This window comes from Alistipes timonensis JC136 (assembly GCF_900107675.1).
GTDB classification, from domain to species: Bacteria; Bacteroidota; Bacteroidia; order Bacteroidales; family Rikenellaceae; genus Alistipes; species Alistipes timonensis.
The window spans coordinates 230,686-274,449 of the sequence record NZ_FNRI01000006.1 but is presented as its reverse complement, the minus strand read 5'-3'; the positions used below and the strand labels follow the sequence as shown (position 1 = coordinate 274,449).

Sequence of the window (43,764 nt, the reverse complement as noted above, 5' to 3'; positions counted from 1 at the left end):
TCGGCGTCAATGCGCAGCCATACTACGTCCTGCAGGGACGCGACGGAAAAGTGTTAGTCCCCCCGCGCGGGTACGACCTAAGCGTACCCGGATTCATCGAGTTCCTCCGCAGCGGCATCGAGGCCTACAACAAGCAGCAATAACACCGCATCCCGGGAGCGTTTTTACAGCCCGGCACAAACGAAAATGCCCGCACGATTTACGTGCGGGCATTTTCAATTCCGGAGGACCGGTCATTTCGGCTCCTTCGCGGTCTCGGCAAACGCCGATTTTACCTCCTGCTCCCGCTGTTGGCGCTCTTTTGCCGTGGGAGCTTCACCCTCTTTGACCATCGCGTCGATGTTACGCTCGAATTTCTCCTCGCAAGGGGTGCATGTCGTCTCTTTGTTCTCTTTCATGGCTTCGAAGAATTTTATGCATTACGGTCCTTTCCCTGCAAATTGCGCGCCGCGGTCGTTTCCGCCCGATCCTGCACAGACCTCTGCATCCGGCTTTTCACAAAACAAACCCGCCGCATAGCCTAAAGATACGAAATAAACGGCTTCCTGATAACCCGGATGCCGATTTTCCGCCGATTTTTCGTACCTTTATCCAAAACCAGGCACCCCGCGGGCTGCCACTATCCACACGCCATGAAAATACGCAAATCGCCGCTTCCGCCCCATTCGATCCTCTCGCAGTACACGGCCGACTACACCGACTGCTTCCGGGGAGAATTTCCCGGCACGGGACGTATCCCGCCGGAGAAACTCATGGCCGCATTCTGGACGACGATGCCCGGCTGGCTGGCATTTCTTTTCAAACTCCGCAACCTGCTGGTCAGGCCTTTCGGGTTGAAGACCGAGACCGACAGCAACCGGGAAGCGCTGAAAGAGGCGCTGGAAAATGGCGAGGGATACGGCATGATGACCGTCGTTGCCAAAACGGCGGACGAGATGGTCGTCAGCCTCGACGACAAACACCTGAAAGCCTGGTTCTCGGTCTGCATCGAAAACCCGAGCATTTACCTCAGTACGCTGGTGCAATACCACAACAAACTGGGAGTCGCCTATTTCACGCTGATCCGCCCGTTCCACAAAATCGTCGTGAAAAGCATGTTCCGGGCAGTGATGCGGACACCGGAACTTCTGATAAAGAAAGAGGCTGAATCTTTCGATTCGGCCTCAAGGTAGCGGGAGAAGGACTCGAACCTTCGACCTTCGGGTTATGAGCCCGACGAGCTGCCAACTGCTCCATCCCGCGATATATTTTTCAGATAAGATCTATCGCTTTTGCGTGTGCAAAGATAAGACGAATTTTTCATTCCGCCAAATTAATTTCAGCAAAATCCGCTCGGCAAGCGACCTGTCGCCTATCTGTCAACCGATTACGGCCTCAAATTATTTTATGGCCGAAACCACAATCTCTGCCAGATCGCGGATTTCGCCTTTCGTGCCGCGCCCGAGGGCCTTCTTGCAGAGCGGACACGCCGTCACGATCACTTCGGCACCCGTGGCGTCGAGCTCTGCGGCGACCGACTGCGCGATGCGGACCTGCTGGCCGTCGGAGATGGCCGTATTGGCCACCGAAGAGCCGCAGCAAAGGGCATTCTCGCGCGTCGAGGCAGGTTCGAGCAGTTCGCCCACGGCCCCGATCACGGCGCGCGGCTCGTCGTAAATGCCGCTGCCGCGCCCCAGTTCGCAGGGGTCGTGGTAAGTGAAGCGCGTAGCCCCGTGTTCCAGCGTAAGGCGGCCGGCACGGATCAGACGCAGGATGTATTCCGAGTGGTGCAGCACCTCGATGCCCGGCAGGCTGTAATCCTCGCGGAAGACTTTGAGACAGATCGGACACGATGTCACGAGCGTCGTGATGCCGTGTTTGCGGAACAGTTCCTCGTTGTAACGCATCATCTTGTGCGCCGAGTCGGTCTCGCCGGCCAGTTTGAGCGGGCGCCCGCAGCAGACGCCGCCTTCGCGGTCGGCCCACCAGACCTCCTCGCCCGCGGCGTCGAAGATCGTCGACATGGCCGACATCGTGCGCGGCGTCAGCAGAGTCATACAGCCCGCAAAATAGCCAACCTTGCCCTCGCCCGCGGAGCGGTCCAGCCCTTTGAAATAGCCGTATCGGCGTTCGTCGGGAACGTTGCGCATCTTGTCGCGCGAATTGATGCGCAGCGTATTGAGGTCGATGTCCACGGGACATTTCTCGACGCAGCGGCCGCACATCAGGCAGTTGTCGGCCGTCTGCAGGCGCAGCATGTTGTAGCGGCGGTCGCGCAGGAAATAGACCGACTGCACGTCGTCGATACCCAGCACGCTCTGCAGCTGGCAGGGGTCGATGCAGATGCCGCAGCGCGAGCAGGCCTCGACCTGGAAATTATCGTAGGAGGACTCCTTTTCGCCCGAGCGCAGTTTATAGTGACGTAAGAAGATCAGCGGAATTTCCGTAAAGATGTGCATGTAGCGCGAGAACGGCAGCGCCACGAAGAAGACCCCGAGACACGACGAATAGAACCACCAAGCCGCGGTTTCGAGATTCATCAGCGGCATCATGCCGATATGTGCGGCCATCCATGCCCCGAGGCCACCGGTGAGGAATCCCCCGCCGCCGTACAGCGCGCACGTGGCGCTCTCGGCCACCAGACGCGCCGGGAAGATGAACCACAGCGCCGACAAGGCCACGCGGTCGCCCAGAACGTGCTTCGTGGTGCGCCGCAGCCCCATCGCCCGGGAGTAGAAGCGCTTGCCCCAGGCCAGCGCCACGCCCGAGAGGACGAACAGCAGCAGCAGGTCCATCACGAAATCGAAGGCGGGCTTGTGTTCGAGTCCCGTGCCGAAATATTTGAAAAAGACATGTCCCTGCAACGGCACATAGCGGAAACCGAGGTAGGCAATGGTCTCGATCCACCCCACGGCGATCAGCAGGAACCACCCGAAGGCCAGCGACATGTGCATGTAGCCCAGCAGGGGATTGACCCGGAAGATGCGGCGGTGGAGCAGCGACTCGCTCACCACCTCCCACGCCGCGGCCAGGGTGCGGCGCGTGGGCAGTCCGAACAGAATCCGTTTCTTGTCGGCGCGGGGCAGCAGCCAGAGCCACTTGCCCCACTTCCACGCCAGGGTGAGGAACATCACCGAGGCGCCGAGGATAAACGGTATGCAGAATGGTGCGTAGAAAGTCATCGTCAGAAATCCCCCAGTTTACGTTTGATAAGCATCACCACGCCGCGCGTGTTGATGCCCCGCGGGCACACCAGCCGGCATTTGCCGCACAGCATGCATTTGTTCATCTCCTCGTAGGCGCCCTGATACTCGCCGCGGCGCACCAGCGTATGAACCTTGCGGAAGTTGAACTCCGTGAGGTTGCCCGCCGTGCAGACCGCCGTGCAGGCCCCGCATCCGATGCAGGTCTGCAGTTCGGGCATCTCGTGCAGAATCTCGTCGCTCTTGCGCAGGTTGTTGCGGTCGATGTCGATGGCCCGGGGCTTGGAGATCGTATATCCGAAATTGATCGCCGCCATGATTATATCCCCACGTATTTGGCCGCGGCATCGGCCGCAGCGATTCCTTCGTTCAGCGATTCGCCGATGTTCTTGGGCGCCGAAATCGTCCCGGCGTAGAAAATGCCCTCGACGTTGCTCTTCACATTGCCCAGAAACATGTCGCGCGGGGCCATGAAGCCGCTCGGGGCGCGGTTCAGCCCGGCGCTCCCGGCAAAGGCCGCATTGTCGTCGTTGGCCCGCATGCCCACGATCAGGATCAGCATGTCGACGCTCATGCGCAGCGGACGGCCCGTCAGCGTGTCCTCGGCTTTGATCTGCACCCGTCCGTCGATCATCGGGCTAGCCTCGGAGATACGTCCGCGCAGGAAATGGATGTTGTATTTCTGCTGCGCCTCGCGGTACATCTCCTCATAGCCGGGTCCGAACATGCGGATATCCATGTAGAAATTGAAGACGTCGGCCTCGGGAAAGAGCTGCTTCATCTCCATCGCCTGCTTCACGCCCGTGATGCAGCACACCTTCGAGCAGTGCTGCTGGCACACCTTCTCGTCGCGCGAGCCCACACAGTGCAGAAACGCAATGCGTTTGGGGCGCGATCCGTCGGACTTCGCCACGCGGCCCTCGTTCAGCATCCGCTCGACATCGACCGTCGTGAAGACGTTGTCGTAGATGCCGTAGCCGTACTCCTCTTTGATCGAGGCGTCGAAAAGCGTGAAGCCCGACGCCACCACCACCGAATCGCACGTCAGCGTGCGTCCGTCGGAGAGCGTCACCGAGTTCTTCGTAAAGCCGGTGACCTCAGCGGAGGTCAGCACCTCGATGCCGCACTCGTTGACCCTCCGGCGCAACTCGGTCAGCACCTCCTGCGCCGGGGTGAACGACGGGAACAGCACGTGCCATCCCCGGAGCTTGCCGCCCAGTTCGGCCTCTTTCTCGATAATCGTGGGCTCGACGCCCTGCTCCGCCAGACGCAGGGCCGTCTGCATGCCCGCGACGCCGCCGCCTATGACTATTACCTTCTTCTTCATTACTCTCTGATGTCGTAAATGGTATCCGTCGGGCAGCAGTTGACCACCGCCGACGCGGGTTTTCCGATATATTTTCCGTTGCGGCCCAGGTATTTGGCCGCGGGGTCGTATTCGACGCCCATCTTGTCGAGCAGGGGTTCCACGTCGACCTGGTGCATCTGCATCCCCAGCTCCCAGGGATCGTAGCCCAGCACCAGCCCGGCCATCTCCTCGTAGGTCAGCACCGGGATTCCGTGGCCGTTCTGGCCGTAGGTCGTGCCCTCCATCTCGGCGATGGTGTACTGCCACTTGTCGAGGAACATCGCGCAGCCGGGACAGTTGGCAACGATGAAATCGGGTTTGTAGGGAGCCATGCTCTCCAGCTTCTTGTGCGAATTGGCGATCGAATAGCCGCGGTTGGCCTGCACGAGGTAGTTGCGGAAGCCGAAGCCGCAGCAGTGGCGGCGTTCGGGATAATCCACGCATTCGCCGCCCCACGACTCGACCATGCCGGCCAGCACATAGGGAAATTCCGATCCCCCGATGCCCGATTTCGGGAATATCTTGGCGTAATGGCAGCCGATGTGCTCCACGACCTTCAGCGGTTCGCCCGTGACGGCGTTCACCAGCCGTTTTTTGGCCCGCGCGGCGATCTCCTCGCGGAAATGGAACACGACATCCGACGTATGGGCCAGACTCGCGGGCTTCCGGAACTCGCGTTTGGTGGCCTTATAGAGGTTCTCGCGGGCCTTCTCCTCGGTCTCGGGGAACTCGTGCCACGTGGCCAGAATCTCCGAATAGACGCCGAACGAGGTGATGCACGACGACACGAGGTTCTCGTACCCCGCCTCGGTCATCAGCGCGAACTGCCGCGCCACGACGGTCATGATGGTCTCCAGCGGCACGATGTCCGAGTGGTAGCCGATGCCCGTGCACGAAGAGTGCAGCGGGTCGTCCGTGAGGTCTTTCCCCAAATCGTTGCGCAGCATGTCGATGAAAAATTTCTCGCTCCCGGGAAAGAAATTCTGCCGGATGCAGCTGCGGGCATAATAATAGTGGTCGTCGGCGATCTCCTTCTGGTAGTCCTGCCAACTCTTTCGCTTCATCGTCATCGTTAGTAATGCTCGTTACTGTTATTCAGGAAAACATCCATCATGTACTGCTGGTCGGCGCCCTCCTCGTAACCCAGTTCACGGGCCTTGCGGTCGGAGTGCCGCTCGATGGAGTCGAACATCTCGCTGCCACCGCTGACTTTGAAGATTTCGTTGATCTCGGCGAGCGACTCCTCGTCCAGCCGGCGCAGGGCCCCGGCACCGTGACGCATGTAGACGGGCGTGAACTGGCCGTAAACCTCCTTGTCGTTGTCGTAAATCCATTTCCAGACGGTGCCCTGCTCGGGGTGCAGTTCGGGTTTGACCAGCCGCGGAACGATGCAGTAACCCGTGCGGAGAATGTTCTCGCCGATGATGCGCTTCAGGGCCAACTGCTGACGGCCCTTCTCGCTCTCGACGAAGAAGCCCAACTTCTGCGACAGCGTGCGAAGCGCCTGGATCACATAACCCGGCGTATTGCCCCGCGGACAGCGCGGACGGCACGACATGCATTCGCCGCAGTACCAGATCGTATCGCTTTTGAGCAACTCCTCGATGGCGTCGTCGTCGCGTGTCTGGACGATGCAGACGATCTGCCGCGGATCGTAGTTGTAGAACTCCGCCGCGGGGCAGACGCCCGTACAAACGCCGCAGTTCATGCACGCATGAAGGCCCTCCTTCATCCGCACGTCTTCCATGAGCATGTCGAAATATTTTCCCATACCTATATACAAAAAAACCTTTGCACTGCAAAGGTAGGGAATCCGCCCGAGCCGGGCGGTGGTATAAATGCGTAATTTACCGCCGTTCGTAGAGTTCGAAGGCGAAGGCGAAGGGATAGTCCTTCCCGCAGGGGAACGATTCGGACGACACCGGCCGCCAGTCGGCTTCGTCCCATGCGGGAAACACCGTATCGCCCTCGTAAGCGCGGAAAACGCGCGTCAGGTAGAATCTCCGGGCCAGCGGCAGGGCCTCGGCATAGATTTGGGCACCCCCGATCACGAACACCTCTTCGTCCTCCGGAAACAGCCGCACGGCCTCCTCCAGCGAATGCACGACCCGGCAGCCGGGAATTTCGAGCTGCCGGCGGGTGATGACGACATTGGTGCGGTTGGGCAGCGGCCGCCCGAGCGACTCGAACGTCTTGCGGCCCATGATGACCGGATGGCCCGTCGTCACGGATTTGAAATGCTTCAGGTCTTCGGAAATGTGCCACAGCAGGGCATTTTTGTCTCCGATAACGCCGTTTTCGGCAACGGCAACGATGATTGAGATCATAGGGTTCAGAATGACATCGGGGCTTTGATCGCCGGCCACGGGTCGTAGCCTTCGAGCGTGAAATCTTCGTAACGGAAGTCGAAAACCGACTTCACGGCGGGGTTCAGCCGCAGGCGCGGCAGCGGACGCGGTTCGCGCGCAAGCTGTTCGTCGACCTGCTCCAGGTGGTTCAGGTAGAGGTGCGTGTCACCCAGCGTATGAACGAACTCGCCGGGTTTCAGACCGCACACCTGCGCCATCATCTCGGTCAGCAGGGCGTAGGAGGCGATGTTGAACGGCACGCCCAGAAACGTGTCGGCGCTGCGCTGGTACAACTGGCACGAAAGCCGCCCTTCGGCCACATAGAACTGAAACAGCACGTGACACGGCGGCAGGGCCATCGCGTCGACCTCCGCGACGTTCCACGCCGAAACGACGATGCGCCGCGACTCGGGGTTGGTGCGGATCATTTCGACGGCCTGCGCGATCTGGTCGACAGCGCCCCCGTCGGGGCGGGGCCACGAACGCCACTGGTAGCCGTAGACGTGGTTCAGGTCGCCGAAGCGGTAGCCCTCGATCGGCGACTCGACGCCCGCAGCCGCGAGGAAAGTCTCCCGGTCGACGGGCAGCACTCCGTGGCGCACGCACAGTTCGTTGTAATAGCGGTAAGCGTCGTTGTCCCAGATATGAACCCCGTTTTCGACGAGGTATTTGATATTGGTGTCCCCCTGCAGGAACCACAGCAGTTCGTGGACCACCCCTTTCAGAAAGACTTTCTTGGTCGTCAGCAGGGGGAATCCCTCCGCCAAGTCGAAGCGCATCTGATGACCGAAAACGCCTTTGGTGCCGGTTCCCGTGCGGTCGCCCCGCACGACGCCTTCGGCTTTGATCCGGCGCAGCAAATCGAGGTATTGTTTCATGATTCCAATTTTAGAAGCCGCATTTCGCCCGCCGCATCCAGCACGGCATACGAGGGACTCTTCTCCCAGCAGCCGAGGTTCACCACGTGCAGCCTCTCCTCGCGGCATTCGCACGGGAAGTGCATGTGTCCGAAGACGAAATGATCGACATCGTGCGTCGCGGCGTACTGCCGCGCGTAGTCGACCAGCGGCTCGGTGAGCGAGGCATTGAAACCGCCCCCGCGGCCGGTCCGCACAGCCTCCTCGTCGGCGGCGTTGTGCCGCTTGCGCGACTTGCCGCTCCACCAGTGGCCGAACTTCAGCGCCAGGTCGGGATGCACGCCCCACGAAAAGAGCCATTTCAGCGTCCGCGACCGGAATATCCGGTTCAGAAGTTTCAGCATCGGCTGTCCGTCGATGTTCATGTTGTCGCCGTGGGCGATAAATACTTTTCGGCCCGCAAGCGTCATCACCTGCGGGGAGGTGTGAATCTTCACCCCGCACTCGCGCGTGAGGTAGTCGCCGACCCACATGTCGTGATTGCCCGTGAAGAAGACCACCCGCACGCCCCGGTCCGTCAGCTCGGCCAGCTTGCCCAGCGTCCGCACGAAGCCCTTGGGCGCCACGCGGCGGTATTCGAACCAGAAATCGAAGATGTCCCCGACCAGGAATATCGCCTCCGCATCGCGGGACACCGCGTCGAGCCACGCCACGAAGCGCCGTTCGACCGCCCGTGCGGATTGCTCGTCACCCGCCCCCAAATGTATGTCGGATGCGAAATAATACATAACAGATTCTATTCGGTTTATTCCACTGCAGAACGCTCTCCCGGGTTGTTCCCACGGCGTACCGCCGTGTTTACAGATCTGACCCACCCCCGCACCCCCGCCTCGGCGGGGGCTGGAGTGCCGCAAGCGGCAAGTCGCGTTTCCGAAAGCGGATATTATTTTGTCAGTTCGTCCAGTTTCTCTTCGAGGCTCTTGCCGTAGATGTCCCGCGCAACGATCGTACCCTCCTTGTCGATCAGGAAGTTGGCCGGGAGTTTCCGCACGTTGTAGAGCCCCAGCGCCGAGGAACCGCGCCCGCGCAGGTCGCTCACCGAAACCCACGGCAACTGCTGTTCCTGAACGGCATTGATCCACAGCGGTTTCGACGTATCGATCGCCACCTGGTAGACCTCGAACCCGACGGGAGCGTCTTCGTATTTCTTATAGATCTCTTTCAGGTCGGCGTTCAGCGCATTGCTCGAACCCAGCTCCGCGGACCAGAAGTCCAGCAGCACGACCTTGCCCGTAAGCGACGAAAGGCGGATTTTCTTGCCGTAGATGTCCGTCAGTTCGAGGTCGGGATACCCTGCCTCGGAAATTTGCGACGTCAGGCTGTTGCGCGCGTCCATGCGCGCGATCTCGGCCAGCAGCGACGGAAGGTAGGGCGAATCGGGATAGCTCTTTTCGAGGGCCTCGGCCACCGTGCGGAAGTAGACCACATCGCTGTCGCCGTTGAACAGGTAACGGTCGCCCGGAAGACGCTGGTAGAGGGCGTAGACCGCCGCCAGCGACGCTTTGTTCTCGATGATGAACCGCAGCTGCTCGCGGCGGATGCGGTAGTATTCGGCCGTATACTCCTCGACCAGCGTCTTGCGTTCCTCCTCCGTGAGGTCCGGCTTAGCGAATTGTGCGGCGATGTTGTCCAACCGCTGAGCCCCCGTGACGAAAGCCTGGTAGAACTGGCGCAGCAACTCCGACTCGGCGGAACCCTCGACCGTATAGTTGCGCACGACGCTGCCCACCGAGCCGACCGTCACACGGTCGCCCCCGGCGATAAGCAGCGGAATCCGCTCGCCGTTGTAGATGACATTGTACAGGGAAGGCGTCGCGGACACCCCTTTCAGCTCGAAACGGTAGCTGCCGTCATTGCCGAGCACGGCCGAGTCGATGAGCGCCTGCTTCAGCGGAGAGGCGTTTTCCAGATAGACATTCTTCGCATCGCTGCCGATGAAACGGCCCGAAATCTTCACTTTCGACGACTGGCAGCCGCACATCAGAGCAGCGGCCGTGAGCGTCACGAAAAGCGTTTGCTTATTCATTTACGATCGTTTTCGCAGTTATTAATACACAAAGATAGCAAAAAACACAATGGTTCCAAACCCGAATAACACACGGTTCTGCCAAACCATCCGACCCCTAAAAGTGTCGTTACGACACCAAAGATACGAAAAAACCGGATGGTTCCAAATCCGAATCGCGTGCGGCTCCGTAAAACGTCCCGACCCCTAAAAGGGTCGTTACGACCCCGACACCCTACTTCGAGGAGTTGCGGTGCGGGCCGTTGTTTTTCGTAAAATTCCGGTGCTGCTGGCCGCGGTTTTTCTGCTGCCGCTGCTGATGGGGCGGACGGTGCTGCTGCGCCCCCTTTTGGGGACGCGACGAAAAGGGCTGTTTATAGTCGCTTCGGAGATTGTTTAAGGCAACTTCATCAATTTGGATCGTACCTCCGGACATCCGTTTGATGTCTTTTACGATCACTTCGTTGTTCGGGTGCTCCTGGTTGTATTCGTAGCTCTTCGTACGCATGTAACGTGCCAGATTGTCCACCGTCCGCGACACCGTCCGCGGGTCGCGTTCGTCGGCCAGACTGCGGATTGCACGCTCGACATATTTGCCGTAATGTTTGAAAGTGATCCGCCCCTGCGAATAGGCCATGCGGCGGGGCGTGACGATCAACTCCTGACGCGACGGCTGCGGATAGGGTGAGTCCACATCCAACTGAAAATCAGACATGATGAAGAGGTGATCCCACAGCTTGTGGGTGAAGTCGGCCGTGTCGCGCAGCAGGGGGTTCAGATTGCCCATCACGGCGATCACGGCCCGGGCCTGGCGGTTGCGCTCGCGGCGGTCCTCGATCGCCAGCAGCGAGTCGATCATCTCCTGGATATGACGCCCGTATTCGGGCAGGTACAGCTTGCGCCGCGTGTAATTATAGTTCTTTCTCATAAATCGTATTTGCGGTCGTTTGCGTTGCTCCGATTCGTCCGCCGGACCTTCCGGCAGGGCTTTCGCAATAGACCTGTTCAGGATGTTTTTCAGGACCTTCCCCTGCGGCGGGCGAAACCCCTCGGGATTGGTTTTACGCCGCAGAAAACCCTAACTTTGGGACACAAGCAGTGCAAACCGGACATCCGGGCGCCGCCTGCCCGAGCCGAAGATCGACTTGGCAAAAGTAGGTAAAATTTCAGGAAAAACAAGCTATGGCAAAGGTTTTAATTTTGGATCACTCAAAAAGCGTGCGAAACATCCTGCGCGAACGATTGGAGTATGAAGGATTCTCGGCGGAAGCCGTTGAAGACGAGGCGACAGCTTCGGATATGTGTGAGAAGGTGCCGTTCGACCTGATCATTTCGGACACCGGATGCAAGGTCCCCGATGCCGGCATTCCGTTCATAGCCCTCTCGGCCGACGCGTCGGTCGACTCGGCGGTGGAGGCCGTGCGCAACGGCGCACAGGATTTCCTCACCAAACCCATCGACATGAACCGCCTGATGCAATCCATCCACCGCACCATTGAGAACCCCGCGCCCGCACCCGCAGCGCCCGCACCCGTCGTGCGCCGCAGCCGCCGCGCGCGTCCCGCCGAGGCCGAACACATCATCGGCATCTCGCCCGAGATCGAACACGTCCGGCAGCTGATCGACAAGGTGGCCCCGTGCGAGGCCCGCGTGCTCATCACCGGTGAGAACGGCACGGGCAAAGAGCTGGTGGCACGCTGGCTCCACGCCAAGAGTTCGCGTGCGGCGGCGCCGTTCGTCGAGGTCAACTGCGCGGCCATCCCCTCGGAACTGATCGAAAGCGAGCTTTTCGGCCACGAACGGGGTGCCTTCACCTCGGCCATCAAACAGCGCAAGGGCAAGTTCGAGCAAGCCGACGGCGGCACGCTCTTCATGGACGAGATCGGCGACATGTCGCTGGCGGCGCAGGCCAAGGTGCTGCGGGCGTTGCAGGAGAGCCGCATCAGCCGCGTGGGCGGCGACAAGGAGATCGAGGTCGACGTGCGGGTGATCGCCGCCACGAACAAGAACCTGCGCGAAGAGATCAAAAAGGGCAATTTCCGCGAGGACCTCTACCACCGCATCGGGGTGATCGTCGTGCGGGTCCCGGCGCTGCGCGAACACGCCGCCGACATCCCCACGCTGGTCGACCATTTCGTGCGCACCATCTCGGCCGAATACGGCGCACGGCCCAAGCCCGTCGACCCGGCGGCCCTCGAGGCGCTGCGGCAGATGCCGTGGACGGGCAACATCCGCGAGTTGCGCAACGTCGTCGAACGCCTCATCGTCCTCTCCGGGGAGCGCATCACCGCCCGCGACGTGAAAGAATACTATTAAGGCCGATGCAGCAGGCACTTTTACCGTCATAGCGAAGCCCGCCGGCGTAAGGTACCGGCGGGCTTCGTTATTCCGAGCGAACGGAGTGAGCGCGGGAATCTGATGGAGACGTTGCAAGGTCCCGGGCTCCAATCAGATTGCCGCGTCGGGCTTGCGCCCTCCTCGCAATGACGTAAACGGCGGGAGCGCAGAACCGGATGGAGAGCGTTCCAGCAGGCCATCGCCCCTAAAACCGCCTCTTAGGTGGGCCGGCTCTTAGCCGGGCGGACCTACAACAGCTCCAACAACTGCGCCGGGCGGTCGACGATGTGCACAGCCCCGGCCCCGACGAGCTCCTGCCGGTCGCGGAAACCCCACGTCACGCCCGCCGAGCGCACGCCCGCAGCAGCCGCGGTCTCGATGTCCACGCCCGAATCGCCGACGTAGAGCACCTCCTCACGGGCCGTGCCCGTCAGCGTCAGAATCTCCTCCACGACCGCCGGCGAGGGTTTCAGGGGCACACCGGGCCGCTGTCCGAAGACCGCTGCGAACGCCACCCCGGGAAAGAACAGCCGCACGAGTTTCTCGGTCCCGGCCTGGAACTTGTTCGACGCCACGGCCAGCGATACGCCCCGACGCACGAGTTCGGCGACCAGCTCCGGAATCCCCGCGTAGGGCTTGGTATGGGCGTCGATATGCTCGGTGTAGTATTTCACGAAATCGGCGCGCACCGCGGCCACCGTCTCCGGCGTGCGCATCGGCTCGGGCAGGGCGCGTTCGACGAGCCGCATGATGCCGTTGCCGACGAAATGACAGTACTCCGCATAGGAGTGTTCGGGAAGACCCCGCAGAGCCAGCACGGCGTTGCAGGCCACGGCCAGATCGCCGATGGTGTCGAGCAGCGTGCCGTCGAGGTCGAAGATGACGAGTCGGGTTTTCATTTTTTCCGTTTTATTTTCCAGCCGACCGCCGCCACGAGCAGCGACATCAGCGGCGAGACGATATTGAAGATGCAGTAAGGCATGTAGACGAACGTCGAGACGCCGAGCACCGTGGCCTGCGTCATGCCGCACGAGTTCCACGGGATCAGCACCGAGCATACCGTGGCGGAATCCTCCACCGAGCGGCTCAGCAGCCGCTCCTCCAGCCCCCGGTCGGCATAGAGGTCGCGGAAAAGCCGCCCCGAAAGGATGATCGAAATATACTGGTCGGCGGTGCAGAGGTTGAAGAAGATGCCTGCGCCGACGGTCGAGGCCACGGCCGAAAAGGTCCGGCGCACCCACCGCAGGAAGATCGCCGTCAGCGACCGCAGCATGCCGCTGCCGGTCATCACCCCGCCGAAGCACATGGCGCAGATGATGAGCCACACGGTGTTGAGCATGCCGGCCATGCCCCGCGTGGCGACGAGTTCGTCGAGCTGAGGCGTTCCCGTAGGGATGGCCGTGGGGCCGAAGCAGGTCATCAGCACCCCTTTGAACCCCGACATGAAATCCAGCTCCGCGACGCCCGCCACCCGGGCCACCGTTTCGGGCTGGGCCAGGAGCATCGCCGCGCAGGCGAAGACCGCGGCGCAGAAGAGCGTCACGATGGCCGGAAGTCTCCGGGCGATGAGTATTCCGGTGGCCAGCGGCACCACGAGGAGCCAGGGCGAGATTCGGAACGTCGCCGCCAGCGTCTCGGCATACATTTCAGCGTGGGTCGAGGCGCCGTGTTCGAGCGAGAGCCCCGCGACGGTGAATACCCCGAGTGCGACGAGCATCGACGGCACGGTGGTATAGAGCATGTAGCGTATGTGGGTGAATACCGGGACACCGACGGTCGAGGAGGCCAGCACCGTGGTGTCGGACAACAGCGAGAGCTTGTCGCCGAAATAGGCCCCCGAAATGATGGCTCCTGCGATCCAGCCTTCGGGAAATCCCATCGCCTGCCCGACGCCCATCAGGGCTACGCCGATGGTGGCGATGGTTGTCCACGAGCTGCCGGTCATCAGCGACACCACGGCGCAGATGACGCACGATGCGACGAGGAAAAACGACGGATGGAGTATCTGCAACCCGTACCAGATCATCGTCGGGACCACGCCCGAGACCATCCACGTACCGGCGATTGCGCCGATGAGCAGCAGGATGACGATGGCCGAAGCCGATGCGCGGATGTTGTCGATAATGGCCTCTTCGAGCACGGCCCAGCGGCAGCGATAGATGCCGATGGAGAGCATCACGCAGACCGATGTTGCCGACAGCAGGGCGATCTGGCTTCCGCCGTTGATGGCGTCGCCGCCGAATGCGCGGATCACCACATACAGCAGCCCGGTCAGCACCGCCAGCGGAATGGCCGACACCCAGGGCGACGGCAGTTTTTCGGAATTTTGCTTCATCGTATTTCCGGATTGAACTTTTATGCGGGGCAAAAGTACAAAAATTCGCCGAATTTCCCAGGTTGAAAAGCCGTTAACCGCGGGCTTTGCCCGCGAGGATTTACAGTCCTGTCGGAGTGCGGACGAAAGTCATTCCGATCGAACGAAAGTGAGCGTGGGAATCCGATGGAAGCGTCGTAAGGCCCCGGCTTCCAATCGGATTGCCGCGTCGCCTGCGGCTCCTCGCAATGACGTAACAGCGCAAAACCGGATGGAGTGCATCCCGAAGCAACCGTCGCGTCCTGAAACCCGTCTCTCAGGCGGGGAGGAGTGAACGGTTCCGGCCTTATCGTATGCCAAATGTGTTTTTCGGGACACAACCTTTCGTTTTTTCCGTTTTTCTGCTTAACTTTGGTAGAACATCAAACGCGCAAACAGATGAACGTATTCCGCAAAGTGATCCGGTTCTATGTCGAAGGGTTCCGCGAAATGACCGTGGGACGCACCCTTTGGGCCATCATCCTCGTGAAACTTTTCATCATGTTCGCCGTGCTGAAGGTCTTCTTCTTCCCCGACCTGCTCGCAGGCAAAAGTCCCGAAGAAAAAGCCGATTACGTCCTGGAAAACCTCGCTCCCCCGGCTTCGGGAACGGAGCCCTCAATCCAATAACACCCCGCTATGCTTTCCGACTACCTATCAACCATCGACTGGTCGCGTGCGCAATTCGCCATGACGGCCATCTACCACTGGCTGTTCGTCCCGCTGACGCTCGGGCTGGGCTTCCTGATCGCCATCATGGAGACCCTCTACGTGCGCACGAAGGACCCGTTCTGGCTCCGGACCACGAAATTCTGGATGCGCCTGTTCGGCATCAACTTCGCCATCGGCGTGGCCACGGGGCTGATCCTCGAATTCGAGTTCGGCACCAACTGGTCCAACTATTCGCACTTCGTGGGCGACATCTTCGGCGCCCCGCTGGCCATCGAGGGCATCTTCGCCTTCTTCCTCGAATCGACCTTCATCGCCGTGATGTTCTTCGGCTGGCGCAAGGTTTCGAGCGGCTTCCACCTCACGGCCACATGGCTCACGGCCATCGGGGCCAACCTCTCGGCGTGGTGGATTCTGGTGGCCAACTCGTGGATGCAGTACCCCGTGGGCTGCGATTTCAACCTCGAGACCGTGCGCAACGAGATGAGCTCGTTCTCGGCCGTAGCGCTGTCGCCCGTGGCCGTCAACAAGTTCTTCCACACCGTCACCTCGTCGTTCGTGCTCGCGGCGCTGTTCGTCGTGGGCGTCTCGGCCTGGTACCTGCTGCGCCGGCGCGAGCAGCAGATGGCCCGCAAGAGCATCGCCATCGCCTCGGCCTTCGGATTCGTTTTCGCCCTGGTCACGGCCTTCACGGGCGACCGTTCGGGGGCCATCGTGGCCCGCGTGCAGCCCATGAAGCTGGCCGCGCTGGAAGCCCTCTACGAAGGGCGGGAGGGCGCGCCGCTCACCGCCGTGGGCGTTCTGCGCCCCGAGGCGGAACGAACCAATGACGACAACGCTTTCTATTTCAAAATCGACATCCCGAAAATGCTCTCGCTGATGAGCTTCCGCGACGCCGACGCCTTCGTGCCGGGCATCAACGACCTGGTCTACGGCAACGAGGAGCGCGGCATCCTGTCCGCCGCCGAGAAGATGGAACGCGGACGCGTGGCCGTGGACGAGCTGGGGCGTTACCGCGCCGCGCGCGAGGCGGGCGACACGGCTGCCATCGCGGAGACAGCGTCCAAATTCGACCGCTCGACGCCCGAGGGCGAAGCGTTCCTGCGCGACCATTTCGCCTACTTCGGCTACGGATACCTCGACCGCCCCGAACAGATCGTTCCCAACGTGCCGCTGCTGTTCTACTCGTTCCGGGTGATGGTCGGCGCCGGGTGCTTCTTCATCCTGCTGCTGGGCCTCGTATGGTGGCTCAACCGCCGCGACCGCCTCGCCGACAAGCGCTGGCTGCTGTGGGTGGCCGTGTGGACGGTCCCGCTGGCCTACCTCGCCTCGCAGGCCGGATGGATCGTGGCCGAGGTCGGACGCCAGCCGTGGGCCATCCAAGACCTGATGCCCGTAGGCGTCGCGGCCTCGAAAATCCCCAGCGGCTCGGTCGCCGTGACGTTCTTCCTCTTCCTGGCGCTCTTCACCGCGCTGCTCATCGCCGAACTGAGCATCCTGTTCCGACAAATTAAGATAGGCCCTAAAAACGACTAAACCATGGATACTATTACACTACTCCAACACTACTGGTGGTTCATCATTTCGCTTTTGGGAGCCCTGCTGGTCTTCCTGATGTTCGTGCAGGGCGGACAGGCGTTGTTGTACAACGTCGGCCGCACGGAGGAGGAGCGCAACATGCTCGTCAACTCGCTGGGCCGCAAGTGGGAATTCACCTTCACGACGCTGGTGACGTTCGGCGGGGCGTTCTTCGCCTCGTTTCCGTTGTTCTACTCCACGTCGTTCGGCGGGGCGTTCTACGTCTGGATGGCCATTCTCTTCTGCTTCGTGCTGCAGGCCGTGGCCTACGAATACCGCCGCAAACCCGCCAACGTCTTCGGCGAGCGGACTTTCAACGCCTTCCTGCTGATCAACGGCATCCTGGGGCCGCTGCTGATCGGCACCGCCGTCGGGACTTTCTTCACGGGGGCGGAATTCACCGTCGACCGTCTCAACCTGGCCAACCAGGGCGGTGCGGCGGTCATCTCGCAGTGGGCGACGCCGTGGCACGGCCTGGAAGCCGTCGCCGGGTGGCGCAACGTGCTGCTGGGCGTGGCGGTGGTCCTGCTGGCCATGACGCTCGCATGCCAGTACTTTCTGAACAACATCGACGACGAGGTGATCCGCCGCCGCTCGCAAAGCCGCATGCGGCTGTTCGGTGTGCTGTTCGTGGTCTGCTTCGTGGCATGGCTCCTGACGCTGGTCCTCGCCGACGGATGGGCTGCGGACGCCGCGGGCAAGATCTCGGTAGAGCCTTACAAATACCTCCGCAACCTGCTCGAAATGCCTTACGTCACGGTCGTACTGCTCCTCGGCGTTGTTTCGGTGCTGTGGAGCATCCGGCTCGGCTGGCACGGCAGCCGCCGTGCGGTATGGTTCGGAGGCGCCGGCACGGTCCTCACGGTGCTGTCGCTGCTCCTGCTGGCCGGGTGGAACGGCACGGCCTACTACCCTTCGCTGACGGACATGCAGTCGTCGCTGACGATTTCGAACTCCTCGTCGAGCCTCTTCACGCTTAAGACGATGGCGTGGGTGTCGCTGTTCGTGCCGTTCGTGGCGGCCTACATCTGGTACGCCTGGCGGGCCATGAACCGCCGCCCGATCACCCGCGAGGAGATCCGCGGCGACGACCACCAGTATTAACCACGAGTTTGCGCTTAAACGAAGCGGGACGCCAACCGGCTTTTGATCAGTGCGGTGCAGATGTCGTGCATCGTAAAGAACGGGGCGGATGGATAGTACTCACGTACATTCCATTCGCCCCGTTCAAGGGATGTGCGGCAGGTGCGCCGCAATCATCGAAAACTATTCCCCGAAGGGGAATTGGTTCTGGTGCACATCCTCGAACCGCATGCCCTTCTCGTAGGTCTTCATCGCGCGGCGCGACATACCCATCGACGAGAATCCGCCGTCGTGGTAGAGATTCTGCATCGTCACCTTGCGCGTGAGGTCCGAGAAGAGCGTCAGCACATAGTCCGCACAGTCCTCGGCCGAAGCGTTGCCCAGCGGGGACATGTTGTCGGCGAACGACATCAGGTCGCCCAGCCCCAGCACGCCGCTTCCCGCGGTGGTCGGCGTCGGCGACTGCGACACGGTGTTGATACGCACATGCTTCTCACGGCCGTAGATGTAGCCGAAACTGCGGGCGATCGACTCCAGCAGCGCCTTGGCGTCGGCCATGTCGTTGTAGCCATAGAGCGTGCGCTGGGCCGCGATGTACGAAAGCGCCACGATCGACCCCCAGTCGTTGATGGCGTCCTTCTTGCGGGCCACCTGAATGGCCTTGTGGAACGAAATGGCCGAAATATCGAGCGTCTTGGAGAGGAAATCGTAATCCAGGTCGTCATAGGTGCGGCCTTTGCGGACGTTGGGCGACATGCCGATCGAGTGAAGCATGAAGTCGAACTTGCCGCCGAAATGCTTCATCGTCTTGTCGATGAGGTTTTCAAGGTCCTCGACGCTCGTGGCGTCGGCCGGGACGACGATCGTGTTGCACTTCTCGGCCAGCTGCGAGATGGTTCCCATGCGGATAGATACGGCAGTATTGGTGAGGACGATCTCGGCGCCCTCCTCCACGGCGCGCTCCGCTACCTTCCAGGCAATGGATTGCTCGTTCAGAGCTCCGAAAATAAGTCCCTTCTTTCCTTTCAATAAATTGTATGCCATCGTAATTTGGTTTAAAAATTCGGGCAAATATAACAATTTTTTTTCATTCGCCCATCCGAAGTCCCGGTCATTTCCCGGAGGCTTCGGATTTAATCAGCGTTCCGGAAGGGGTCATATAAATCGTGTAGCGAACATCCTTGCCGACCATCGTGACCGTATAGACATCCGTGTCATGCTGCCGGCGGCGTATGATTTTCGATTCGTCCACAGGGATCATCCCGACCACCCGGGCTATCGTTTGCCGAACTTTTTCCGGGAGTTTCACATACGTCAGCGCCTCGCTCTGCTCGGCAGTCAGCTCCACGCCCCCGGCATCGAACGTGCGCGAGGTCACCAGCATGTGCCCGGGCCCCAGGTAACGGGTCGTCCGGACGAGGAATCCACCCTTCCGTCGCAGTTCGGCCCGGTCGATCAGTTCACCGCCGAGCGCACGCACGATCTTCGCCTGCACCTCCGGCGACAACTGCCGACCGACAAAATTTTCCAACACCGACCGACAGCCTTCGAACGGCTCACCGTGTCCGCCGAAGCCCTGCATCCCGGTCTGCGGACCGGCCTTGCGGGCCACCATCAGCCGGCGTTCGACCCCCTCGACGCAACGGCCTTCCGGCATAGCGAGGCGGGGTTTCAGCCAATAGACGCCCTCCCTGCGGGGCATGACGAAAGTCATCACGACCGCTTCGGCACCGCCCGCGGCAACCTCGACCGCGGTCTCTCGCACCGAAAGTTCCCGCCCCGAGGCGTCGGCCACCGCGACTTCGAGCCGCACCCGCTGCGGAGAGTCGGTGTCGTTCCAGACCCAAACCGTCTTCGCATAACTTCCGCCGGGCCGGTAGAGCATCTTCTCCTTGTACCACTCCCGGGCCTGATTCATCTCGACAGAGCTCCCGACCGGCTCGTTGAGCCGCGCAAGAACCCGCAGGTTGGGCTGGGGAGTCAGCGAGTCGGCCAGATTCCCCAAATAATAACTGTGTCCGTTCACCGCCCCGCTCAGCAGCGCGAAAGGCGCCCACGCCTGCACGCGGCGCGAACGGTAGAAGGTCCCCAGGTCAGCATGGATGTCGGCCTGCAACTGCTCGATCTCGGGCAGCGTATAGAAATAGAGCCCCCAACCGCTGGCCGTGCGACTGGTTTTGAAGTTCTCCCGCGGTTCCAGATCGCCCCGCTCGTTGAGCCACAGGCGGCAGGACTCCAGCACGGTCGAAGGCCTGGCGTCGCTGACCGGATGCACCGGCGTATCGACGATCGTTTCGGAATATTCGTAAATATGGCGGGCATCGAAATCGTCCTCGCCCCACAGCCGCGTCGGATCATACCGCCGCAATTCGGCCTTCAGCACTTCGAGCTTCACATTGCCTTCGTTCTCCTGATCCCAGACAACGATCGACGGATGGTTGACATTCTGCTCCACCCAGCGGCGAAATTCCGTTTCGGTCTGCACGAGGTCTTCGCCCACGGGCTCGTCGTCGTGCATGAAGCGCCATTCGTCCTGAATCATCAACCCCACTTCATCGGCGATGTCATACCACTTATTATAGGCGTGGCCCAGGTGAATGCGCAGGTAGTTGAACCCGTAATCCTCAACCGCCGCACGCAGGAAGCGGCGTATCCACGCTTCGTCGAACATCACACCCGCCCAGCGGTTCAGGGCCCGCTGAAAGGCGATGTTCTCGGCCCGGAACAGCGTTTTGCGACCGTTGACCAGCACATCCCGCCCCTCGACACGAATATCGCGGAACCCGAAGGTCTCGGTCCGGCAATCCGCAGAACGGTCGTCTGCAAGAATGAAGTTGAACTGATAGAGCTGCGGATCGCCCTCGCGGCCCGGCGTCCAGGGCTCGAGCATCGGAGTCGGAATCCGGAAGGTAAATTCGGCCACGCTGTCCGCCGGGATCGACAACGAACCCAGCCGGGCCTCGCAGACGACGGGAATTTCGTCGAAACCGTTCTCCAAATCATACCGGCAGTCGTTGATCGTCACCCGGGCCTTCATTTTCCGGGGCCCGTCGCCGAAGTTGGCCACGCGCGCCGTGCAGACCACCACGCTGTCGGCTACGTCGGGCAGCAGTTTCAGGTGCCGGACCGTCACGTCGTGGGTCAGGCAGAGGGTCACATCGTCGCAGATGCCCGGAGCCCGCGAGTTGCGCCACCACTCCGACGAATTGTCCTTCGAGGGAAACGAAGCCGTATTCCAGCTTCCCACGCGCACCACCAGCCTGTTGGGACCGTTGAAATCGAGCGCCCGCGTCACGTCGAACTCGGCGTGCGAATAGGTGCAATGGGCGTCGTAACCGATCTCCACGCCGTTCAGGATCACCAGCGCGTTGTATTTGGCCCGGATGCGCAGCAGGGCGTGCGTATAATTGGCGTTGTCGTAGCCGTCGTGCGGATTCGAAAGGTCGAACTCCGTAGCGTACCACACATAGTCATAACCCACGTCGTCTTTCAGCCGCGTGGCGTCGAAATCAATGCCCGGTGCGGGCTCGGCCTGCGACATCACGCCCGGCACGGGAACGGTCGAGGGATAGGTGTCGGGCTGCGTTTCCGAGACGGCTGCCTGCCAACGTCCGTTGAGCGAAAGGGTCCGGCTCGTCTGCGCCTGCACGGCGCCGAGCGCAAAAACAAGGAGGAGGGTGAATAAATTCCGTTTCATTTATCGGGTAATGCTTTTCTTAGTTTTACAAGGGACAGCCCGGACAACGGTTTCGGCGGATGCAAGTCCGTCTGCCGAGACCCGGACGCGGATTTCGCCCGGCTCGCCGGTCGGCCGGACCACGTTCGAGACGGGCATGTCGATATAGAGCGATCCGATGCGGGCGGCTTCGTCGCCGAACTGCGAGACGTATTCCGCGGGCCCCACCAGCGTTGCGGGACCTTCGACCTCCCAGCGCACGGTATTGCGGGCTCCGTAAATATGATTCCCGGCCTTGTCCGCGATGTCGGCCGTCACGATGAACACTCCGCCGGGCGCGGCATCCACCGTCGCATGCGACGAGATCAGCGTCAGCCGCTCCGCGGGACCCGCCATCGGCACGACGCACTCCGCCACCTGCACGCCGCCGTTGCGGCCCACCACGCGCAGCGGCGCATTGCGCACCCCGACATCGCCGAATGTCACCGAACGGCGGTTCTCCGCCGACGGACGGAGCACGCCGCAGCTCTTTCCGCCGACGAACAGCTCCACCTCCTCGCAGTTGGAATCCACGACCAGCGGACGCCGCTGCCCGATGTACTGCCGCCGCCAGTAATGGGGCATCACGAAGACCATCGGTTTTTCGGCATAGTTCGCCTGCCAGAGGTAATAGGCATATTTAGGCACGCGGTAGCTGTCGACCCACCCTTTCGGATTGTAGTGCAGCAGCGGGGCATTGCGGTATTCACGGTCGCAGCCGTGGTCCTCGTAGAGCCAGACCATCAGGTTGGGCTGGTCGATACGGTCCTCGTCGCTGCCGGGTTTCTTGCCCCGGAGCGCGATCTGATGGCGGAACTCGTCGTTCGAGGTCCATTGCTGGTTATCGGGCCGCAGGGGTTTCTCATCGTCGCCGTACCAGCCGCGCACGGCGCAGCGGAGCATCTTCGACATACGCAGTTCCCTGGGTGTGATGTCGACGAACCGGCCGCCCGAGCCTTCGCAATGGCGGCAGGTGATGAAATGTCCGGGGGACTCCATGTAAGCCCAGCGGGAGTCGGCGGCCCGGTCCGTCTCGTCGCCCATGTCGAAGAGCAGGACCGAAGGGCTGTTCCGCAGGCGGCGGACCATCTCGACGGTCTGCATCCACTGCGCCTCGGGCGAGAAGGGACGGTTCTTGACGTTGGGAAGTTCGGCAAAGGTGATGAGCCCCAGCGAATCGGCCAGCGCAAAGACCTCGGGGCCGGAACAATACTGACCGGGACGCAGCGCCGTGCAGTTCAGGTTGCGCTTCATGTCCAGCAGGTCCATGCGGTGGATGAAATAGGGAATGGCGTCGCCCAGCCACGGATATTCCTGATGGCGGTTGAAGCCCTGAATATTGACGGGTTGGCCGTTGACGTACAGCCGCCGCTCGTCGTGATTCCACGTGAAGGTCCGGATGCCGAACACGGTTTCGTAACGGTCGCAGGTCCTACCGCCGGCCGTCACCGTCGAAACCACCTTATATAAATCGGGCGAAGCAGGCGACCAGCGTTTCGGACCGGCGATCTCGAACTCCTCGTCGTAAAGCGCCGTCTCCTGCGGGCGGATCTCCTGCGGAGCGCTCGCTGCCGCCACGACCCGTCCGTCGCCATCGACGATCGCGGTGGTGAGCTCCACGGCCTGCCGCTCGGCGCGTTCGTTGCGCACCCACGTGCGCACCCGGACCCGCGAAACGGAGTCGGAAAGATTTTCGGTCGTGACGTGCGTGCCTCCTTCGTGTTTGTACGATCCCTGAAACGGAATGAATACGTCGTCCGTGGCGACCAGACGCACGTTGCGGTAAATGCCGCCGTAGAAATTCCAGCACCCGGCATCCATCGGAGGCACCCGCTGGGGATCGGTCTGCCGGTTCGAAACTTCCAGTACGAAGAGATTGTCCCCGTCGCAGTCGACATAGTCGGTCAGTTCGAAATAGAAACAGCCGTAACCGCCCAGGTGCTCGCCGATGAGTTTGCCGTTCATATAGGCCAGGCAGTTCTTCATCACGCCGTCGAACTCGATGAAGAGCTTGCGGCCGCGCATCCCGGGCCGCAGGGTAAAATGCTTGCGGTAAAAGCCCTTGCCGTCCCACCAGTAGGGATTGTCCTTGGCATGGGGCGAGGCGATGAAAGGATGCAGTTCGCCCGTCGTTTCGTAGGTCTGCCACGTGTGGGGCACCGACACGGACTTCCAGCCGGCATCGTCATAACCGACCTGCGCCTGCGGCGGAATGCCCTTCACGGGTTTGGCTGTCGCCTCTTTGTAGGAAAAGAGCCAGTCGTCATTGGCATCTTCGACCTGACGCTGGGCGGCGGAGGTCATCCACAGGACCAGCGCCGGGACACACAGCAATATTCGCAAAGTTCTCATTCGGGTTCGTATTCTGAGTCGTACAAAAGTACCTCCGAAGCCCGAAATCAATGTTTAACCGATACCTTAATATGTCGAAAATCCGCCGGGATCAGGCGTTATGATGATTTTGCATGTAAGCCCGGGGGCTCACCCCGAACTGCTTTTTGAAACTGGTCGAAAAATAGCGCGGGTCCGAGAACCCGACCATGTAGCCCACCTGCGCCACGTCGTAGGCGTTGGTCGCCAACAACTGCGCCGCACGCTGCATGCGGGCGTTGCGCAGCAGCTCCATCGGCGACTTGCCCACGATGCCCTGGATACGCATGTTCAGCACCGAGCGCGACACGCGCATCTCGCGGGCGAAAACTTCCAGCGAGAACTCCTCATTGGGAATATTCTGCTCGACGATCTCCGTCACACGGCTCATGAATTTCTCGTCGGCGGATTCCACGACAATATCTTCGTGCTTGCCGAGTATCTGCCCGATTTTGAGTTTCTGCTGCAGATCGACATGACGGCTCACCAACTGCCGGACGCGGGCCCGGAACAGCTCCACGTCGAAGGGCTTCTCCATCCAGGCATCCACACCCGCTTCGCAGAATATCCGCGCATCCTCGGGCGTATCGTCCGCCGTGAGCAGCACGACGGGAATGTCGTCGGTCTGTTTCGAGCCTTTGAGCCTGCGACAGAGCGCAAGCCCCTCTTCACGGTCGTAGACCACGATGTCGATCAGGATCAACTGCGGACGCCTCTCGCGCACGGCCCGCAGCGTATCTTCCACATTGTTGTAATGCAGCACGTTGTAATCCGACAGCACCATCCGCACCAGCCCCGTGATGTCGCCGCCGCCGGCCACGACATAGACCGTGCTGGACTTCGACTCGTCGATGCCGGGATCGTTCTCGACATAGACATCCGACTCGGCGTACTGCTTGGTGTAGACCGGCAAAATCTGCTCCTCGTCCGCCTGGTCCGACTTGTGGATATAGTACTGCTCGGCCTTGTAACGGGCTTCCAGCGGCAGGCAGATGGTAAAGGTGCTTCCGGCGCCGTAACGGCTCTCAACCTCGATGCGGCCGTTGTGCATCTCGACGAACTCCCGGGCCACAGCCAGCCCGATGCCGGCCCCCAGCGGCGGCATCGTGTCCGACTCATGCACCTGCCAGAAGCGAAGGAAGATCTTGTCGAGGTACTCCGAGCGGATGCCGATACCCGTATCGTGCACGGCGATGCAGACCGTCCGGCCGCTGCGGCGCAGGGAGACACTCACCTCGCCGCCCGGATGCGTGAAAGTATAGGCGTTCTGCAAAAGGTTGTAGAGTGCGAGCTCGATCTTCTCGGGGTCGAAGGTCATCACGATCGTCTCCCCGGGAAGGTCGCAGACGAGCTGCAGCCCCTTCGATTCGAAAAGCGCCCGGAAATAGTCGCAGATACGGCGCACGTACTCCACGATATCGACCTCCGCCAGGTTCATCGACACCCGGTTCTGGTCGATCTTCCGGAACTCCATGAGTTGCCGGACCGTGTTGGCCAGCTTCTTGACGTTGGCGCTTATCATGACCAGCAGCCCCCGGCGGGCCTCGTCGCTCAGCGGCTCGCGGTCGTCCGACATCAGCTGCAGGGGAACCTGCATCATCGTCAGCGGGGTTTTCAGTCCGTGTGTCAGGTTGATGAACAACTGCTGCTTGTACTGCACCATACGCACCTGCTGCGCCGCACGGTAACGGATCAGAATCACCCATACCACGGCTGCCGCCAGCAGCAGCGCCAGCGCACCGTAGATGCAGTAAGCCCACCACGTCAGCCACCAGGGCGGCAGCACCGTTATGAGAATATCGGTGGAACCTTCGCCCAGCAGCCCCGAAGCGTCGGCCGCCTTGACCCGCAGCATGTACTCCCCGCGCGCGAGGTTGGAGAACGAGAGCCGGTTGGTCTCCCCGAGCGGAATCCAGTCGGGCGTCATCCCGTCGATGCGGTAATAGAACCGTTCGCGGTTTTCGGGAGCGAATGTCAGCGTCGTAAAGTCGAGCGAAAGCTGGTAGTCGTCGTAATTGAGCGTCAGCCGGTGCGAGCGGTTGATGCTGGCTTCCAGATGAACGCCGTCGGGCACGATGTCCCGGTTGAGCACCGAAACGCCCGAAACATAGACTTTCGCCGCTTCGTCCGGACGCCCTACCTGCCGCGGGTCGAAATAAGTGATGCCGTTGATGCCGCCCAGAAAGAGCGTTCCGTCGGCGTCGAAACAGCTTCCGAGGTTGTAATCGAGACGTGCGAAAGCGCCGCCCGACAATTCGTAGAAAGGCGCCTGCCCGGCCCCGGGCGTATAACGGTAAACGCCCTGCATAGTCGAAATCCACAGTGCGCCGTCAGTGTCGGCGATGATGTCGAGCACCCAGACCTCCTCGCCGAAGGCATTGAGCGGACATGCCTCGAACCGGTCGAGGACGGCATCGTAACGGTACAACCCGTGCGACGTTCCGGCATAGACCGTTCCGTCGACCGCGGCGTAGAGTGCATTGATGCTGACGAATCCGGCAAGCGCCCGATCCTGTAAAAAATAGGTATCGTAACGTTCGACGCGGAGCGTGTCGCCCTCCCGAACGGCCTCGTCGGGCCGGAAACGCAACAGCCCCCGGGATTTGGTGCCGATCCAGATGTTTCCGCCGCCATCCTCCAACACGGCCTGCGGACTGGCATCATAGAGGTCCGTACCGGCAAACCGCACCGTCCGGCAACGCTCCGCAGCGGCATCGTAGACGAACAATCCGCCGTAAATGAAGCCCATCCAGACGTTGCCGCGGCTGTCGCAGCGCAGCTCCTTGCTGAACAGCGCCCCGCAGCGGGCCAGCAGTCCGGTCACCTCTCCGCGTTCGAAGAAACGGCGGCTCTGCGGGTCGAAGAACAGCAGCATCCGCTTCGTGCCGAGCCACATCGTTCCCCGGCTGTCGAAAGCCAGCGATTGAAGCCTCCTGTCGCCCGGTTCGGCGCTCTCCGAAGGGAGACGGGGCATGAAATGGTCGACGGCATAACGCCCCGGCGTCACCCGCCGGATGCGGTCCAGTCCGCCCGACGTGGCCGCCCAGACGGCACCGTCGGGACCCGGGCAGACATCCGACACGACGTTGTGGATCAATCCTCCGGCATCGGCGGCGGACATGTTGTGGAATACCTCGCGGGGACGTTCGCAGCCCACGTAGATACCGTCGACGGTCCCGAACCAGTAATTGCCGTCCCGGTCCCGCTCCATGCACAGCACGCTGTTGCTGACCTCGCTGGGCGACTCGGGATCGACCCACATGACGCCGTCCGGGACCGGCTTCCCGTCCTCCGCGATGCGGAACAGATGGATGCCGTCGTAAGACGACGTGACCACCACGTCGTCACCGTCAATACGGATCGAACGGACATCTACGCCTCCCCGCACCACGGTCGGGGGGGGGATTTGCGCACCTCCGGCCGGCAGCGGCACCGTCATCAGACGCCGCCGGTCGTTGAACCACAGCCTTCCGCGGGAGTCCACCGCCATGGCCCGCACTTGGTAAGCGAAAGGCCAGCTGTCGATGCGGGGCGACATCGGATCGTCCGAAAAGTCGAAACGCGACAGCTGCCCGTGGCTCCAGCCCCAGATGTCACCCCCGGCATCGGTCGTGATCGCAAGTATGTTGTTCAGATTTTCCCCGACGATGAAGCGGTACTCCAGCGACGAAGGGTCGACCACGGCGACGCCTTCGCCCACGGTGAGCAGCATCGTCCCCCGCGAAGTCCGGGTGATGGTCTTCACCGGGACGGCGGCAATGCGGCCTCCGATGCGCCGGAACCGTTCCTGCACGGGATCGTAAACGACGGCACCGTTCTCCGTGCCGATCCAGACCCGGCCTTTGTCGTCGCGGGTCAGGCAGCGGATCATCGTCCGCGAGACGGGCAGTCCGTCGCTGTCGCCGAAATAGCGGTAGGAATACATGTCGTAACGCATCAGGCCGGAGATGGTCCCCACCCACATGAACCCGTCGTCGTCCTGCAGCAGCGCGGTGATCGAGTTCCCGACCGGGCCTCCCTCCACGGGCACGATGACCCGTTCGGCCCGCGCCGAAGCGACCCCGAAGGCCAAACACGACAAAATCAGAAGAGTACGAAAATACAGATGCGTCGTCGGTTTCATTTCAAAGGTAAAGATAGTGTTTTTTCGCCATCCGGCAAATGCCCGGAAGGCATATCCGGAAAATATCCGACCTTTTCCGGAAATATCCGAACATCCGCGCCGGGGCTTCTCCCTACTTTTGTTTCCAGATACCAAACTACAATCCGAATGAAAAAATACGCATCCCTGTTGCTGTTGTTCCTCCTCTGCTCCCCGGCGGCCCCGGCGCAGACCCGCCACGCCGACCTCTGGCTGAACGGTCCGTGGGAATACGGCATCGACCGCAACTACACCGGAACAACGCTGGTTCCGGGCGTTCCGATGGACGCCACGCGCTACACCGAGGGACGGCTCTGGTACCGCCGCGAGGTCACGCTGCCGGCCGGAAGCTGGAACGCCGCGGCACTCGAACTGAAAGGCGCACGCTTCCGTCCCGAGGTCTACGTCGACGGCGAGCTGGTTTCGTCGCAGGAGGGCGGCATGATCCGCTCGCTGCACGACCTGCGCCATGAAACGCTGAAACCCGGCAGCCGCATCACCCTCGAAATATCGCTCGCCTCGCTGGCCGACGTTCCGCCGGCCGACGCTTCGTTCATCCCCAAGGTGGACCAGTGGCGGAGCAACTGCTCCTCGTCGCTCTGGGACGATGTCGTGCTGCACCTCTATACGAACGCCTGCACCGACCGCGTGCTCACCGACTGCGACCCGGAAGCCGGGCAGGTTACGCTCCGCTACCGTCTCCGCGGCACGGGCGCCGCATCGGCCCGCATCACGGTAACGGACGGCCCCAAAGAGCTCCTGACCCGGACGGGCACGGCTCTGCCGGGCGAAAACGAAATCGCCTTCGGCTACCGGGGCCTGCTCCGGGAGTGGTCGCCCGAGCGTCCCGTCCTCTACGGCCTCCGCGTGGAGCTGCTCGACGAACGCGGGGAGACGCTTTCCGACTGGCAGCAATCGCTGGGACTGCGCCGCGCCGCCGTGACCGACAAACAATTCACCCTCAACGGCCGTCCCCTCAAACTCCGCGGCGGCACGGTCGTCTGGCACCGCTGGATGCGCGACGCCGAAGGCCGCGAAGCGGGTTACGATACGATCTGGTTCCGCGACAACATCGTCCGCCGGCTGAAGGAGCACGGCGCCAACCTGCTGCGGTTCCACCTCGGCGTGCCGCCCGAGCGGCTGCTGGATCTCTGCGACCGTTACGGACTGGCCGTGCAGTACGAGTGGAACTTCTTCCACGGTATGCCCGCCTCGCGCGAAAGCCTGATGGAGCAGTACCCCAAGTGGTTCGACCTGGCGGCCCGCCACCCCTCGGTCCTCCTCTGCCACCCCTACAACGAGACCGAGGGCGAACAGCTGAAGACTGCGTGGAGCGCCCTGGACGAGATCGTCCGGGACTACCCGCCCATGCTTCTCGAAGACCGCGACGTAATGCACATCCATAAATATTGGTGGAGCCTGTTCGAGAACCTCGGACTCTACTACGACTCCGCCGACCAGTTCCCCAAGGCGATCATGGTCGATGAATTCGGCGGCAACTACCTCGACGGCAACGGCGAGATGGGCGGTTACCCCTCGATCCGCGAGAGCTACATGCGCTTCCTGGGCCGCAGCCACACCGCCGCCGAACGGCTCCACCACCTCGACCGCTCGTGCGGCAAGGTGGCCGAATACTGGCGGAGGATCGGCGCGGCGGGCGTCGCCCCGTTCACCATTGCCAGCAGCTATGCCGACGGCAACCACTGGTTCCTGGGCCCGCTGCGCGACGGACGGCCCAAAAACGTCTGGAACGCCCTGACGGTGCTCTGGTCGCCGCAGGCCGTCAGCATGGACATCTGGGACTGCAACTTCATCCCCGGACAGGAGGTCACCCTCCCGCTCCACTTCTTCAACGACACCGACCGCCGTTCGACCCTTACGGCCCGCGTGGAGATCACCGACGCCTTTTCGCGGCGGAGCTTCGCCAAGACCATAGAATGCCGCGTAGAGCCCTACGACAAACGAATCGCCGAGTGCCGGATCGAAATGCCCGCCACATGCGGCGACTACATCCTGCGCACCACGCTGCTCAACCCCACCGACGCGGTGAAATACCCCGTCGTCTCCGAATGGGACATCCGCGTCCTCGAAGCCAAAGTTCCGGCCCCGGTGGCCGAAGCCGTCCTCCACATCCCCGCCGCCGAGACCGAACTGCTCGCCCTGGCGCACCGGCTGGGCCTGCGCACCGTCCCCGACCCCGCAAAAGCAGACCTTCTATTATTGGGACGCGCCAGCTGGGAGGGACTGGACGACTGCCGCAGAACGATCGAAAAGGCCGTCGCCCGAGGCGCAGGCGTCGTGATGCTCGACATCGGCGAACGCTACCTCGGACAGGGCTACCCTGCCGAGGACGGTCAATTGGGCCCCCTGCAGGGGGTTGCCCGCGTGACCGACCCGAAAATAACGCATTACGAGCTCTTCGGCGGACTGTCGCTCACCTGCACCGAGGCCGCCGAACCCGAAAGCCACATCCATCCCGACTCCGTCCACACGGAGCTGTGGCGCCGCCTGACACCCCGCCACACAGCCCTCTGGAACGGGCTTCGGGGCGGGCTGATCGTCCCCGCGGCGGATTTCGACGTGCAGGGATTGAGCCGCGAAGCCTTCTCGGCGCAGTGGAGCCGCCGGGGCGCCGACATCGGACGCATGGAACAGGGCAGCTACTACGCCTACGAACTCTGCGGATTCTTCGCTTTCGACTCCCTGCCCAACAACAAAGCGCTGACGCAGGAGTTGCGCCGCAAAGTGGAATTTCTGGTGGAAGACGCTCCGGCGCTGGCCATGTCAATCAATCCCAAAGCTCCGGTCCGCGTCACCGACCTCGGCAGCGGTTACCGCAACTCGGCCCGGGGCAGCGCCACGGAACTCGTGCCGCTGGCCGCAGCCGGGAAGAACCTCACCCGAACCCCCGTGCTGCGCATCGGGTTCGGCAGCGGCAAAGGCTGCCTGCTGCTCTCGGGATTGCTCACCGCCGGACGGCTCGATGCCGCGCGCACCCCGGAGGCAGTTCCCTGCCCCGTGAAATACGACGAAGCCGCCGTACAGATGGTCATAAACCTGATCGAGAACGCCTTGGAGAACTCGGCCGGCAGCGGGGACAGCAAACGCTGAACCCCTGCCGGTTCAAAAACGGCCTAAAACGAACATAATCGAAAAAATATTCGACATTCGTTCCACCCCTCCCGGATAATTTTGTATCACCGTTCATACGAACAAACGTTAACCTAAAATAACCAACTGATGAATGAAAAACTTTGACTTTTTATTCGTATCGAAACTGAAGCGCCCGGCAGCGACCGTGCTGGCCACACTCGCCGCACTCCTGCTGACGACTTCGCTCCAGGCACAGCAGCGCCTCACCGTTTCGGGCGTCGTCACCGACGCCGCATCGGGCGAGCCGATCATCGGCGCATCGGTCATCGTCGCCAGCACCTATAAAGGTACGACGACGGGTGTCAACGGCGACTTCATGCTGACCAACATCCCCGCCAAGGATTCGCTGATATTCCAGCATCTCAACTACACGCGTCTGGTCGTCCCGGTGAACGGGCGCACGAAGATCGACGCCAAACTCTCGGTTTCGGCCGTCGAGATCGAAGAGGTCGTGGCTGTCGGCTACGGCTACGTTCCGCGCAGCAACCTCACCAGTTCGATCGCGGTGATCAGCGAAAAGGACATCAACAAGACCCCCGTGTCGTCGATCGAGCAGGCCCTCCAGGGCAATGCGACGGGCGTGCTGGTCATCACCGCATCGGGTGAGCCGGGCAGCGAAGTGGCCATGCGCATCCGCGGCGGAACGTCCATCTCGGGCGACACCAGCCCGCTGGTGGTGATCGACAACATCCCTTCGGACCAGACCGCCCTGTCGCTGCTCAACCCCAACGACGTGGCCGGCATCGAAATCCTGAAAGACGCCGCCGCCACGGCCATCTACGGTTCGCGCGGCGCCAACGGCGTGGTGATGGTCACCACCCGCAGCGGCCAGGCCGGCAAACCCACCCTTTCGGTCAACGCCGAGTACGGGCTTTCGATCCCGCGCTACCGCATCGAGATGATGAACAGCGAGCAGTACGCCGAGTACGACAATTTCGCACGCATGATGTGGGGCGTGAACAGCTTCAACACGCTGCGTCCCGATACGCTCACCACGAACGATTACCAGAAACGCCTGCTGCGCGACATCGCCCAGCGTCACAACTACACGGTCGCATTGCAGGGCGGATCGAAAGACATGCGCTATTACATCTCGGGCGGCTGGCTCAGCGAAGAGGGCATCCTGCGCAATTCGAGCAACGAGCGTCTGAGTTTCTCGACCAAGTTCAACATGAACCTCTCGCCGCGCCTGCACCTCGATATCAAAGCCTCGCTCAGCCGTCAGCAGACCGAGAAGATCAGCTCCGGCGACTCCGGCGCCACGCTGCGCATGCTGATGCAGAAACCCACCAGCACGATCAACGGCACGGACCTCGGCGACGGCACCTATATAGATGAGGAGACCGGCGAGATCAAGAGTATCAACACCGAGGCCGCCAAGGCCCTGAACTCGAACCAGTGGAACAAACGCACGACGGCCGAACTCAACGCCGTCTTCCGCTGGGACATCGACAAGCGGAAATACTGGACCTTCAACTCCACGGCCGGCTACAAATACAACAACAGCAACGACTACGCCTATGTCCTGCGGTCGATCTACAGCACCGAGGCGCATATCGACAAGAACAACAAGGCGACGCGCAAGACGTCGCAGGGCATTACGTGGAGCAACGAGAACTTCATCAACTTCTCCCGGACGTTCAGCAAGAAGCACTTCCTGATGTGGACCCTCGGCCAGAGCTGGCAGCGTCAGGAGTCGGAAGGCTTCAACATCGACGTGACGCGTTTCGACACCGACTATTTCATGTGGAACAACCTCGGAGCCGGCGCTTATATCGGCGTTCCCGGATCGAGCTATAAAGCAATCAACCACCTGTCGTTCTTCACACGCGCCATCTACACCTACAACGAACGCTTCACGGCGACCTTCTCGCTGCGTGCCGACGGATCGTCGCGCTTCGGCGAGGACAGCCGCTACGGCTATTTCCCCGCAGCCTCGGTCTCCTGGAAAATGACCAAGGAGAAATGGCTCAAAAACGTAAAATGGATCTCCGAACTGAAGCCCCGTTTCAGCGTCGGCGTGACGGGCAACGACCGCATCGGCGAATACAAGTCGCCGACGATGCTCTCCTCGAACAAGGTGCTGGTCAACGGGCAGTCCTACAACGGTACGACCATCTCGCAGATCGGCAACCCCAACCTGCAGTGGGAAACCACCCACGAATACAACGGCGGTCTGGACGTGGGTCTGTTCAAGAACCGCATCCGCTTCTCGGTGGACGCCTACTATAAGAAAACCTACAACCTGCTCTACAACTACCGTCTGCCGCAAACGACGGGTTACTCGCAGGTTTCGGCCAACGTCGGCAACATCGACAACAAGGGCGTCGAGTTCGAAATCCACACCCGCAACATCGAGCACCGCAATTTCAGTTGGAACACCGACTTCAACATCGGCTGGAACAAAAGCACGATCACCGACCTGGGAGGCAACGACCACGTCGTGCTCTACCACATGGGCAACGGTGTGAACCAGGACATCACCTTCCTGGAAATCGGACAGCCGTTGGGCATCATCAAAGGCTACGAGACCTCGATCTACAAGAACTGGGACGAAGTCTACGCCGACGATGCCGTCTGGGTCGAGGACCCGCTCAACATCCAGACCCGTCCGGGCATGATCAAATACATCGACCAGAACGGCGACGGCGTGATCAACGACCAGGACAAGGTCGTGCTGGGGCAGGCCCTCCCGAACGTCATGGGAGGTTTCACCAATACGTTCAACTACAAGAACTGGTCGCTGACCGTCTTCTTCAACTACGCCCTCGGGGGTAAGATCATCAACACGAACGTCACCAAACTCGATCTCTACCAGGCCGGCAACAACAACGCCTATGCCGACGGACTCGGCGCATGGCGTCCCGCGAACCCGATCACGGGCGACCAGGGCTGGATGGGCGGAAGCAAACCGCTGCCCTCGTCGAACAGCTCGCCCTCCACGGCGCGCCTCTACACCCAGAACGTCATCGACCGCTGGATCGAAGACGGTTCGTACCTGCGTCTGAAAACGCTCTCGCTCACCTACACCGTACCGGAGAAGATCTCCCGGAAAATCGGCATGCAACGCCTGATGCTCTCGCTCAAAGGAACCAATCTCTGGACCTGGACCAAATACCGCGGATTCGACCCCGAAATGAGCAGCTCGGTGGGAACGTCGAACTCGACCCTTGGCATCGACCGAAGCAGCTATCCGGCATCCAAGAGCTTCACCTTCAACGTCAACATCACTTTCTAAAACCACTGCCCGATCATGAAAAAGATACTTTTCATCCTGCTTTCCGCATTTGTGCTGGGATCGTGCGATTTTCTGGACGAGGAGTCGAAGACGCAAATCCCCCTCGACAACTATTTCAACAACGAGGAGGAGGCCATGCTGTTCCTCTACGGAGCATACTATCAGGTGCGCAACACCGTATTCGGCACGGACTTCATGTACCTCACCGACACGATGACCGACAACATCGATTATTCGTCGACCAACGTCGACCGCAAGGGTGTCACCTACCTGACGCTGAACGTCAACAACTCGCTCGTCAAAAACATCTGGGGCAAGTTCTACGCCGTCGTCGAGCAGTGCAACATCCTGATCGACCAGTTGGAGAAACGCCCCGAGCTGAGCCCCGCCAACAGCGAAAACATCATCGCCGAGGCCAAATTCATCCGCGCCTGGGCCTATTTCAACCTCGTCCAGCTGTGGGGCGACGTGCCCCTGATGACGGTCCCCGTCTACTCGATCAAGGAAGACAACATCCGTCCCGAACGCTCGTCGGTCGACGCCGTCTACTCGACCATCATCTCCGACATGGAGTGGGTAACGACGATCGTCGAGGAAAAGCCCTCGGCCATCACCGTCGCCTCGGGCGTAAGCTATCCGCTGACCATCTCGCGGGCCGCCGCCAAGACGCTGCTGGCCCAGATGTACCTCGTCCGCAAGGAGTACATGAACGTCATCGAGACGCTCAAACTCTTCGCCGACGGTACGCAGGTAAACGAGGATTACGGACTCTGCCCGGAGTACAAGTACATTTTCGACACGCGCTACAAGGAACGCGAGGAGCGCAAAAAGGAGATACTGTGGGAGATCACCGCCAAGAGCGAGGACAAGTACAACAACACGTGGCACCGCGAGGTGGCTCCCTCGGAGCTGAAGGGTGCGAGCGGTGAGAAGATCGAAGGCGCAACCAACGGCTACCAGAGCTACACGCCCTCGTACGATCTCTTCAATTCGTACGACACCGGCGATATGCGCTACCGCCAGACCTACCAGATCACCAGCTCCTCGAAACCCCATTTCCTGAAAGGTTACGACGTCGCCGCCCTGAACCAGAACCTCGCAGGCCCGAACGTCATCCTGCTCCGTTCTGCCGACGCCTACCTGATGCTGGCCGAGGCCTACAACGAGCTGGGAGCTCCGGACAAGTCGGTCTTCTTCCTCAACCTCGTCCGCAGCCGCGCCACGCTCACCGGCCTCGACGCGACGCTTTCGCACGACGAGCTGGCCGACGCCATCCTGGATGAACGCCGCTGGGAGTTCGCCGGCGAAGGCGCCTACCGCCTCTACGACCTGCGCCGCACGGGCCGCTACCTCGACGTGATGCAGAAATTCACGCAGCGGGTCGTCGAGATGAGCGCCGAGGACCTGAAACAGTCCTTCATCAACCCCATGGACGGCAAGAAGACGCCCGAACTGAGCATTCCGTTCATCAAGCTGAGCAAGAACGCACAGTCCAGACACCTGCTGCTGCCGATTCCGGCCGACGAACGTATCGCCAACCCCAAGCTCACGCAGAACCCCGGATGGAACTAATCCCAAAACGACCAACGAAAAAATGAAACGCAATACATTCCGCTTTGCAATCCTGGCCGCCGCGGCCCTGACCGCCACAGCCTGCAACGACACGCCCGATTCGCTCTACGAGCACGAAGACAGCGTACAGGACGTGCCCGACATCGTGCTCGAATCCTCCGCCAAGCCCTATGACATCATCCCCGAGGAAGAATGGGCCGACATCGATTTCAGCAAGGCCTGGGGCAGTCCCGACCAATGCCTTTACGCTTCGATGGGCACCGACGACGAAGGTTCGACGACCCTTTACGACCAGCGTCCCGCCCACTACGTGAAACTCAACACGCATATCCGCATGATGAAGGGCAACGTGACGGTCGAACAGTTCGAGAAATTCGTCGAGGCGAACCCCAACGCGGTGAAGATGCCCAAGGAGCCTTTCTGGAAATGGGAAGACCCCGACGGGAATTCACGCAAGGATTTCCCCGTAGTCTGCATTACGTGGAAAGAGGCCGACGCCTTCGCCCGCTGGCTCGGGGGACGCCTCCCGACCGAGGCCGAATGGGAAATGGCAGCCAAAGCCGCCACAGCTGAAAACTCGGGCGACCGTTACCTCTCTTACAGCAACAACAGTTCCTCGAACAAAGCCGCCTGGTTCTTCAACTCCAAAAACGCGAGCTACGGAACGGGCCTCGTGACGGTCATCACCGACGCCCAGGGCAACCGCATCGAGCGCATCGGCCGCATGGCGCACCGCTGCGGCGAGATGAAGGACGGCAAGACCTCTCCCGCCAACGCCCTCGGGCTGACGGACATGTGCGGCAACGTCATGGAGTGGTGCTCGGACTGGTACGGCGCCGATTATTACAGGGAGTGCCTGAAAAACGCGGTCCCGACCGAAGGTGAAATTCCCTACCTCGATGCCGAAGGCAAAAGTGTCACGGGCGAAATCATCTACGTCGAGAATCCGCAGGGTCCCGCCACCGGCAAGCTGAAAGTCCTGCGCGGCGGCTCGTGGAACCAGCCCGAATACGCCGTGAAGACCACGATGCGTTTGAAGATCCAGCCCGGCACGCGTTCCGAGGAGATCGGCTTCCGGGTGGTATTCGACGTGACGGAAGGCGCCGACTACGGCGGAAACTGATAAAACAAGCATAAACAATCCCATTAGATGAAGAAGAGAGAGATACTGACGGTCCTCGCCGCCGCGGCCCTTACGCTGACTGCGGCGGCCCAGGGCTACGCCCCGGCCGAAAGCCACCGTCTGACGAAGACCATCAACACCGAATGGACGTTCAACTACTTCCCCCAGGAGGAGGAGGTCAGGGGCGTCTACGAATCCCCGTCGTTCGATGACTCGGCCTGGAGCTACGTCTGCGTCCCCCACACGTGGCAGACCTACGAAACCACGCGCGAGCTGCATCCCTACATCCGCAACGTCGCCGCTTCGGACAATCCCTACTGGTGGAACGGCTGGGGCTGGTACCGCAAGCGCATCGACATCGGCCGCGAGTACGCAGGCCGCCGCATCCGCTTCGAATTCGACGGCGTGCAGAAATACGCCAAAATATACCTCAACGGCAAGTACCTGGGCGATCACAAGGGCGGCTTCACGAGTTTCTATGTGGACGCCACCGACGCCGTGAATTTCGGCGGCGAGAACATCCTGACCGTGGCCGTGCAGAACTCGCTCAACGACAAATACCGCATCCCGCCGATGAACGCCGGCAACTGGGCGGTCTACGGCGGTATCATCCGCGACGTGCGGCTGGTCGTCACCGACCCCGTGAGCATCCCTTTCCAGGGATCGTACAAACACGAGGGCGGCACGTTCATCACCACCCCGGAGGTGAGCGAGAAACAGGCTGCCGTGCGGATCAGGACCTTCGTGCAGAACCAGCGTCCCGACGCCGCGGAGGTGACCCTGCACACCGTCGTCACCGACGCCGAGGGGAACGTATGCGAACGGCTGAACGCCTCGCAGCGCATCGACGCCGGACAGATCGCCGAATTCGACCAGTCGATTCCCAAATTCCGCAAGCCCCGGTTGTGGAGCCCCGACTCGCCCTATATCTACAACGCATACAGCGAAGTTTACGTGGGTAAAGAGCTGGTCGACACCTATCATTCGACCTTCGGCATCCGCAGCGTCGCGTGGGACTACGACCTGCACCGGCTGGTGCTCAACGGCAAAGTCACCCACCTGCACGGCATCAACCGCCACGAGGAGTTCCCGTGGCTGGGACACGCCTTCCCGAAATGGATCGCGCAGCGGGACATGGAGGACATGAAATTCGGCCTCGACATCAACTACATGCGCACGGCGCACTACCCCAACGACCCGTCGGTCTACTATTTCATGGACCGCCACGGCATCTGCATCAACGAGGAGCTGCCCAATATCAAAAACCAGAACTTCTCGAAGGAGGTGCAGGAGCAGAACTGCCGCGAGATGATCCGCCGCGACCGCAACCACCCCTCGATCGTCATCTGGTCGATGGGCAACGAGACCGACCACGCCTGCGACTCGCGCTACGCCGTCGAGGAAGACCCCACGCGCATCATCACCGTGCGGCAGCCCTACAACGACTCGTACAACCCCGAGTTCTGCAAGCACACCGACAAGGAGATGCCCGTCGAGAGCTACCTGCGCTGCACGATCCGCGGCTGGTACGACAAGGACGACATGAATCTCGAACCTTCCGACGGTCAGTGGGCCGGCACGGAGTACTGGCAGCACAAGCTCTCGCGCAACCCCAAGAAACCCATCTCGGAGCACAACGGCACCGTCTGGCTCTATGCCGACCACGGAGCCGACCGCGAATACGTCGGCGCACCGCTCAAACACGTCAACCCCAAAGGCTGGGTCGACAGCTGGCGCACGCCCAAATACGTCTATTATCTCTGGCAGGCCAACTTCTCGCGCAAGCCGATGGTCCACATCCAGCCGCATTTCTGGCGTTCGCAGTACGTCGGGCAGAAGAAGCTCATCACCGTGGATTCCAACTGCGCGAAGGTCGAGCTCTATGTCAACGGCAAAAAGGTCGGAGAGAAGAAACCTGACATCACCAACGACTTCTGCGTCGAATTTCCCGATGTGGCCGTCGAACAGGGCGTGATCGAGGCCGTCGCCACGCATCGCAGCGGTACGGTCGTGAAAGACCGCGTCGTGATGTCGGGCGAGCCCGCAGCGCTGACGATCAGCATGTCGGCGGACAAAATGATGTCCACGGCGGACAACATCGTCGAATTCAAGGTCGACATCGTGGACAAGGACGGCGTACATGTCTACGGTGCGAACAATACGCTCAAATTCCACGTCGAAGGCCCCGCGACGCTCGTCGGCCTCGACGTCTACATCAGCGACCGCAACAAGCACGAGGAGTACGAAGGCACGATGTACATCGACGCCCCGGTCATCAACCTCATCCGCGCCGTCGGCAAGACGGGCACGGTGACCGTCACCGCCTCGGCAACGGGTCTCAAACCGGCTTCGGCGACCGTCGAAGTGGTCGACTACGTCGATCCCGCGCCGCTGCCCGGCATCTCCGAACCCCGCCTGAGCTGGGAGGGCCGCCAACACGTCGCCGTCAACGCTTCGCAGGCCAATTTCGTGCCGGCACCCGAGGAGATGCGCCTCTTCCCCGGCGAAGTGTCGTTCCCGATCGCCCGCCAGCAGGAGTTTCGTGCGCTCACCCAGGCGTTCATCAAAGAGCAGAACCCCGGTATCGACACCTCGACGCCCGAATTCCGCTACATGCTCGATGCCTTCTCGACGATCCTCGCCTCGACGGCCCGCTACGCCGGCGACCGGGGCTATATCGTGGCCGACGACTACAACTTCATCGCCGGCCAGTACAACGTGTCGCGCGCCATCACCAAACACCTGGCCACGAAGCGGCTGCCGAAAGCCTATGTCGACTACATGACCAACTACTACGCGAAGATGATCGTGCGCGACGGTAAGGACATGAACTACATGGCCGTCTGCGAACTCATCGACCGTATTCCCGAGGGCGGCGAAGCGGTCTGGACCGGCGAAAAAAGCGCTGCAAAGGGGCTGCGCACCGTAGAGGGCACGGACCTGAAAGCCATCGCGGCACTCGTCCGTCCCGAACTCGGCACGCTGGACAAGGACGCCCAAAAGCGGGCCTACAAACTCATCACGGCCGTCAACCCGTCGGTGACGTTCAAAAGCATCCGCAACAAGAAGACCAAGACCCGCACCGACTCCTACACCGTGAAGCCCAACAGCGTGGTCCTGATTCCCGAATTCAAGGCCCTGGCCTCGAAGAAATTCCCCGACAAGAAACTGTAAGATGAAACTCACCCGATACATAGGATACGCGGCGCTGGCGGCATGGCTGCTGGCAGCGCCGGCGTGTACCGGGGCCAAAGTCACGCCGACGGCGGCGACACAGCCCGAACACCACACCGTGACCGACCGCTACTGCGTGACCGTCGGCGGCGTCGACCTGCCTGTCGAAGCCTACAAGGATATCTACTACGTCAATTTCGCACTCGACGGCAGCGCCCCCGTACTCATCGGGTCCGCCGAGCCGCTCACCGGCTGCGAGGTCAGTCCCGCCGCCCGGGGCATAGCGGCTTCGGTCGAAGGCGCCGAGGCCCGGTTCACCCTTCCCGGCGCAGGCTGGTGGGTGGTGCGCCTGAACGACCGCGACCGGCTGTTCCTGCTGGCCGATGAGCCCGAGAAGGCTCCGGCAGCAAACGGACAGACGCTCAACGCCGCGGATTTCGTGTCGGGCGACGGGCTTCAGACCGCCAACCTGCAACGCGCGCTGGACGAGGCTTCGGCCACGGGACGCACGCTGATCTTCCCGCGCGGGGTCTATCCGACCGGAACGCTCCGCATCGGCAGCAACACGCACATCTACCTCGCCGACGGGGCGATCATCAAAGGCTCGGACGACCGTGAAGACTACCCCACCGACGGCGGCCTCCCGGAAGCCGACCACATCCACAACAAGGAACACTACACCGACAACGGCGAGTGGATGACTTTCAGCCGCCTGATCCTCGTCGACAGCGCCGAGAACGTCTCGATCCGCGGCCGCGGCATCATCGACGGAAGCGGGGCCATGCTCCGCGCCCAGGGCAAGCCGGCCAACCTGATCCGCATCCGCAATTCGCGCAACGTGTCGATCGAAGGCGTCCTGCTGCGCGACCCCGCGGCGTGGAACACCCACATCCACTATTCGGACGGCGTGACGATCCGCGACGTGAAGCTCATCAACGACGCCACGGTTCCCAACACCGACGGTTTCGACCCCGACGCCTCGACTAACGTGATGATCGACCACTGCTTCGCCTACTGCTCGGACGACAATGTGGCCATCAAAACCACCAACAACCTCGGGCTGAACAAGGACCTGCGGAACATCGTCATCCGGAGCTGCGTCTTCCTGACGCGCAAGTCGTCGCTCAAAGTGGGCACCGAAACCAAGGCCGCGCGCATGTCCGACATCCTCTTCGAGAACAACGACGTCGTCGAGTGCGACCGCGCCCTGGCGCTCTACTGCAACGACGGGGCGCTGTTCGAAAACATCACCTTTTCGAACAACCGCGTCGAACGCAACTATCCCGACAGCCAGCGCCGCCCGATCCATTTCAAAATCTCGGAACGCCACGGCAAAGGACAGATCCGCAACGTCATGATCCGCAACTGCGACTTCGCCACCGTATTCCCGCGCCCCGCCGAGATCGCCGGGCTGGACGCCGACCACACGATCGACAGCCTGACGTTCAGCAACGTCACGATCGGCGGCCGTCCCGTCCGCTCGCCCGACGACCTGGGCGCCAAGATCCGTTTCACCGAAAACATCCGTTTCGAATGACAAAACGACTTACGATACTCCCGGCCCTGCTTCTGTGGACCGCAGCCGCCTCGGCTGCCGGATACGAGGTGCGCATGAACGGCGCGCCCCAGCAGGTCGAGCCCTTCAAACACTACCACTACGTCTCCTGTACGCCGGAGGGCGCGGCGGAGTTCACCGTGACGGTCCCCGCAGCGGTCTCCTCGGCCGAAGTCAGCCCCCTGAGCCGCGGCGTCGAGCCCTCCATCGAGGGGAGCACGGTGCGCTTCCGCCTCCCGGAAGCGGGCCAGTACCTCGTGCGGCTGAACGACACGGCAAAGCTCTTCATCTTCGCCGAGAAACCCGCACTGAAAGTCGAGGGAACGAGCATTATGGAGTATAAAGGCATCGACAACACCGGGACGACGAACGTCACCGCCGCCGTTCAGCGTGCCATCGACGCATGTGCGAAGAAGGGCCGTACGCTGATTTTCCCCGCCGGGGAGTATCTCTGCGGCCAGCTCCGCCTGCCGTCGCACGCGCACCTGCATCTGGAACGCGGCGCGGTCATCCGGGCCGACGCCTCCTCGGCAGCCGCCTTCGAATCGAACGACGATGTCAAGACCCGCCGCTTCATCTATGTCAAGGACGCCAAAGATATCCGGATCACGGGTCTGGGCGCCATCGACGGCAGCGGCCGCGCCCTGCGCGAAAAGTTCGGCGACAAGGCCCGCATACGCCTGCTGCTGGCCGTGAACTCCTCGGACCTGCATTTCGAGGGCGTGATGTTCCGGGACCCCGGGTCGTGGAACACCCAGATACTCCTTTGCCGCGACGTCGTGCTCCGCAACATAAAGCTGATGAACGACACGGAACTGAGCAACACCGACGGCTTCGACCCCGACGCCTCGCGCAACCTGCTGATCGAAAACTGCTTCGGCTACTGCTCCGACGACAACGTGGCGGTCAAGACCACGGGATATTCCGGCTATCTGGACGACGCGGAGAACATCACCGTCCGGGGCTGCGTCTTCCTGACCAAGAAATCGTCGCTCAAAGTGGGCACCGAGACCCGCGGAACGCGGATGTCGGGCATCACTTTCGAGGACAACGACGTGCTGGAATCGGACCGCGGCATGGCGCTCTACGTCTCGGACGGCACGGCCCTGAGCGACGTGCGTTACCTGAACAACCGTTTCGAACGCAACCACCCCGACAGCAAGCGGATGATGTTCCAGTTCTCGGTCAACGCCCGCCGGAAAGACTCCCCGATCGGCTCGATCCGCGGTGTCGAGATCCGGAACTGCTCTTTCCGGGTCCCCTTCCCGAAAGCCCCCGAGATCAAATGCCCGGCCCGGGGCGATATCGAAGGCATCGTCTTCGAGAACCTGACCGTGGGCGGCAAGAAAATCCTTGCCCCGGAGCAGATCGCGCTGAAATGCATCAACGCAGAAGCGACCTTCAAATAAACCGCCATGAAACGACTGTTAGCCATATCGCTGTTCCTACTCACCGCTGCGCGCCTCGACGCACAGTGGCTCGACTCGAACGTCTACGACCGGCCGCTGAAAGAGGTGCTCCAGCAGGTCGAAGCCCAGTATGGCGTCAAACTGCTCTACGAAGAGAAGAACGTCAGGGGACGTAGCGTCAAATCGGCTCCGTGGCGTTTCTACGACGATGCCGAGGCCACGCTCGACAACATCCTGCGTCCGCTCGACATGCGCTGGACGGCCAAGGCTCCCGGCGTCTACGAAATCAAGAAATGGGAGTATTTCCGCAAGCCCTACGCCGAAGGCGAAAAGCACCTGAAGCGCCTGCTCGCCCTCTACCCCACGCGCGAGGCTTTCGAAGCCCGCAAGGCCCGCATCCGCACGCACATACTCGCTACGCTGGGGCTCGACAGCCTGAAAAAGTGCGACCTCGCGCCGATCCGGAGCAACCTGCGCCGGCACGACGGCTACAC

Annotated in this window: 30 protein-coding genes and 1 tRNA gene (1 of these 31 only partly in view); 13 read left to right on the top strand and 18 right to left on the bottom strand. The window is 61.5% G+C overall.

What is annotated here, in order from left to right; all coding sequences use genetic code 11:
* Positions 1-233 precede the first annotated feature (233 nt).
* Positions 234-398, bottom strand: a complete 165-nt coding sequence (locus BLU78_RS14135) for a hypothetical protein (RefSeq protein ID WP_010266373.1) — start codon at positions 396-398, stop codon at positions 234-236.
* Between the two features lie 234 nt (positions 399-632).
* On the opposite strand from BLU78_RS14135, the gene BLU78_RS10175 reads away from it, so the two are divergent.
* Positions 633-1,172, top strand: a complete 540-nt coding sequence (locus BLU78_RS10175) for a DUF2867 domain-containing protein (protein WP_010266375.1) — start codon at positions 633-635, stop codon at positions 1,170-1,172.
* On the opposite strand, the gene BLU78_RS10170 is transcribed toward BLU78_RS10175, so the two are convergent.
* The 11 genes from BLU78_RS10170 to BLU78_RS10120 form a co-directional block, all read right to left on the bottom strand.
* Positions 1,170-1,242 (bottom strand) — tRNA-Met (locus tag BLU78_RS10170). The two genes, BLU78_RS10175 and BLU78_RS10170, sit on opposite strands and share 3 nt — an antisense overlap.
* 137 nt (positions 1,243-1,379) lie before the next feature.
* Complete coding sequence (locus BLU78_RS10165) at positions 1,380-3,161, bottom strand: (Fe-S)-binding protein (RefSeq protein WP_010266378.1); 1,782 nt, start codon at positions 3,159-3,161, stop codon at positions 1,380-1,382.
* A gap of 2 nt (positions 3,162-3,163) precedes the next feature.
* Complete coding sequence (locus tag BLU78_RS10160; protein ID WP_010266381.1) at positions 3,164-3,499, bottom strand: 4Fe-4S dicluster domain-containing protein; 336 nt, start codon at positions 3,497-3,499, stop codon at positions 3,164-3,166.
* Between the two features lie 2 nt (positions 3,500-3,501).
* Complete coding sequence (locus tag BLU78_RS10155) at positions 3,502-4,509, bottom strand: FAD-dependent oxidoreductase (protein WP_010266382.1); 1,008 nt, start codon at positions 4,507-4,509, stop codon at positions 3,502-3,504.
* Positions 4,509-5,600, bottom strand: coding sequence for a CoB--CoM heterodisulfide reductase iron-sulfur subunit B family protein (locus tag BLU78_RS10150; protein WP_010266385.1), 1,092 nt, complete (start codon positions 5,598-5,600; stop codon positions 4,509-4,511). Before BLU78_RS10150 ends, BLU78_RS10155 begins: the two co-directional genes overlap by 1 nt.
* Positions 5,601-5,602: 2 nt before the next feature.
* A complete protein-coding gene (locus tag BLU78_RS10145; RefSeq protein ID WP_010266388.1) occupies positions 5,603-6,301 on the bottom strand; it encodes a 4Fe-4S dicluster domain-containing protein in 699 nt (232 codons plus the stop codon).
* 76 nt (positions 6,302-6,377) lie between these two features.
* A complete protein-coding gene (locus tag BLU78_RS10140; protein WP_010266391.1) occupies positions 6,378-6,857 on the bottom strand; it encodes a dihydrofolate reductase in 480 nt (159 codons plus the stop codon).
* Between the two features lie 5 nt (positions 6,858-6,862).
* Positions 6,863-7,756, bottom strand: coding sequence for a thymidylate synthase (thyA, locus tag BLU78_RS10135; protein ID WP_010266393.1), 894 nt, complete (start codon positions 7,754-7,756; stop codon positions 6,863-6,865).
* Entirely contained in the window at positions 7,753-8,523 is a 771-nt protein-coding gene (locus BLU78_RS10130) for a UDP-2,3-diacylglucosamine diphosphatase (protein WP_010266396.1), read from the bottom strand. Before BLU78_RS10130 ends, thyA begins: the two co-directional genes overlap by 4 nt.
* Before the next feature lie 155 nt (positions 8,524-8,678).
* A complete protein-coding gene (locus tag BLU78_RS10125) occupies positions 8,679-9,821 on the bottom strand; it encodes a TlpA disulfide reductase family protein (RefSeq protein ID WP_010266398.1) in 1,143 nt (380 codons plus the stop codon).
* 214 nt (positions 9,822-10,035) lie between these two features.
* Positions 10,036-10,728, bottom strand: a complete 693-nt coding sequence (locus BLU78_RS10120; protein WP_010266401.1) for a DUF4290 domain-containing protein — start codon at positions 10,726-10,728, stop codon at positions 10,036-10,038.
* A 254-nt stretch (positions 10,729-10,982) separates the two neighbouring features.
* Between BLU78_RS10120 and BLU78_RS10115 the strand changes: the two genes are divergently transcribed.
* Positions 10,983-12,116, top strand: coding sequence for a sigma-54-dependent transcriptional regulator (locus tag BLU78_RS10115; RefSeq protein ID WP_026020867.1), 1,134 nt, complete (start codon positions 10,983-10,985; stop codon positions 12,114-12,116).
* A 269-nt stretch (positions 12,117-12,385) separates the two neighbouring features.
* Here the strand turns inward: BLU78_RS10115 and BLU78_RS10110 are convergent, their stop codons facing one another.
* Both BLU78_RS10110 and BLU78_RS10105 read right to left on the bottom strand, forming a co-directional pair.
* Positions 12,386-13,036 (bottom strand): HAD family hydrolase, encoded by a 651-nt coding sequence (locus BLU78_RS10110; RefSeq protein ID WP_010266409.1) that lies wholly within the window; start codon positions 13,034-13,036, stop codon positions 12,386-12,388.
* A complete protein-coding gene (locus BLU78_RS10105; protein ID WP_010266412.1) occupies positions 13,033-14,472 on the bottom strand; it encodes a Na+/H+ antiporter NhaC family protein in 1,440 nt (479 codons plus the stop codon). The genes BLU78_RS10110 and BLU78_RS10105 overlap by 4 nt, the downstream gene beginning before the upstream one ends.
* Positions 14,473-14,889: 417 nt before the next feature.
* Between BLU78_RS10105 and BLU78_RS10100 the strand changes: the two genes are divergently transcribed.
* The 3 genes from BLU78_RS10100 to BLU78_RS10090 are packed head-to-tail and all read left to right on the top strand — an operon-like array spanning position 14,890 to position 17,841.
* Positions 14,890-15,120: a DUF4492 domain-containing protein gene (locus tag BLU78_RS10100; RefSeq protein WP_010266415.1), complete on the top strand. Its 231-nt coding sequence runs from the start codon at positions 14,890-14,892 to the stop codon at positions 15,118-15,120.
* 9 nt (positions 15,121-15,129) lie between these two features.
* The gene (locus tag BLU78_RS10095; protein WP_010266417.1) at positions 15,130-16,695 is read left to right on the top strand and encodes a cytochrome ubiquinol oxidase subunit I; all 1,566 of its coding nucleotides are present in this window, start codon (positions 15,130-15,132) and stop codon (positions 16,693-16,695) included.
* 3 nt (positions 16,696-16,698) lie between these two features.
* A complete protein-coding gene (locus BLU78_RS10090; protein WP_010266418.1) occupies positions 16,699-17,841 on the top strand; it encodes a cytochrome d ubiquinol oxidase subunit II in 1,143 nt (380 codons plus the stop codon).
* A 162-nt stretch (positions 17,842-18,003) separates the two neighbouring features.
* On the opposite strand, the gene BLU78_RS10085 is transcribed toward BLU78_RS10090, so the two are convergent.
* The 4 genes from BLU78_RS10085 to BLU78_RS10070 all read right to left on the bottom strand — a co-directional run bounded on the left by BLU78_RS10085 (position 18,004) and on the right by BLU78_RS10070 (position 27,977).
* A complete protein-coding gene (locus BLU78_RS10085; RefSeq protein WP_026020868.1) occupies positions 18,004-18,864 on the bottom strand; it encodes an enoyl-ACP reductase FabI in 861 nt (286 codons plus the stop codon).
* 67 nt (positions 18,865-18,931) lie between these two features.
* Positions 18,932-21,517, bottom strand: coding sequence for a glycoside hydrolase family 2 TIM barrel-domain containing protein (locus BLU78_RS10080; protein WP_010266426.1), 2,586 nt, complete (start codon positions 21,515-21,517; stop codon positions 18,932-18,934).
* Entirely contained in the window at positions 21,518-23,887 is a 2,370-nt protein-coding gene (locus BLU78_RS10075) for a glycoside hydrolase family 2 protein (RefSeq protein WP_231291030.1), read from the bottom strand.
* Between the two features lie 91 nt (positions 23,888-23,978).
* Positions 23,979-27,977, bottom strand: a complete 3,999-nt coding sequence (locus BLU78_RS10070; RefSeq protein ID WP_176791135.1) for a two-component regulator propeller domain-containing protein — start codon at positions 27,975-27,977, stop codon at positions 23,979-23,981.
* Positions 27,978-28,175: 198 nt separating this feature from the next.
* Here BLU78_RS10070 and BLU78_RS10065 point away from each other — a divergent pair, with 198 nt between their 5' ends.
* The 8 genes from BLU78_RS10065 to BLU78_RS10030 form a co-directional block, all read left to right on the top strand.
* Positions 28,176-31,157, top strand: a complete 2,982-nt coding sequence (locus tag BLU78_RS10065) for a glycoside hydrolase family 2 protein (protein ID WP_010266434.1) — start codon at positions 28,176-28,178, stop codon at positions 31,155-31,157.
* Between the two features lie 133 nt (positions 31,158-31,290).
* Positions 31,291-34,437 (top strand): SusC/RagA family TonB-linked outer membrane protein, encoded by a 3,147-nt coding sequence (locus BLU78_RS10060; protein WP_010266436.1) that lies wholly within the window; start codon positions 31,291-31,293, stop codon positions 34,435-34,437.
* 15 nt (positions 34,438-34,452) lie between these two features.
* Entirely contained in the window at positions 34,453-36,009 is a 1,557-nt protein-coding gene (locus tag BLU78_RS10055) for a RagB/SusD family nutrient uptake outer membrane protein (protein ID WP_010266439.1), read from the top strand.
* A 22-nt stretch (positions 36,010-36,031) separates the two neighbouring features.
* A complete protein-coding gene (locus BLU78_RS10050; RefSeq protein WP_010266441.1) occupies positions 36,032-37,132 on the top strand; it encodes a formylglycine-generating enzyme family protein in 1,101 nt (366 codons plus the stop codon).
* Positions 37,133-37,159: 27 nt separating this feature from the next.
* The gene (locus BLU78_RS10045; protein WP_010266448.1) at positions 37,160-40,306 is read left to right on the top strand and encodes a glycoside hydrolase family 2 protein; all 3,147 of its coding nucleotides are present in this window, start codon (positions 37,160-37,162) and stop codon (positions 40,304-40,306) included.
* A gap of 1 nt (position 40,307) precedes the next feature.
* Positions 40,308-41,843, top strand: a complete 1,536-nt coding sequence (locus BLU78_RS10040) for a glycoside hydrolase family 28 protein (RefSeq protein ID WP_010266451.1) — start codon at positions 40,308-40,310, stop codon at positions 41,841-41,843.
* Positions 41,840-43,270, top strand: a complete 1,431-nt coding sequence (locus tag BLU78_RS10035; RefSeq protein WP_010266454.1) for a glycoside hydrolase family 28 protein — start codon at positions 41,840-41,842, stop codon at positions 43,268-43,270. Before BLU78_RS10040 ends, BLU78_RS10035 begins: the two co-directional genes overlap by 4 nt.
* A gap of 6 nt (positions 43,271-43,276) precedes the next feature.
* Positions 43,277-43,764, top strand: the beginning of a protein-coding gene (locus BLU78_RS10030) for an alpha/beta hydrolase family protein (RefSeq protein ID WP_010266457.1). It continues 940 nt past the right edge of the window; the window shows 488 of its 1,428 coding nt (coding positions 1-488); the start codon lies at positions 43,277-43,279; its stop codon lies off the right edge, out of view.

What these genes read in the sequence shown, in the direction of transcription:
- BLU78_RS14135 (WP_010266373.1), bottom strand. Translation starts at nt 398, where the DNA reads ATGAAAGAGAACAAAGAGACGACATGCACCCCTTGCGAGGAGAAATTC.
- BLU78_RS10175 (WP_010266375.1), top strand. Translation starts at nt 633, where the DNA reads ATGAAAATACGCAAATCGCCGCTTCCGCCCCATTCGATCCTCTCGCAG.
- BLU78_RS10165 (WP_010266378.1), bottom strand. Translation starts at nt 3,161, where the DNA reads ATGACTTTCTACGCACCATTCTGCATACCGTTTATCCTCGGCGCCTCG.
- BLU78_RS10160 (WP_010266381.1), bottom strand. Translation starts at nt 3,499, where the DNA reads ATGGCGGCGATCAATTTCGGATATACGATCTCCAAGCCCCGGGCCATC.
- BLU78_RS10155 (WP_010266382.1), bottom strand. Translation starts at nt 4,509, where the DNA reads ATGAAGAAGAAGGTAATAGTCATAGGCGGCGGCGTCGCGGGCATGCAG.
- BLU78_RS10150 (WP_010266385.1), bottom strand. Translation starts at nt 5,600, where the DNA reads ATGACGATGAAGCGAAAGAGTTGGCAGGACTACCAGAAGGAGATCGCC.
- BLU78_RS10145 (WP_010266388.1), bottom strand. Translation starts at nt 6,301, where the DNA reads ATGGGAAAATATTTCGACATGCTCATGGAAGACGTGCGGATGAAGGAG.
- BLU78_RS10140 (WP_010266391.1), bottom strand. Translation starts at nt 6,857, where the DNA reads ATGATCTCAATCATCGTTGCCGTTGCCGAAAACGGCGTTATCGGAGAC.
- thyA (WP_010266393.1), bottom strand. Translation starts at nt 7,756, where the DNA reads ATGAAACAATACCTCGATTTGCTGCGCCGGATCAAAGCCGAAGGCGTC.
- BLU78_RS10130 (WP_010266396.1), bottom strand. Translation starts at nt 8,523, where the DNA reads ATGTATTATTTCGCATCCGACATACATTTGGGGGCGGGTGACGAGCAA.
- BLU78_RS10125 (WP_010266398.1), bottom strand. Translation starts at nt 9,821, where the DNA reads ATGAATAAGCAAACGCTTTTCGTGACGCTCACGGCCGCTGCTCTGATG.
- BLU78_RS10120 (WP_010266401.1), bottom strand. Translation starts at nt 10,728, where the DNA reads ATGAGAAAGAACTATAATTACACGCGGCGCAAGCTGTACCTGCCCGAA.
- BLU78_RS10115 (WP_026020867.1), top strand. Translation starts at nt 10,983, where the DNA reads ATGGCAAAGGTTTTAATTTTGGATCACTCAAAAAGCGTGCGAAACATC.
- BLU78_RS10110 (WP_010266409.1), bottom strand. Translation starts at nt 13,036, where the DNA reads ATGAAAACCCGACTCGTCATCTTCGACCTCGACGGCACGCTGCTCGAC.
- BLU78_RS10105 (WP_010266412.1), bottom strand. Translation starts at nt 14,472, where the DNA reads ATGAAGCAAAATTCCGAAAAACTGCCGTCGCCCTGGGTGTCGGCCATT.
- BLU78_RS10100 (WP_010266415.1), top strand. Translation starts at nt 14,890, where the DNA reads ATGAACGTATTCCGCAAAGTGATCCGGTTCTATGTCGAAGGGTTCCGC.
- BLU78_RS10095 (WP_010266417.1), top strand. Translation starts at nt 15,130, where the DNA reads ATGCTTTCCGACTACCTATCAACCATCGACTGGTCGCGTGCGCAATTC.
- BLU78_RS10090 (WP_010266418.1), top strand. Translation starts at nt 16,699, where the DNA reads ATGGATACTATTACACTACTCCAACACTACTGGTGGTTCATCATTTCG.
- BLU78_RS10085 (WP_026020868.1), bottom strand. Translation starts at nt 18,864, where the DNA reads ATGGCATACAATTTATTGAAAGGAAAGAAGGGACTTATTTTCGGAGCT.
- BLU78_RS10080 (WP_010266426.1), bottom strand. Translation starts at nt 21,517, where the DNA reads ATGAAACGGAATTTATTCACCCTCCTCCTTGTTTTTGCGCTCGGCGCC.
- BLU78_RS10075 (WP_231291030.1), bottom strand. Translation starts at nt 23,887, where the DNA reads ATGAGAACTTTGCGAATATTGCTGTGTGTCCCGGCGCTGGTCCTGTGG.
- BLU78_RS10065 (WP_010266434.1), top strand. Translation starts at nt 28,176, where the DNA reads ATGAAAAAATACGCATCCCTGTTGCTGTTGTTCCTCCTCTGCTCCCCG.
- BLU78_RS10060 (WP_010266436.1), top strand. Translation starts at nt 31,291, where the DNA reads ATGAAAAACTTTGACTTTTTATTCGTATCGAAACTGAAGCGCCCGGCA.
- BLU78_RS10055 (WP_010266439.1), top strand. Translation starts at nt 34,453, where the DNA reads ATGAAAAAGATACTTTTCATCCTGCTTTCCGCATTTGTGCTGGGATCG.
- BLU78_RS10050 (WP_010266441.1), top strand. Translation starts at nt 36,032, where the DNA reads ATGAAACGCAATACATTCCGCTTTGCAATCCTGGCCGCCGCGGCCCTG.
- BLU78_RS10045 (WP_010266448.1), top strand. Translation starts at nt 37,160, where the DNA reads ATGAAGAAGAGAGAGATACTGACGGTCCTCGCCGCCGCGGCCCTTACG.
- BLU78_RS10040 (WP_010266451.1), top strand. Translation starts at nt 40,308, where the DNA reads ATGAAACTCACCCGATACATAGGATACGCGGCGCTGGCGGCATGGCTG.
- BLU78_RS10035 (WP_010266454.1), top strand. Translation starts at nt 41,840, where the DNA reads ATGACAAAACGACTTACGATACTCCCGGCCCTGCTTCTGTGGACCGCA.